Source organism: Paenibacillus albiflavus, assembly GCF_004344915.1.
In the GTDB taxonomy this organism is placed as follows: Bacteria; Bacillota; Bacilli; order Paenibacillales; family NBRC-103111; genus Paenibacillus_AM; species Paenibacillus_AM albiflavus.
This window is the reverse complement of sequence record NZ_SKFG01000024.1, coordinates 1-52,078: the sequence shown is the minus strand read 5'-3', so window position 1 is coordinate 52,078 and position 52,078 is coordinate 1. Positions and strand designations below refer to the sequence as shown.

Here is a 52,078-nt window from a genome sequence, read left to right as displayed (position 1 = left end):
CATCCCGACTGGAAATAGCCTCCCTTTGGATTCAAAAGGGCTATCCTGTTCGTACGGTGCTGCGTATCTGTAACGTTCCTCGTTCTACTTACTATTATCGTCTGTGTCATCCAGAACGTCAGCCATCTACAGGCAGTGGTCGCCCTATTCCAGGTTACTCCTTGGATCAGAATGGTGCTGTTGTTTTAGACGCACGCATTAAAGGGATTCTACGCCGTCTTATTAAAGGTCCTAACGCAGCTTTTGGTTACCGCAAGCTCACAATCTTATTACGCCGAAAATACCGCCTTGTCATTAATAAGAAGAAAGTATATCGGCTATGCAAAGAGCTGGGTGTACTGGCCCCACAACGTGAAATAACAAACGCTGTACCCAAAAAGGTAGCCAATAACCGCGTCGTTACTGGACCGAATCAAGTGTGGCAAATGGATATTAAATATGGATACGTAGCTGGTAAACGTCGGCATTTCTATTTAGCGAGCATCCTTGATGTATTCGATCGAAATATTGTTGCTCACCATCGGGGTAAGGCTTGTAGCACACAGGATATTCTGCAAATCGTACAGAAAGCCATTCTAAAACGAAATATTCACGGGCAAGAAACCAAGCTAGTTATACGTACAGATAACGGCCCACAGTTCGTGAGCAAGGCTTTCTACGCCTATTGTGAACTAGCTGGTATTGAGCATGAGCGCATTCCAGTTCACACGCCTAACAAAAACTCATTTATCGAGTCCTACCATAGTATCATCGAGAAAGAATGTTACCTACGTAACTGTTTTGAAACTTACGAAGAAGCCTTTAAGGAAGTGGATCGTTTTATTCGTTATTACAATAACGATCGCGTTCATGGCAGTCTTAAAGACTGGCCACCAAAGGACTATCTTCGGTTGGTACATGAAGGTAAGATAATCCCTCAAAAAATCGCCCTATAGTGAGACAGACCAATTAAAACCTTGGAAAATGTCCAATTTTAGGGGGTTGAACCGTTTTAAGCACTTTTCGATTAACAATTTGCCGCTGAGAGGTAATTGGTGGCCGCAACTAGTCTAATGTGAGTCTATCTCTTCAGAAATTCTGCCCAAAATGGCCTACACAAGGTAATTGTTGACCGCACAGCGTGCAGCTAGGTGCTCAAGAACAGGCGCCGCGAGGTTATGCGGAACAAAATGTCATGGAGGTTTATTTGTTATGAAAAAAAATTCTTTTAGATTGTACTACTTAGTATGGTTGATAGGAGCGATTATTTTAATCGTTCTAGGTAATCAATTGCTTGATTATTTTAATGAATCTGCAAAGAGGACATTTGATTATTCGTGGAATGTATGGGGGCCGGTCTTTATATATTTTATTTTTGGGGTTTATTTAGGGTTTTTGAACGGTTTACCTAAGAAAATTAGTTTTAATAAATCACTGTTTGTATTCGTGTTTATTCCAAGTTTATTCATGAGTTTGTATTTTATTTTGATGTTTTATTATAAATTACCTTTTGCTGGGGCTTATATGTTTCATATTCGGCAAAATGTACAATTCATATTTAATATTATTGCAGGGATGTCTTTTATTGTAAGTGTATTTAGTCTAACTAGATTAGACAAAAATAACTAACAAATTAATAAAACTGACCCCTGACGAGTACGAGTACAGGGGTCTTTTTAATTAGATTTGATTTCCACTATTTCATAAGCCCAAACAGCCGTTGCGGCCGACCGACAGTTCCATATTGCAAATTTTCGCTCGCTATTCCTTGTTCAATCAAATATTCTAAATAAGCTCGTGCCGTCGAGCGGCTGACCCCTGATAAATGGGCGATTTGTTCGGCGCTGCAGGGCTTTTCGTTATGACGCATCGTTAGCTTGATACGTTCTAACGTTCTGAGGTCGATTCCTTTTTGCGGATGCTGGTTGATCGATGGCTTGGCAGATCGGAACTTTTTTAGCCCTTCTACAAACTGCTGATCCGGTTTGGCAGGGGACAACAAATGAAGTTTAAACTGCTTGTATTTCTCCAATGTATCCTTCAACAAATCAAGATCAAAAGGTTTGATCAAGTAATCGAAAATTCCCAATTGAAACGATTCCTCAATTATCCCGATTTCCTTGGCAGCAGTGATTAAGATAACATCGCAAGAAATTTTTTCGGATCGGAGCGATCTTAGGACGTCAATACCTGAACGATCGGGTAAATAGACGTCAAGCACAAGTAGATCCGGCTTCAGATTTCTGGCGAGTTCCATCGTTTGAGCGTAATTGCCGGCAATTCCAGCCAGCTCATAACCATCCTGCATCTCGATATAGCCGGCATGCACCTTGGCGATCATAAAGTCATCATCGACGACCAATGCCCGCAGATTGGTTGGCTTCATTAAACATTCCTCCTAATGGGCAGACTTGCGCGAATCGTCGTTCCTTCTGTGGTACTATCGCAGGTGAGAAGACCGCCATGATTCGATATTAAACGGAACACATAGGCTAGTCCGAAGCCACGACCGTCTCCTTTCGTTGTCGCTCCGTCATTGAACATAATTTCTTTCACAGCAGGATCGACGCCAGGGCCATTGTCTTTTACATGAATAAGAAGATCGTCATCTTCCACCTTCAAAAATACTGTCACCGTCGGCTTCTGATTTTTCTCTGTGGACATCTGAATTGCTTCGAAAGCGTTTTCAATCGTATTGCCCAACAGCGTGACGACGATTTCCCGATAAGGGCATCGATCTGGTATATACGACTCTGTGTCGACGTTCAGCTGAATCCCAAGCTCCCTAGCCCGATGTGTTTTACCGATTAAAATACCGACGACGGAGGAATCTCGGACTTTGGCCAAGTAGAAATGCAGCGCATCTTGATACTCTTCATTAATTTGTTGGATGATTGCTTTGGCCTGATCATACTGCGATATTTTGATTAAACCCAGAATTAGATGAAGCTTATTCATGTACTCATGCCTTTGGCTTCGCAGCGTATCGACATACCTGTTGATGTCGGTAAGGCGATCATCGATTTGATTCAGCTGCATTTTATCCCGGAACGTACTGACCGCCCCGATCACTTGTCCTGACAAGGTAACGGGCACGCGGTTTGCATTAACAAGCGTATTACCGATGATCGTAGGCTGGTCATGCTGTGAAATCCCATTGTCTAGCACTTCTGGTAAGCGAGTAGTCGGCAGGACGTCGCAAATGCTTTTACCGATAAGCTCCGTATCTTCCATCCCCATAATTTTTTTGGCTTCCTTATTGCAGGTCACGATGTTTCCTTCTTTGTTGATAGCGATTATCCCCTCACTAATTGCATCAAGAATAGCAGATTGCTCTTGGGTTACGAAAGCGATTTCATAAGGCTCCATGTTAAAAATTTGTTTTTTGATATGACCAGATAACCAATAAGCGCCAAGTAGTCCGAAGAAGAGAGCTGCCGTTCCGATGATGAGTATCTTTTGAAGAAATACGAACAGTTGACTCCAAACGCTATTAAGCAAAATGACGACCGAGACGACACCAATTTGCTTATGGTTGCCGTCAAAGACGGGGGCTTTGCCCCGAACGGAAAATCCGAGGCTTCCTTGAGCCTGACTGATGCTTTCATTCCCGTTTAAAACCGCATCATTATCGTCTCCGACCATATGCTTCCCGATTTCCTCAGGATTTGTATGACTATAACGGATTAAGTTCATATTGCTGACGACGATCGCATCAGCCCCGACATTGTTCCGAATTTGCTCTGCGAGCGGCTGGATTGTAAGGGAAGGGTTGGATTGCTCGAACCCCTCCACAATTTGCGAAAGACTAGCTACGGTTTTGGCTACGCCCAGTGCTCGCTCGCCCGTTTCTTTAAATTGGTTGTTCGCGACAATATAGAACATGGCGGAGATGACTAGTACAAGAACGAACAGAATGTTCAAAGTAATTAGTATATTAATTTTACTTCGCAGTGTCATATTTCTAGATCGGCGCATACAAAACTCCCTAAATATATAGTCGAAACGTGGTATATTATCCTAGTTTAATGTCTGCTGCCGACAGCCGTAAAGACATAAATTGTTTCCGAGCCGTTAACAATATCGCCAAAATTAAAAAAAACCGTCAATAATCATATTATCGTTAAAATATTTCAAAAGTGATGGAATTGATTATAATTTGTCGAAAGCGCTAACAAAAACTGCTAGGGGGGCGTCAACATGGATAAAGCGATCTCTCGCTTGTCTGATTCACCAATGATCGACCTGCAAGGGGTCACGAAAGAGTTTTTGAAGCCGTCAGGCGAAATTCACACCGTTTTGCAGGGCATTAATCTTCGTGTTGAGAAGGGGGAGTTCTGCTCGATTGTCGGACCGACGGGATGCGGAAAATCGACGACGTTAAGTCTGATCGCCGGTTTTGAGAAGCCATCGCTTGGCACTGTACGAATTCAGGGAGAAGTGCTCGAAGGGATCAATCATCGAGCAGCATGCGTCTTTCAGACGGAGAATGCATTTCCCTGGAAAACAGTAATCGACAACGTGTCACTTGGTTTAAGACTGAACGGAATGCCCAAAAATGACGCTTATCAAGAGGCGAGACGGTGGATCGAGAAGGTGGGGCTCAGAGGCTTCGAAGGCCATTACCCACATCAGCTGTCCGGTGGAATGAGAAAGCGTGTCGCATTGGCTCAGTGCCTGATTACACAGCCGGAAATATTGCTTATGGACGAATCGTTTTCCGCTCTTGACGTGCACACGAGACATTTAATGGAAAACGAGCTATTGAAAATATGGGAGGAGACGTCGGCATCGGTCTTTTTCATCACCCATGACCTAGAAGAAGCAATCGCTTTAAGTGACCGTGTTATCGTTCTTACTGCAGGGCCGGGGGCAACGATCAAAGGCGATTACAAAATTCATCTGGAGCGACCAAGAAATGTGGCGGAAATTCGATTCGACCGTCAGTTCGCCGAGCTGCATGAGCAAATATGGAACGATTTGAGGGATGAGGTGATGGTCAGTTATGCAAACGCAAACAAAGCTTAATACACATGATGAGATCGTAGTTCGGAAAAAGGAAATGAGAGCGAAAGCGGTCAAAATCAAAATGCGCAACCTGATGCTGCAAATAATCGTCTTCATCGCGATTTTTGGTTCATGGGAGTTGTTGTCGGCTAATAAAATTATCGATCCATTCTTTTTCTCTAGTCCATACACCATCCTGAAGCAAATTATCGAATGGTTCATCGAAGGCACGAGCCAAGGTCCTCTGTATGTTCACTTTATCGTTTCATTTGAAGAAACGATCATCGCATTTATCATAGGCGTTATTCTGGGAGTTATTGCAGGTTATGCTTTGGGAAGAAACGATATTTTGGCGGTTATTTTTGGTCCATACATTCAAATGTTGAATGCGCTTCCAAGGGTCGTACTTGCCCCTATCTTCATCATCTGGTTCGGACTGGGCATGCCTTCGAAGATCGCGCTTGGCGTAACACTTACCTTTTTTATCGTGTTCTTTAATGCTTTTCAGGGAGTACGTGAAGTGGACAAGAATTTGTTGAACAACGCACGTTTGCTTGGCGCAAGCAAGACTCAATTGGCTCAGCATGTCATTATCCCTTCGGCCTTAACCTGGATTTTGTCCAGCTTGCATTCGAGCTTCGGCTTTGCACTTGTCGGCGCAGTCGTTGGGGAATTTATCGGTTCGACCAAAGGGCTAGGATTTCTTATTGCCCAAGCGCAAGGTGCTTTCAATACAACCGGCGTGTTTGCGGGGATGGTTCTTTTATCAGTGACGGCATTGGTTGCCAACTGGGCTGTGATCAAGCTGGAGAGACGGTTTATCGCATGGAGACACGTTCGGCAATAATCTCATGGTAGTACGAATTTATTTTATTATAAAAAGGGGAAATGACGATGAAACTAGGTAGAAGCACGAAATTAGGCTTAAGCGTTGTGATGTCACTCGGATTGATTTTGGGTGGATGTGGAACCCAGGCTTCGGATAAGACAGCTTCTTCTGTGTCACCAACAGCTCAGGCTAAGCTTTCGAAAATTAACATCATGGTCGGCGGCTTGGAGAAAATTATTTATATGCCGGCTAAATTGACAGAAAACTTAGGCTACTTCGCAGAAGAAGGACTCGAAGTGATCTTGACGAGCCAGGCGTCCGGTGTCAATGCGGAGCAGGCGCTTATTGCAGGCGAAGTTCAGGGGGTAGTCGGCTTCTACGATCATACGATCGATATGCAAGCGAAAGGGAAAATGCTTCAAGAAGTCGTCCAATTTGCTAAGAATCCTGGGGCACGTATAATGGTATCAAATAAGAAGAAGGATGAGATCAAAGGCTTAGCCGATTTGAAGGGAAGAAATATCGGGATTACAAGCTCTGGCGCATCGTCGCACTTTCTTGTGAACTACCTAGTAACAAAAGGCGGTAATTCGACCAAAGATTACGTGCCATTGGCTGTAGGCGCAGGCGCAACGCTGATTGCCGCTATGGAACAGGGACAAGTAGATGTAGCATGGGCGACGCAGCCAACTACGGCATTGCTGGAGCAAAAGGGCATTGCATCGACATTTATCGATCTGGAAAGTCAGGATGGGGCTAAGGAAGCGCTTGGCGGGAGTTACCCAGCATCAAGCTTGTATATGAATGCGGACTATGTGAAGGCAAATCCGGAAGTGGTGCAGTGTTTGGCTAATGCCTTCGTCAAAACTTTGAAATTCATGAGCACGCATACGGCGGAAGAAATTGCTGACAAGCTGCCGAAGGAATATTACGCAGGTGATAAAGATATGTATGTGAAATCCCTTCAATCCAGTCTTGCCATGTTTACAAGTGACGGAAAAATGCCAGAAGGCGGTCCGGAAAAAGTATTGGAAGTTCTAACGTTGTTTACTCCAACGCTTAAAGACGCTAAGATCGATCTTTCCAAAACGTATACGAACGAATTTGTTGACAAAGTGAAGTAATATAGCCGAAGTAAATGTAACAAAAGCCTCGTCAGAAGCCTGAACCCTATCGTTCAGGCTTCTTTATTTTTCTTCATCACAAATACAAGGCGGTGCTTCTTTGCCTTCCATTAAACGAAGCAACAGATCGAAGAATTGCTTGCGTTCTTCTTGCGAGAAATTGCCTAATAACTTACTTGCGATTTCTGATTGAACCTTTAATACGTGGTTAATGTTCGTCTGTGCAAGCTCAGTAAGCTGAATCAGAATTGCTCTCCGGTCAGTTGGATCAGGCACACGGATTAGAAGTTTATCTTGTTCTAGCGCATCTACGAAATCTGTCACAGTCCGGGCTTTGACCCCGAGCTTAATCGCAAGCTCGTTCATGCGAATTCTGCCCGATTCTGATACGACGGTTAATAGACGCAGTCTAGGACCTGAAATTTGATAAGGCATATGCAGTTCGGCTAATCGTGCTTCAAACTGCCTTTCAATATAATGGGTTGTTCTAAATAATTCGTGCAGCACATCAATGGGTAATGGATGATCGTCGCCGGGAAGCATACACAACCTCCTTGAAATAGATGATTACTCAGTTATTGAGAATCGTAATTATCTTATGACCACATAGTGAGGTATCTCAGTATATTATAGATTGCGCATATCGATAAGGCAAATTCAAATACTTGACATTTAGACTAAAACTGTGTATCCTCATAGTTGTGTTTACAGAGGAACCTCATAATATATAAACTCACTTCTTGTTTATATGTCTCTTAGTTTCTTAAGATATAACATTATAATTTACACAACATAGGAGGAACTATCATGTCCACAGTTTTATTCGTAAAAGCCAATAATCGTTCACAAGAGGAATCCGTAACGGTTAAACTTTATAGTACGTTCTTGGCGAACTACAAAGCAGCTAACCCAAGTGATGAAGTAATTGAATTGGATCTATACAATGAGCAATTACCTTATATGAGTGCCGCAATGATTAATGGTATATTTAAAGTAGCCCAAGGTATGGAGACAACAGCTGAGGAACAACAACTAGCTGATATTGCAAATCGTCATATTGATCAATTTATTGCAGCTGACAAGGTTGTATTCGCATTCCCATTATGGAACATGACAGTTCCAGCCGTTCTTCACACATACATTGACTATTTGAACCAAGCAGGTAAGTCCTTCAAATATACAGCTCAAGGTGTAGTTGGGTTATTGGAAGGTAAGCAAGTTATGCTTCTAAACGCAAGAGGCGGCGATTACTCGCAAGCCCATATGCAAGCTTACGAAATGGCTGTTAATTATGTTGCTCGCAATATGCAGCAATTTGGTATCACAGATGTAACTACAATTGTTATTGAAGGGCATAACCAATACCCTGATCAATCAGCAGCGATTGTTGAGCGTGGACTAGAATCAGCAGTTGCCGCTTCCAAACAGTTCTAATAGCCCTATATAATTAAGAAGCCCGGAATAAGAACACTTTTAGGAGTGCCTTATACGGGCTTGTTTTTTCAGGAATTTAGTTGGTGGAAGTCTCTTTAGTCTCATAAAATATATCAGTTATATATTTCTTGATTTGCTGTTCATCAGTCGTAATAACATCGGACCCATCAATCTTTTCTTCGTGTAATAGGTCCATAGGTGGCAACTGAACGGTTTCAATTGTATTTGCACGAATATGATAGCCAAGATTCGCAAGCTTTAGCATATCTCCTAAATCCATATTTGTTGTCATGTATGGAGCAATTTTATCTAGTATACTGGGGAGCTTGAGCAAGCTGGTTGTTGACTGAAGTTTCTCTCCGATGACTTTCAATAATTTGCGTTGGCGCTCTGTACGCGAATAATCAGATAATGCATCATGACGAAAACGAGCATACTGTAAAGCCTGATTCCCATTTAGATGCTGAAAACCTTTTTTTAAATCGATCTGATACTCTGGCTTATCTGCCTTATCGGAATATTTCAAATCCTTCTCAACCTCAAGATCGACACCGTCAATCGCATCGACAAGCGTAATAAAACTATCCATATCTACGTAAAAATAATAATGAATCGGAAGGCCTGTAAATTCTTCAATCGTTTTCATTGAAAGCTCGGGTCCGCCAAACGAAAATGCGGCATTCAATTTATTCATACCACGCCCAGGAATTTTCACGTATGTATCACGTAATAATGAGAACAATGAAACCTTCTTCGTTGAAGGATCAATTGACAGGATGAGGCTCGTATCGGAACGTCCGCGATCATTGCTTTCTCTGCCATCTCCTCCAAGAAGCAGGATGTTGACTCGTTCCTTCCCCTCCCATACTGGAGGTTGATACGGTGTAGGCGCAGGTCCGTTTGGTCCTCCAATTTCCTGGTTTAAGGCGGTTTGGGTTGGATCTTGTGTAGGGTGATGAATCTTGGATGAAAATTGAATAATCGAAAAACTATAATAACCAATAACGATTAAAATAAGAGTGCTTATGGATAGTAAGATCCATTTCATTTTTTTTCTCACAAAAATATACCTCACATAAAGAATTTTGGTCTTAAGCAAATCTTTTATTTATTATCATACATGATTATGCAGGTGGCTGCATCTTTTTGGGGGGATAAATTGATTGATAGTGTGAATGGATCGAGTAGAAAGGAGGAACAACACATGAATGAAAGCAGCAATCGGCTAGGTGAATTGATAAAATCAGCTTTGAAAGAAAAATCATTATCGATGCGGAAGCTGAGTGCCATGACAGGAATCGATACAGCTACAATTTCACGTATTGCGAGTGGCAAGCAGCAGGCTAGTATGGAATATTTGCAAGTCTTTTCTAGAACACTTCAAGTCCCTGTTAAGTTGCTACTTGAAGCAAATGGCTTAGAAATTAATCCTGATGTTGAACGCTCCGAGCTGGATATTTCGATGGAATCTATTCAAGAGATGCTTGCTTCATCGAATTTATTTGATCATCGTAACACGATGCAGCGAGTTGAAGAGGAGCTTGTTAAGTATGAACGATATGCACAAACCGAAGAGGGACAGCGCATTATTCGCGATGGCTTTGATAGCAAAATTCAACAGGTAGATGGGGCGGGCCCTTTCATTGTGCATTTAAAAGAGATGTTTATTCGCTTCTCAGCACAGGATGTTACAAATGAAGAACGCGCGATTTTGGGGGGCGTCTTGTTATATTTCATTTTGTCAGCGGACATCATACCAGACTATGTATTTCCAATTGGATATTTGGATGATGCCATTGCTGTAAAATTAGCGTTACAGCGTTTATCCGATCTTCGGGCTTAAAACCGCCACTAGGCACAAAATAAACAAAAAAACTTGAGTCAGCTATAGAGAACCGTTACCCTTAGTTCCTTATGCCGATCTCAAGTCATTGATTTTTACTATATTAATGTTTGATTAAAAAAAGGAATTAGCTGCAATCAGGAGAAGCAAAACACCGCTGATCAAGGTGCCAAATTGGCCGACGGATAATTTTCCGATATGGATATTGGCTACTTTACTGCCTAGATATACCCCTAACCATACAGTCACAAAGCTCGCAATTGATGCGGTAACTGCAATCATGAGAGGCGGCAATCCGAGTAAGCCTGCACCTAATCCGCTAGTCAGTGCATTCGCTGAAAGTGCTACCCCGAGCACGATGGATTCAATCCATCCAATATCTCCGGATTTATCGAAATCTACTTTTTCTGGGTTTTGTAATATGCCTCTTATACCATTAGATGACGGTACCGTCTGCTCCGTTTGATCCTCTTTTTTCGATTTGCGTGGAATTGCTAGCAAGATGATTCGAATCCCAATGATCGTTAGCAAAAATGCGCCTAGCACGATCGGCAGAATACCAGGCATGGTCTGTGATAACCACTGCCCAAAATAAATGCCCGACATACTGAATAAGAAACAGATAACCGTTATGAGTAAATTGGATTGAATTCGAATCTTAATACCCCGAATGCCATACGTTACGCCAACCCCCAAATTATCAATGCTTGAAGCAATCGCTAAACCCAAGATCATAAGCCACTCCATAGTTCAGAACTCCTCTCCGCTAATCATATTCGTAATTACTTGACAGTATATTGTGCCGTTGAGAAAAAGTGCCTTTCCTTGTTTAACTTGTTGAGTAATGAGTAACAAATTTTTCGTATTCTAGAATTTATAACATTCGTATCATAAATTCTAAGTAATACCTTACGAAACGCACCCGTCTTTAAGGACGGTAAAACCGTTTCTTCTTGGTTTGTAACACCATATGATTAGAATTCGCGAAAGTTATCTTGTCTTAGCAGAATGTTGAGATTTCCTCAACAAAATGTTGTGATACACGCACCAACTGGGCCAATTTGAATACAGTGTAAAAAATGAAACTTGGAGGTCATCTTATGCTGTATTTAATAGCATTTTTGAAGGGATTAGGATTTGGAGTGATTGCTGTCGTGCTGATGCCAATCCTTAGCATTATAAGTTTCAAGGAGATAAGGAAAGGAAACCATACACAAGAAAGCAAGCGGGAAAGTATGAGTAAAGTGGGGTGGATGGGTTCTGCAGATGCAGATGCAGGTTCGGTCAAAATTGGCCGATAGTAGGTCATGAATGGCCCCACCAGTGTAGGTATCCGTTCAAGCAAAGCCACTCAACGCTGAATAAATTAACGTAGAGGTTGAGGAGGCGTATGAACATGCCTATGAAAAATGGACTCCAATATATTGAGCGTATAAATAAGAACATGGCGGACGTTTGGTTAGCAGGTGAGAAGGTGAAGGGACCTATCTCAGAGCATAGAGCTTTCAAAGGTCTTATGACAACTCAGGCATCTATGTATGATATGCAGTACGAAGAACAATGGAAGGCGAAAATGTCATATCCTTCTCCGCTGACAGGCGATCCGGTCGGCCTTTCCTTTATGCAGCCTAAGACGAAGAAGGATCTTGCCGCACGCAGAGAAATGATGCAGGCATGGGCACACATGCATCACGGATTTCTGGGCCGCTCCCCCGATTACATGAATACAGCACTCATGGCGTTTTCAACGGCTGCGGGTCTGCTGGAAGAAGGCAATCCACAATATGCTTCGAATTTAAAGGAGTACTATGAATACTGCCGTGAGCAAGACATTACGCTCTCGCATGTGTTTATTCAGCCGAAGGCGAGTCGAATTCCAAATGTTCTAGATTTTTTTGATTATCCGTCAGCGGCCCGTGTGGTAGATAATAATAAGGACGGTATTGTGGTTCGTGGATCCTTCTTAATAGATACGCAAGGGGCTACCTCGGATGAGATTCTTGTGTTTCCAACACCGTCCCCTTCCACTGAAGATGAAAATCCATATGCATTTGCATTTGCAGTACCGAGTAATCTGGTCGGGATCGAATTTGTTTGCAGGGAAAGCTTTGTAGGCGGCGATTCCTCATACAATTATCCGCTGAGCTCACGGTTTGAGGAAATGGATACGGTGGTCATCTTCAATGACGCTCTGGTCCCATGGGACCGGGTTTTTATATGCGGGGATGAGAAGATTGCACTTCGCTTCTTCAGTGAAAGCCATTTTTATAATCATTCAAGTACACAAATTATGTCAAAGAACATTGCCAAAACAGAGTTTTTGCTAGGAACGATTGACAACATGATCGAAGCGGCAGGACTGGATAAATATGATCATGTGATCGAGAAAGTGACAGAGATTATCGTCGCTCTGGAAACACTGAAAGGGCTTCAGATCGCTGCTGAGAAAGGAGCATCCCGCGACCGCTGGGGTAGTATGCTTCCCGATCAGAAGCCGCTTCTTGTTGCAAATGCTTATTTTCCGAAAATATATCCACGCATGATTGAAATCGTCCAATTAATTGGATCCAGCGGTCTGATCATGATTCCAGACGAGAGTGACTTTAATAGTGGGATCAGCGGTCTGTTAAATTATTATCTGAAAGCCATTAATCTGGATGCTAAAGAAAATGTGCAGTTATCAAGGCTTGCTTGGGAGCTGAGCGTTAGTAGCTTTGGAGGACGTCAGGCGGTATACGAACGTTTTTTCTTTGGCAACTCTAGTAGTGTGAACAACCGCTTGTACCACGGATATTCCAGCAGGGAAATGTATAAAAAAAGGGTGAAAGATTTTTTATCATAAAAAAATATAAGATTGCAACTATCCGGCATTTTTGGTCAGATGGCTGGCAATCTTTTTTTGGACTTATTTTTTGTAAATTACAACGGTTCTTGCAATTCGATCATAGAGAGTTTGTCTTTGTTTGCTCCAAAAAGGACTTAACAAATATATAAATGCTAACCCGTACACCAATGCTAATAACGTGTAGATCACATACGATGGGTAATTAGAAGGAATGGCCATATGCCATATCGTAAAATGAGCCAGCTCCCAAGGGATGAATTTAAGAGTCGAACGAAACAAGGACTTTCCAAGGGAGAGGGGATTTCCATTCAGGTTTGCTACCGCAATTCCCATTTTGCGTTTACCCCACGAACCTTGCAATTTCGTACTCTCACTTATTGCGAAATAGAGATACACAGGCAATGTAATGAGTAAGAAACCTGATAGCTCTGCAATCAAAGGGTTTAATGTGAATAATGGAATGAGTAACGGCCTTGCTACTATAAAAATAATAACTAGAAAACAAATATAAACCGAAATCAGAATATAATCCCACAAAAAGGCGAGAAGACGAGTGGTAATCGGGACTTGCTTTGACATGATCCCCTCCGAGAAAGTTAATAGAATGGTCAGAATATAATTATCTTAATGGAATAATTATACAAATGTCTGCGATATGGAACAATATCTTTTTTGCCCCGATTACCGTGTGTAGAGGCAGCATTAGAATTCCGCCAATGACTTGTGCAATGACTGAGAAGTAATTTAACGGTAAGTCCGGAATTAAAATAGCGAACGCTGCAATGACTAGACTGCCGATATAGACAGCGTAGAATTTTGGTGAATCAGATACCTTGTCATTGAGACTTTTGGACCAGCCAAATAATTCAGCGATGCTCCAGGAGGAAGATAGAGACACGGTTATGGATGCCAGGAAGCCGGCATTGAACAGTCCAAGTCCAAAGAGGATTGCAGGCCACCGCCCTACAACGTCATTAAGTGCACTGATCATTTCAGATGGGCCTGCGTCACTGATATTTTGCACATGGCCAAAGAGTGCTGCGCCACAAATAATGATACCTGCTGCGATGATGACCTGAATGATGCAACCTACTGGCCCCTGTCACTGCATAAGAAATTGCCCCACCTGCATCATTATTAGCCATGGCAGCGAGCAAACCTGGACCCATTAGAGCCCACAAAACCCAGAAGAATCGTCGCCATCCCGATTTACGCTTAGCAACCATTTCACGAAATTTAGATTGATTTACATATGGAGTTACTTCTGAAGAGCTCAATATTGATTTCTCATTACTCATATCTGCTTCACATCCCATACGAAATTTTTACAATCTTCATCAGTCAAGCATTTCTTTTACAAATAAAGACACCTGTTGATGATGAATTGAAAATATCCTATGAGGAGGCATCAAAAAAAGTGCTTGGGCATTGAGGAAAATGTTGAGGAAATTTCAACAGAATACGAAAAAGCCTTTGTTTATGTTGATTTTTTATCAACAATTTATATGGAGATGGTGAGGTAGCTGACCGATAAAGCTTTCTTATAATTTAAATTTTCTGTTGATTTATCGCAAAGGGTTATGTTTAACTATAGAGGTGAAATCGTATTACTACTTTTTTCCTGCGAAAGGAGATGTTTATTAAATGACAGCTTATATGGTATTGGTGGTTTTAATTTAACCGAATATCGGGCATAGTAAATTCCAATCTTTGATTATAGCTTGGAATGAGAGAAAATGGGGATATCACCCGTGTTTTTGCTATGCCGTAAACAGTAACCTTTCGTGAATACTGCTGTTAGCGGGATACGATGAAAGTCGTATCCCTTTTTGATTATAAGCCGACTTTTGGCTTTTCGCCGCGAAACAGCAGCTTCTTAGGAGGCTGCTTGTTCGCGGTATTTTTATGCCCAAAAACAACATTAATTTTTTGGAGGAGATAGATTCAATGATTGATTTGAAACAATATGGCTATATCGAAGCCGAAACGCCGCCGATAGGTTTGATACCCGGAAGGGTTACGGAACTTCAGCGAGATCAATATACCGTCATCACAGAACAAGGAGAAGTGACAGCTGTATTGAAGGGCGCGTTCTACCACACTGCGGGGACTCGGGAAGATTTTCCATGCGTTGGGGATTTTGTATTTCTACAATACAACGAAAACGGCGCTTCGCGCATTGCCGAATTGCTGCCTCGCCGCTCGAAATTTTCCCGCGCTGACTATTCGGGACACGCAGCAGGGTATGTCAAAACCATACTAGAGCAAGTCGTAGCAACGAATTTTGATTATGTATTTATCGTGTCGTCCCTAAACTGGGACTTCAAGGTCAGCCGCATCATGCGCTACCTGACACAGACACGTCAGAGCGGAGGCGAGCCTGTCGTAATCTTAACAAAAGCTGACTTGGTCCCGGATATCAGCGCACCGTTAGCTGAGGTTCAGAAAATCGCTCCTGATGTGCCAGTACACGCAGTTTCCAGTCACACCGGGAGTGGTTTAGACGGGTTGAGTGAATATCTGCAACCAGGAAAAACCGTGGTATTCCTCGGCATGTCCGGCGTGGGGAAATCCTCGCTGCTAAACGCCTTGATGAATCAGGTAGTGACGACTGTCAAAGCTATCCGCGAGGCAGACAGCCGGGGCCGGCACACAACAACGCATCGCCAGCTTTTCATGCTCCCTTCCGGCGCGATGGTTATTGATACACCGGGTATGCGTGAACTTGGGCTGTTCGGTGCGGACGACGGGATCAGCGCGGGATTTAACGATGTGGAGGAATTATTCACACAGTGTCACTTCAATGACTGCCGCCATCGAACGGAGCCAGGCTGCGCAGTTCTTGCCGCCCTTGCTGATGGATCATTGGCACCAGAGCATTGGGAGCATTACCTTATGCAGAAGCGAGAAAACAGGTTTGTGGATAATAAATCGGGGTATCTCAGGGATAAACGGGCGTTGCAAAAGTCGATTGCCGTGCAACATAAGGGTAAAAAAGGAGGATACAAGAAATGAACAACCATGATGTATAAATTCGCTGAGTCGCCCGAAGATAGATCACGGCACCTCAATACCTTGCAAAAAATCCATGAGATGAGCTTAAATTAGTTGACACTAATTTTAATATGTGATAAAAATTGATAATATCAATTCGACAAAATAATACTTGGGCTATGAAAGGGTAAAGTAGTGAAAATCTCCCTATAACAGAGAGCTGATGGTTGGTGTGAATCAGTATAAAGATTATTCATGAAGTTCGTCCTGGAGCATCTTTCATCAATCTCACGTTGTGAGGAAATGAAGGACGGTAGTGAATACCGTTATCAAATAAAGTGGTGAAGAATTTTGTTCACAACTAGGGTGGTACCGCGATATTGATCGTCCCTACGTATTTACGTAGGGACGTTTTTTATTTAAGTCTTACTCTTGTTGTATCTTCATAACTAGGGTGGTACCGCGATATTATATCGTCCCTACGCATTTGCGTAGGGACGATTTTTATTTAAACACAGATAGGAGAGACAGAGATGAATTCACAGCAATGGACATCGAAATTAGGCTTCATTTTAGCTGCAGCAGGTTCAGCAATAGGTCTTGGCGCGATTTGGAAGTTCCCGTATATGGCCGGTATTGGAGGCGGCGGTGCGTTCTTCCTTATTTTTATCGGATTTACTTTATTAATTGGTTTACCGTTATTACTAGCGGAATTTGTAATTGGACGAAGTACACAAAAAGAGGTAGTCGATGCATATCGAGAAATTGCTCCTAAAACGCGATGGCAGTGGGTCGGTAAATTAGGGATTGCAACATGTTTCATATTGCTTTCATTCTACAGTGTTGTGGGAGGATGGATTCTATTATATTTATGGAATGCAATCACAGGCAGACTATGGGAAGGAAATGGCGCGTACGAAGCCACCTTTAATGAAATCATTTCAAATCCCTATTTAGCGGTTGGATCACAGCTATTATTTATTCTTATTACGATATTTATCGTAAGTAAAGGTGTACAAAACGGTGTTGAAAAAGTAAATAAATATTTCATGCCGGCACTGTTTGTTTTATTCTTTGTATTAATTATTCGTGCTCTTACATTAGATGGAGCTGGAGAAGGGGTTCGTTTCTTCTTACAACCTGATTTCTCACACGTAACATCTGAAGTAGTTTTATATGCGATGGGGCAATCGTTCTTCTCATTATCTGTCGGTGTAGGCGTAATGGTAACGTATAGCTCATACTTGCCGAAAGAAGAAAGTTTACCGCGTTCTGCATTTTCTATCGTCGGTTTAACACTTGTTATTACATTGCTTGCAGGGCTTGCTATTTTCCCGGTTGTATTTGCATTTGGAATGGAACCATCTCAAGGACCAGGTCTTTTATTTATTGTATTGCCAGCGATTTTCAGCAAAATGGCATTTGGAAAATTATTTTTCATTATTTTCTTGTTACTATTTTTCTTTGCAACGATAACATCAGCCATTTCGATGTTGGAAATAAGCGTTGCCTCTTTAACGACTAAAGGTAAAAGTAAAGGGAAACGCGAAAAAATGGCTTTGATTGTCGGATTGTTAATCTTTGTTGTAGGGATTCCATCGGCGTTATCAAATGGCGTATTAAGTGATGTGAAATTGTTTGATAAAACGGTTTTTGACCTAGCAGACTTTGCAGTAAGTAATGTTCTTATGCCACTTGGTGTACTATTAGTTGCGATCTTCGTACCGTTCAAAATGAAGAAAGATGTATTAATGAAAGAACTGAGTGTAAGTAAAAATAAAGGATACAAATTATTTATATTATGGTTATTCTTACTTCGCTATATAGCACCGATTGCCATTATTATCGTATTTTTAAATGTAATTGGCGTGATTTAAAAAACAAGAGGCCCTAGCATAACGTTATGTTAGGGCCTTTTCGCTATAAAATTATTATCCGATTTTCAAAAAGATTCTGGCTATTTTACGTTCATTGACGACTCCCGCACGATAAGGCGGTGTGGAATGACGACGTTAGGTTGTTTAATCGTTTCGCCTTTGATTTTGCGGATCAATGATTGTGATGCCGTATAACCAAGCTGATAGATACCTATGTCGATCGTAGAAAGCGGAGGAGTGGCCAGCTCGCAAATCTAAATATTGTTGAAGCCGATCAAGCTGAGATCCTTCGGCACGGTATAGCCGAGTTCATTCAAGCCGCGGAGGACACCGAACGCGATAATATCATCTGTTACTACCAGTGCTGTGGGTCTAGTTGTAATGGACATTATTAGCGACATGGCCCGGTAGCCGCTCTCTTGTAGGAAGTCGCCTTCGACGAACCAGTCGGGATTCGGCTTAAGCCCGGCTTCCTGCATTGCGTTCATATAACCTTGCAGCCGATCCTTCGAAACGATCAGGTTCTGCGGACCACTGACGAAGCCGATTCGGGTGTGTCCCTGGTTTATCAAATGTCTCGTCGCATCATATCCAGCCTGTATGTTGTTGTTGTCGACGGATAGCACGTCGTCGAAATCTTCATTGCGTCCGATCAAGACGAAAGGAAACTCGTTATCGCGCAAAAAGGAGATGACGGGATCGTTTTTGCGTGAATGCATCAAAATGACGCCGTCTACCCGTCTACCCTTGACCAGTCTAGTAATCGCTTCGACTTCTTCCCACTCTCCAGCGCCAGTCGTCATCATGAGGTCGTATCCGGCTCTAGTCGATTGCGCAACGATGCCGCGTATTACCTCAGGAAAAAACAAGTTCAAAAATAATTCTTCCGGCTTGGGCAAATAGATACCGATCGTGCTCGTCGTCTTGGATACGAGGCTTTTGGCTAGCACATTCGGGTGATAATCCAGTTCTTCCATGACGGCTTTCACTTTATCGGATGTCGATTGGCTGATCCGGGGGTGATTGGAAATGACGCGCGATACGGTGGAGGGTGAAACCCCCGCCCGTTTGGCGACGTCGATGATCGTAACTGACATAACATCCATCGCTCCATCGTAAACTTTTAGTTGTTTAAACCATAACCATTTCTTCTTGTATCCTAACGCATCCCACTAATTCATGCAATCGTGAGCGAGCCAAGTATTTTATGCAAACGTTTGTGCAAATTTGTTATTATAATATCGTATTCTTATTGGTTTGTAAACGCATGCAGGCTTCATTTGAGAAAAATAATTAGAAAATTTTAATAAATTAAGAAAAGTAGAGTAATTTTAAGAAATTTGAAGATAATAGGCAAAAATCTTGACAAAATATCTACGCAAACGTTTTTCCTATTCTTCAGCAAGCAGTTATGATAAAGACAAAATGTAAGGGCTTGCATTTGGCGGATATACCCGAATATCAAAGGAAGTCCAATGAATTCTGTTAGTTTGGCCTAATGTCAGATTATCCAAGACAAACGTTTGCGCAATGGTGCATTTCGCATGCCAAACGCGAAAATATGGAGATCGAGGGGAGGAAAGCATCGGGAATATCAGCGAAAAGGGAACAAATTCGTAGCATTTAGCGAAATATGAATGTACATAACAACCAATTTTAAAGACGAGGGGAGTTTTATTGTCGTGAAAATTAGAAAAATTAGAAAAATGGTAGCCGGGTTGTCTGCGATGACAATGGTGTTTGCACTAACAGCGTGCGGAGGGGGATCTGGCAGCTCGTCAGCGAGTTCGAGTTCACCACAACCAACCGCTACGCCGGCGGCAGTATCGGCAACGCCTGGGCCAGTTACAGATGAATTAAAGCCTGAAGCAGGCGCGTCGCTCGTCATTTGGGAAAGCAAAGAAGCGCGTCCATACCTGGAAGAAATTATGAAGGAGTTCACGGCTAAATACGACGTGAAAGTGAAGATCGAAGAACTTGGCGCAGGCGACCAAATCGGCAAATTGACGACCGACGGTCCTGCAGGCGTAGCAGCCGATGTTGTCATGCTGCCGCACGATCAGCTGGGCAAAGCCGTATCTGCTGGTCTTGTGCTTCCAAATGACGTTTATGGGGAAGTGACGACTAAAGAAAATTCCGAAGTTGCGGTGAAAGCGGCATCGTTCGGCGGAAAGCTCTATGGTTATCCGAAATCGGTTGAAACGTATGCGTTGATTTATAACAAGGATCTTGTGAAAACGCCTCCGAAGACGTTCGACGAAGTCACAGCGTTCGCCAAAACGTACAACGATCCGAAGAACAACAAATACGCATTCATGTGGGAAGCTGGCAACTTCTACTTTAACTATTTATTCCTCGCTACAACTGGCGGGTATGTATTCGGTAATAACGGGACGGACAAAAACGACATCGGCTTGAACAACGATGGAGCTGTAAAAGGCGCGCAATTCTATGGTTCCCTTGCAAAGGATTTGCTGCCGATGAAATCCGGCGACGCCACTTATGATATTAAGAAAGGCTTGTTCACCGCTGGCACACTAGCGATGGATATTAACGGTCCTTGGACGATCGGTGATTACAAGAAATCCGGTGTGAATTTCGGCGTAGCTCCGATTCCTTCTATCGATGGCAAACCTTCCGTATCGTTCTCAGGTGTTAAAGCTTGGTACGTCAACGCATTCTCAAAATATCCGAATGCCGCAAGACTGTTCGCTCGATTCGCATCTACGAAAGAAGCGCAAATGCAAGATTTCAAACTGACAGGTGCATTACCTTCCAATAAAGAAGCAGCGCAAGATCCGATCATTAAGAACGATGAACTGGTTACGGGCTTCCTACAGCAGTTCGAACATTCATACCCGATGCCTGCGATCCCGGAAATGGGCAGCGTTTGGGAACCGATGGCCGCGGCAATGTCAGATATTTGGAATAATGGCAAAGACGCGAAGGCTGCACTTGACAACGCTGTTCAGCAAATTAAGGATGCAACAGCCAAAAAATAATATTTTTCAAGCAACGAATTACCCATCAAGCGAATCGTTTGGTGGGTGATTCCTTAGTTATTTTTTGCATGTTCTGTATGAAAGGAGAAATTGGTGTGGGACATAAACGGGTAAAAGCAGCTGTTCTCTCCTTGGTCGTTCTCGGTCTTGGGCAAATTTTCAATCGTCAGTATGTGAAGGGCATTATTCTGCTGCTTATCGATATTCTAGGGATTACGTTTTTCTCTAATACTTTGGCTCATGCTATCTGGGGGATTTATACGCTTGGAGAGGCTCCTTCTCAGATGGTGCTTGTCGACGGAATCACGAAGAACGTTCCTGGCGACCATTCCATTTTTTTGCTGATTGAAGGCATTATCGTTCTGATCTTATTTCTCATTTTCGTTTCGATATACATTTATGGCGTCCGGGACGCCTACCAGGTAGGTAAAGCTTGCGATCAAGGCGAACTTACACCGGGAGTCAAGCTGTTCAAATATAAAACCGACAAATTTCCTTATGTATTACTGATCCTGCCGGCGATTGGCGTTTTGTTTATTACCGTGATGCCGGTTATCTTCATGATTCTGGTTTCTTTTACGAACTATTTCGCTCCTGAGCATATTCCGCCTGCCAATCTCGTCAGCTGGACCGGATTTCAGACATATATCGATCTTGTTCAATTAAAAATGTGGAGCAGTACTTTTTTTGGTGTGCTCAGTTGGACTGTTATATGGGCGATCATTGCGACGACGACCTGTTACTTCGGAGGCCTTCTCGTTGCGCTGCTCATTCAGCAAAAAGGCATTCGTTTCAAATCGGCATGGCGGACGATCTTCATCCTGCCCTATGCGATTCCGCAAATTATTTCCTTGCTTGTCATGCGTAACTTGTTTAACGGTCAATTCGGACCGATTAACCAGTATCTCGCTTTTTTCGGACTGGATAAAATTCCATGGCTGACAGATCCGCTGTGGGCGAAAGTAACGGTAATTGTAGTTAACATGTGGGTCGGCATTCCGGTTTCGCTCATTTTGATTCTCGGTATTCTTACTTCGATTCATAGAGATTTGTATGAAGCCGCGGAAGTGGACGGTGCAAGCGCCTACCAGAAATTTCGCGTTATTACGCTGCCGATGGTCATGTTCGCTACCGCGCCCGTACTCATTATGCAATTCGCAGGTAACATCAACAATTTTAATGTGATCTACCTGATGACTAATGGCGATCCGAAAGTCGGCGATTACAGATTTGCAGGAGCGACGGACTTGCTCGTAACCTGGCTGTACAAACTGACGCTCGACAATAGCCAGTTCAACATCGCGTCGGCAGTCGGTATTGTTATTTTCATCATGGTCGCTTCCTTGTCAATCTGGAGCTTCCGAAAAACTGCATCCTTCCGAGAGGAGGATATTATCCAATGATCAAGAATCGTCGTAAAGAAAACCTAATTCGCTTAACCTTCAGCTACATTCTGCTTACCATTATCGCCATCTGCTGCCTATATCCAGCGCTTTGGGTCATTGTATCTTCGATGAGACCGGGAACCGCGCTTTTTAGCCCGACTTTTCTCCCAAAAAAGCTCACGCTAGAACATTATTCCGAACTATTTAATTCGACAAGCATCATGTTTGGAAGATGGTACTTGAACACGCTGAAGATCGCTTTTCTTACCATGTTGTTTAGTTCTGCACTTGTTTTGATGACAGCTTATTCGTTGTCCCGATTCCGGTTCAAAGGCCGCAAGATAACTATGACCGCGATCCTTGTCATCGGTATGTTTCCAGGCTTTATGAGCTTGATAGCCATTTACATTCTGCTTATGCAGCTGAATTTGCTCGACACCCATACTGCCATCGTACTCGTGTATTCGGCGGGAGCGGGGCTTGGCGCGTTCGTCGTCAAAGGCTTCTTCGACTCTATTCCGAAGGGCATCGAGGAATCTGCTCGAATCGACGGTGCAAGCCATATGCAGGTGTTCACAAAGATTATGCTGCCACTGTCCAAACCGATGCTCGTCTATGTAATGCTGACGACGTTTACAGGTGCTTGGGGTGACTTTATTTTTGCAAGAGCAGTACTGCGTACTAAGGAACAATGGACGATTGCAGTCGGGATGTGGGATATGGTGAACTCCCAGCAGAATAGCAACTTTACACTGTTCGCTGCAGGCAGCGTGCTCGTTGCTGTGCCAATCACCCTCTTGTTCATGTATTTGCAGCGTTTCCTTGTAGAAGGCTTGACCGCTGGAGCGAATAAAGGATGAGAAGAAGGTGTTTCTGGACATGGATATGGATGGTCGTTGCGCTTAGTTTGATGATAGCCGGCTGCAATTCGCAGGTTTTAAATAATAAGGATGCGAAATCAGGCGTGTTCTATGAAATCTTCGTGCGATCGTTCTACGACTCGAACGGTGACGGGATCGGCGATCTGCGCGGCGTGACGATGAAGCTGGATTATTTGCAGGAACTCGGTGTAAGCGGAATTTGGCTGATGCCAATTCATCCTTCGCCGAGCTATCATGGTTACGACGTCACGGATTATTATACGGTAAATCCCGATTACGGCACGCTTGACGATTTAAAGCAGCTGACGGAAGAAGCCCATAAACGCGGCATTAGTGTCATTATTGATTTCGTGGCGAACCATACGAGCGACAAGCATCCATGGTTTGTGGATTCGGCCAAAGGGAAAGACAATCCGTATCGCAATTGGTATATATGGAACGAGGGCGAGAATACGAAGCTCCCTGCTGACGGAGCGACAGGGGCGTATCCGTGGCATGACCTTGGCGGCAGTCGATATCTCGGCATTTTCTGGGAGGGGATGCCCGATCTGAATTTTGATGAGCCCGCGGTACGTTCTGAAATGATAAAGATCGGTCAATTTTGGCTGAAGCAAGGGGTTGACGGCTTTCGCCTAGACGCAGCCAAACATGTAAACGAAGACTTCAAATCGACTGCCGCAAGCCCTGAAACGAAGCAAAAAAACGTGGCATGGTGGCAGGAGTTCCGCAATGGATTGAATGAGGTGAAAAAAGATGCGTACGTGGTCGGAGAAATTTGGGATTCGCCGGTCGTGATCGCACCTTACCTCGAACAAGCGCTTGATGAAGGTTTTAATTTTGATTTGGCCAAAAAGCTCGTCAGCGCCGCTTCCCGAGAGACGGACGCCGATATCGCCTTCGCGTTGAATCGTACATATGGGTTGTACGCGAAATATACGGGCGGGAAAATCGCGGATGCCCCATTCCTAACGAATCACGACCAAAACAGGGTCATGAGTGAATTGGAGGGTGATTTGAATCACGCTAAGACGGCTGCCGCAATGCTCATGACGCTGCCCGGAACGCCGTATATGTATTATGGCGAAGAAATCGGCATGAAAGGCATGAAGCCGGATGAATATATCCGCGAGCCGATGCTGTGGGGCGAAGAAGGCGATAAAGGCCAAACGCGCTGGGAGACCTCGAGGTATAACGTGAAGGACCCAGTTACGGTATCCGCTTCGAAGAGCGATAAAAGCTCGCTCTGGTACACGTACCAAATGCTGATCGATTGGCGCAAGAGGGAGCCGCTGCTTCGGACGGGTGGAATAGACGAGTTTACTACGGGTAATGCGCTGGTTACTGCGTATTTGAGAACCGCTGAGAAGGAGCGGGTACTCGTCGTTCATAACATGTCCGGAAGCGAACAGACGGTGAAGGTCGCCGTTCCACAAGATCAGAAAGCATTCGGTAAAGTAACGCTCGCGAGCTCTGAAGGAATCGAGCTGAGCGGAAGTGAGCTGAAACTTCCGCCTTATGCATCCGCGATATTAAAATAGCAAAAGCCTCCAGTTCACTGTTTGAGTGGATTGGAGGCTTTTGTAGTTATACAGAATTTTAATTATCTGCCTTAAGCACGCGATAGCCAAATGCAGGCAACGTCAGCTCCAGTCGATTCCCTGTCGATGGAACGGTGGCGTCAGTCCAAGCGTCGCGCCACTCAGATCCACAGCCTTTGAGGACGAGCTTTCGCGCCCGCTTGCTGTTGTTGATCGCCACGATCAGGCGCTCCTCCTGATTGGTGCGCTCGTAAGCGAGCCGCATGTCGCCCGATTCTGCATGGAGAAACCGGAATTCCCCGGTTCGAAGCGTAGAATGCCGTTTGCGCAGTTCGATGAGTTCCTTATAGAAACGGAACAGGTCGGCATCCTGCTTCACTGGGTCCCACTCCATGCATTTGCGACAATCCGGATCGGCGCCGCCTTCGAGACCGACTTCGTCCCCGTAATAAATGCACGGAACGCCTGGATAAGTGAATTGGAACAGGGCTGCAAGCTTCATCCGAGCGTGGTCGCCGCCGCATTGGGTGAGCAGGCGCGGCGTGTCGTGGCTGTCCAAAATATTGAACGCCGATATAGTCGCTTGCTCAGGGAAGGCGGCGATGAGCGCTCCGATCTCGCTGGCGAACTGCTCCGTATCTGTAAGCCGTTTCGTGAAATAGTCGAGCACGGCGTTCGTGAACGGGTAGTTCATGACAGCGTCAAACTGATCTCCTTGCAACCACATCATCGAGTCGTGCCAGATTTCCCCCAGAATGTAAGCCTCGGGGTTGGTGGCCTTGACCGTATCGCGGAACTCACGCCAAAACCGGTGATCGACTTCGTTCGCGACATCCAGCCGCCAGCCGTCGATGCCGACTTCTTCGATCCAATAACGGGCTACGTCGAGAAAATATTTTTTGACGCTTGGGTTTTCCGTGTTAAGCTTCGGCATATGCGGCTCGAACGCGAACGCGTCGTAAGTCGGTACACCGTCTTCTACGCGCAGCGGCCATTCCTTCACATGGAACCAATCGGCGTATTCGGAAGACTCGCCTTTTGCCTTCGCGTCGAGAAACGGCCCGAACGTGCCGCCGGCGTGGTTAAACACCGCATCGAGCAGCACCCGGATACCACGCTCGTGGCAGGCGTCGACGAGCCGCTTCAGCAAGGCGTTGTCTCCGAAATGCTTGTCGACCTTCAAATAATTCTGGGTGTCGTATTTATGGTTAGTTGTCGCTTCAAACACCGGGGTAAAATAAATCGCCGTCACGCCGAGCTCATTTAAATGATCCAGATGGTCCATTACGCCTTGCAGGTCGCCCCCGAAGAATGAATTCCATTCCGGCTTGCCTCCCCAGGGAAGTACGTTTGCCGGATCATTGGCAGGGTCGCCGTTTGCGAACCGTTCAGGGAAGATCTGATAAAATATGGCGTCTTTCACCCATGCTGGAGGCGTAAAGATGTCCGCTGGATTCAAGAACGGATACTCGAACATTCCGATATTGGTTACAGGCGTAGCGGCTTGAAACCCGCGTTCTGTAAGCCATGCCGTCTCTTCCCCGTCCGTAAATTTGAATGAGTAGCATAGCCTGCGATAAGGCGGCGTCGTTTCAGCCTGCCAGTAATCGAACAGTGCGTCGGAAATCAGCTTTCGCATCGGGATTTCCTGTTTCGAGCTCTCGAAGACGTACTTGTCGGCGACAATAAGCGTTACCAACTTCATATCGTCTTTACGGGTGCGGACGCGCACATGGACGGTGCGTTCGTCGCGAGCGTACGACCAATTCAACTTCGGTCTGTGATAAATTGCTTCCAATTCCATTTCGTAATGACCTCCTCAAAGTTTTGCTTTAGCGTAAGCACCTGCTTACCGAGCAAAACTCGCATCGGAAGCATGGGCTTAAGATTCGCGACAACAAAAAAAGGCACAGCCTCATCCGCATCGCGTTCGAGGTTGTACCTTTGGTTTCACTGCAAGGTAAGCATTGCCTTTCGATTATCATCATTATAATCGAAACCTGACAACATTGCTATATTGATTTCGATTCCTTTAAAACTTCAGATATTCACTCCATCACTCGCTAGCTCCCTCTTCCTTCCACTCACAACCCTCAAGCACAATACCAAACTCACCCATACGCCTATACCTGAGAAAATCAAGCATACGAGCTGAAGCGAGAAGACATCTGCAAGTAATCCTAGCAAGAGCGTCAACACGATCTGTATGCTGCCTTGCACCATATCAGCGAGACTACCGAATCGGCCCATGAGGTCGGTTGGCACATGCTGTTGGTAGAAGGTGGTGTAGCCTGTGCTGGCAAAGGACATGAAGAAGCCGAGCAGGATGAAGGCAATCGTTGCGCTAATGAAGCCGGAAGAGGCGTAGAAGAGTACGTAGCAGACGGCTGTCAGCAGCATGCCCAGACTGATATACCAGCGAATGGCGATTCGCTTGCCAAGCAGTGCAGAGACAAAAGCGCCAGTAAGGGATCCAATGCCTGTAACGCTGACCATAAGCCCGTATTCTTGGTCAGACAGCAGCAAATGCTGCTTAATGTATGGAGCTTCCTGCGAGTCCACTGCAAATCCAAGGAGCATTGCGCTTTGGAACAAGATATAGATGGAGATAAAATATTTCGCTGAACGAGCGAACTGCGCTACTGTTTGCCAGTCCTTCATTAATACCTTTAACTTAATACGTTCACGCCCATTAGCCACATCTCTTTCGATATTAGGCAAGAAATTAATGCATAAAGCGCACAGGAAGAAGCTCACACCATTAATAAAGATACATAATTCGGTCCCAACAAGCATAATCAGGACGCCTGAGAGAGCAGGTCCTAACAAGAATGCGCTTGAGTTCGTCATACTCATGAAGCTGTTGAATCGTTGTCTGTTTTCAGAAGGAACGACTTTCGTAATATAAATGCTTGAGCTAGGTCCGAACACAGAACCAACAATTTGGATGATAAAGATCATGCCATAAATCATCCACAATGTAGTGATAAAGGGAATGATACAGATGAGTACACCTCGAATCACATCGACCCAGATCATGAGCTTCTTAATGTTCACACGGTCGATCACACTTCCTGACCAGAAGTTTGTTACGAGCAGGGCAATTGGTTTAATGACAAATAGTCCAGCCACAGCGGCTGCGGAACCTGTCAGATTCAAGATGGTTAAATTCAGTGCGATAAAATAAATCCAATTCCCAAGGTTCGACATTCCGATTCCTGTGATTAATAAGCTTGCATTTTTCCATTCCTTCATGGCGACACCTCGTTGTATAAGATTGTAAGCACGATAGTATCTATTAAATCATAGAAAAATAATTATTTATTATTCGAAATATTCCTTTTTATGTCGATTTTATGTATTTCACAAACTGATGGTTTACAGCAGAATTTTACGGGAATTTTAGTAATATTACATAAGCTCTTCCCATGCTGTCGATTTCAGTTATAATATAGAATTGATGATATTCAAATACAGGGAACTATTGTCGCTCGAGTACGTTTTTTTAGGGAGGAAGAAATGGAAGATAATACGATCATACGCTTTGAGAGCGTGAGCCAGAATTATGATGATGTGACGGTATTAAACGATGTCAGCTTCGAAATCGAACGAGGCAAGTTTTATACATTATTAGGTCCATCTGGCTGTGGAAAGACGACAATTCTCCGCATGATCGCGGGGTTTATTGAGCCGTCCGAAGGTAATATTTATTTTAACGGGAAGTTAATTAATCGGGTACCTGCCAATGAACGTCAGGTGAACACGGTTTTTCAGGACTATGCTCTGTTTCCGCATTTGAATGTATTTGAGAATGTAGCTTTCGGTCTACGTATTAAGAAAATGAAGAATTCACTTATCGAAACGAAAGTGAAAGAAGCGCTGAAATTCGTTAACTTGGAAGGCTATGAGTCAAGAGAAGTTAGGGAGATGTCAGGCGGTCAGCGTCAACGTGTTGCGATCGCTAGAGCGATTGTGAATGAGCCTGAGATTCTTTTGCTGGATGAACCTTTGTCCGCACTTGATCTTAAGCTTCGTACCGAGATGCAGTATGAATTGCGTGAGCTTCAGCAGCGTTTAGGGATTACGTTTATTTTTGTTACACATGATCAAGAAGAAGCTTTGGCGATGTCAGATGAGATCTTCGTCCTCAACCAAGGAAAGATTCAACAGTCTGGTACGCCAACTGATATATATGATGAACCGATTAACCGATTCGTTGCAGATTTTATCGGGGAATCTAACATTGTGCCAGGACGCATGCTAGAGGATTATCTTGTTGAATTCGCGGGCAAGCAGTATGAATGCGTGGATGGTGGTCTAGGGAAGAATGAGCCAGTAGAGATCGTGATTCGTCCCGAAGACTTGGAGATCAAGCCTGCAGGTGAAGGCAAGCTGCAAGTGCGTGTAGATACACAATTGTTCCGCGGCGTACACTATGAGATTAGCTGCTACGATTCATCGAATAATGAATGGCTCGTACACTCGACCAAGAAGGCACAAGTAGGGGAAGAGATTGGCCTCTATTTTGAACCTGAAGCGATTCACGTTATGCGTTTTGGCGAGACGGAGGAAGAGTTCGACAAACGACTAGAGATGTATGAAGAGGCAAACGACGATGAATAAGTCACGTAACCTCTATCTAGTTCCTTATGCGTTCTGGATTGTGTTGTTTGTTGTCGCGCCGATGTTGATGATTTTGTATTATTCGTTTTTTGATGTGGAAGGCAGTTTCACCCTGACGAATTATGCGAAATTTTTTACACCTGTTTATTTAAAAATGACATTGAGTTCATTCTGGTATGCATTTCTGATCACAGCATTCTCCTTGCTGGTTGCTTATCCAACAGCGTATTTGCTAACCAGAACCAAGCATAAACAGCTCTGGCTGCTGCTGATCATTCTGCCAACATGGATCAATTTATTGCTCAAAGCTTATGCGTTCTTAGGGATCTTCGGAACTTATGGAGCGGCTAATAAGTTTCTTGAGTTTCTTGGAATCGGGACACAGCAAATCTTGTTTACCGATTTCAGCTTCCTATTCGTATCGGTTTATATTTTCATACCGTTTATGATTTTGCCGATTTTCAATGCATTAGAAGAGTTCAATCCAAGATTAGTCGATGCGTCTCGCGATCTTGGGGCTTCAGCGTGGACCACATTCCGTCGTGTTATTTTTCCATTGACACTCGATGGGGTTAAGTCCGGCTGTCAGGCCGTATTTATTCCTGCGTTATCCTTGTTTATGATTACAAGACTGGTGGCAGGTAACCGTGTCATTACGCTGGGAACCGCGATTGAGCAGCATTTTCTCGTTACGCAAGACTGGGGAATGGGTTCGACGATAGCTGTGTTCCTCATTATTGCAATGGTGCTCATCATGATCGTAACTAGCGGCAGAGAGAAGGTGAAATAGATGAAGCGTACAGGAGTATTAGGCAAAATTTATTTATTGCTCGTGTTTGTCGTTTTATACGCGCCAATTTTCTATTTGCTCATCTTTTCTTTTAACAGTGCTGGTAATATGCATACGTTTGAGGGTTTTACGTTTAAATGGTATGAAGATGTATTTCAGGATACTCGTTTAATTATCATCGTGATTAACACGGTAATTATCGCGCTCTTATCTTCGGCGATCGCAACGATTATTGCGATCTTCGGCTCTATTGCTATTGTGAATGTTCGCAGAAGACGGAACAAAAATATGCTGCTTGCACTGAACAATGTTCTGATTGTAAGTCCAGACGTTATTATCGGGGCATCTTTCCTCATTTTCTTCACGATTATTGGGATTAAGCTCGGCTTTGCATCTGTGTTGCTGTCACATATTGCGTTTAGTATTCCGATTGCGGTGATTATGATCTTGCCTAAGCTGCAGGATATGAGCCCAACGCTAATTGATGCGGCGCTTGATCTTGGAGCTTCCAGACGAGATGTACTGACGAAAGTTATTTTGCCGTTTATCAGACCTGGTATTTTTGCAGGATTCTTCATGGCACTAACATACTCGTTGGACGATTTTGCGGTTACTTTCTTCGTGACAGGCAATGGCTTCTCAACGTTATCGGTAGAAATTTATTCCCGTGCCCGTGCAGGGATTTCACTATCCATTAACGCACTGTCAACGATCATTTTCTTATTCACTTTAGCGCTTGTGGTTGGATATTACTTTATTAATCAGCGCAGATCCAAGCTTAACGGAGTGGGGGTTAAAGAATGAAACAACTGACGCGTTCTCTTATTTTTGTGCTCGTTATCGCGTTCGGCTTGATGTATTTAACCTCGTATCTGAATAAATCGGAAGGCTATACAGGTGGAGATAACCTCGTTATTTATAACTGGGGAGATTATATTGACCCTGATTTAATCAAGAAATTTGAAGAAGAAACAGGAATAAAAGTCATTTACCAGACTTTCGACTCGAATGAAGCGATGTTGACAAAGATTCAGCAGGGTGGAACAACATTTGATATTGCGATTCCTTCTGAATATGCGATAAGCAAGCTAAAAGAAGAAAATCTGCTGATTCCAATTGATCATTCGAAGATTCCGAATCTCGAGTATGTGACAGATCGTTTCCTTAACCTATCATTTGATCCGGGTAATGAATATTCCATTCCTTATTTCTGGGGAACGGTTGGGATTGTGTATAACCCTGATTTAGTGGATGGCAAGACGTTTACGAGCTGGAATGATCTTTGGGATCCAAGCTTGAAGAACAAAATTCTACTGCTTGACGGTGCACGTGAAGTCATCGGAATGGGACTAAATAGCCTAGGTTACTCGCTGAATGATACGAATGAGGAGCATCTGCAAGAAGCTAAAGCTAAACTACAGGAGCTTACACCGAATGTGAAGGCGATTGTAGGGGATGAGATCAAAATGCTGCTAGCTAATGAAGAAGCGGCTGTTGGTCTTGTATGGTCAGGTGATGCTTCTGAGATTATGGACGAAAATGACAAAATGGATTATGTCATCCCAGAAGAAGGTTCTAATGTCTGGTTCGATAACATCGTTATTCCGAAAACAGCTAAGAACCTTGATGGTGCGCATAAATTTATTAATTTTATGCTAGATCCTGAGAATTCAGCGCAGAATGAAGAATATGTTGGCTACTCGACACCGAATGGCAAAGCATTAGAGTATCTTCCAGAAGAAAGAGCGACCGATGAGCGCTTTTATCCAGATGAAGAGATTACAAATAAGCTTGAGGTATACGATAATCTTGGTAAACGCATGCTGGCCCACTATAATGATCTGTTCTTAGAATTCAAAATGCATCGCAAATAAAATGAGTAATGTTATAGCACTTAAATAGCCGAAAGCGGTATACTTGGAGACAAGGGCCGCTTTCGTTTTTTTTGTTATGCATGTTAAGCAGAAGCGGAATACTAACATAAATATCAATTAAGATACGCGGGGATACAACATGAATAAGAAAATGATATTTTTTGATATTGATGGTACGTTATTGGATGAAGAGAAGCATTTGCCAGCTTCAACAAAGCAAGCAATTGCAGATTTGCGTGGAAAAGGTCATGAAGTCGCCATTGCAACTGGACGAGCTCCATTTATGTTCGAAGATATACGCAAGGAACTAAACATTGATTCGTATGTCAGTCTTAATGGTCAAGTAGTCGTTCATCAAGGAGAGCTTATTTATGGAAATCCGATTCGACCTGACTTGCTGCAGTCGTTCATGGAATATGCTACAGGTAATGATCATCCTTTGATTTATTCGGATCGAACAGATATGAAAGTCAATATGGATAAGCATATCCTGGTTGAAACTAGCCTTGCTCCTTTGAAGACTGCAATGCCAAGTTATGATCCCTCTTACTATATGAATCGCATTATTTACCAAATGATGGTATTCTGTACAGAAGAGTATGAGGAAACCTATAGATCAGAATTCCCGGAACTGAAGTTTGTTAGGTGGCATCCGGTTTCGATGGATGTTATGCCTGCTAATGGATCCAAGGCGAATGGCATTCAGAAAATGATTGAGAAGCTTGGTATTGATCGTCAGAATGTATATGCTTTTGGGGATGGACTAAATGATCTCGAAATGATGGAATTTGTAGGTCACGGTGTAGCGATGGGCAATGGACCTGATGCTGTGAAAGCTGCTGCCAAATATGTCACTAAGCATGTTGATGATGATGGTATTTTATATGGATTGCAGTTAGTTGGGCTATTATAAGGAAATGACTATTGAGCATAATCAAGTAAGGGATGTATCACCCTATAAAGGTATCGATCAGATGAGTAGAAGGGGTGAGCTGCAGTATGTCCAAATCAAAGCGTCGTAGAGAAGGCGAATTTAAACTGCGTAAACAAACTCAGAATCCTCACGGCAAGATTCGATCTTTGAAGGAAATTTCGGAGACTGTGGAATAATCACTTAATCATCCATTCGATTAAAGTCATGCCTTGGCGTCAAGGCATGGCTTTTCCTTATCATTCTAAGATATATTGGAGATCAGCAACATGCTAACGAATACGAGATTTACTATTGGTGAAATGTCCAAAATGCATCGCATATCTGAATCAACCTTGCGTTACTATGATGAGAAGGGGATTTTCCACCCGTCGATTGTTGATCCGCATACACAATATCGTTATTATACAATTGACCAGTTCTCTACATTGGATCAAATTAAATTTTTGCGGCATCTGAATATTTCACTTAAGGATATTAAACACTACATGGATAAGCGAACACCTTCTTATGCATTGGAGTTGCTTGTGCAGCAGAAGGAACTAATGATCCGGAAGCAAAAAGAAATTGAATACATGCTGCATAAAATTAATAACGGCATTGAGATCATCGAAGAGGGGATGGATACCCCGAAGGATATGGTTTTCTTTAAACATCTTCCTCAACGAAAGATAGCTGCAATCGGGATCGTACCGAACGCTACAGATGAAATGTTTGAATTAAGCATACATACGTTGCAGAATTCAGTTCTGCAAGACGGTCGTCTGAGTGAAATTATGCTGTATACGGGAGCCATTGGTGTTACCGTTGCCAAGGAAGCGCTTATTCGCGGGCAATTTCAAGCGTATAGTAGTGTATTTTTACATCTGAATGATGTTGATGATGTTATTTATGATGCGGATTATTTCGATTCGATTACTGAAGGACTATTTATCTGTATGAATCATCATGGTCCTTATGAACTGACGGAGCATACATACAAATTGCTGCTTCAGGAAATTGATGAAGCGGGGTATAAAATTATCGGAGATGCGATTGAGCTCTGCGTTGTTGATTTCTCCATGACAAGAGATCCGGAAGAATATATCACGGAAATTCAAATTCCTGTACACCTATTAAACGATTCAGCTGCTAACTGAATAGCATAAGATTGTTTATTGCCAGAAGCACTGATAACCGGATATCAGGTGCTTTTTTTATTCTTCATCTATTGACCTTCAAGTTACTTGAGGGTTTAGACTGTAGTGAGCAACAAGAAAAGGGGAATTTGTATGCAACAAAAAACGGTACATCAAGATTTAAGAAACAAGAGTGTCCATAAGCTGTTCGTATCCTATCTGATTCCTGCCGTACTGGGTATGCTGCTCATGTCTGTTAATATTATTATTGATGGTGTCATGGTCAGCAGAGGCGTTGGCGAACATGCACTCGCGGGTGTCAATGTAGCGTTGCCAGCGTTCTCAATTATTTTCTCGATTTCCTTATGGATTGGGATGGGGGGAGCCACCTTATATTCAATCGCATTAGGTGAAAATAAAGTGGATCGTGCAAGATCGATCTTCTCTCAGTCGATGATTTTAGCTGTGGTGATCGTAGGCATTTTAATGGTCATATGCTTATGGCGGTTAGAGGATTTGGCCAATATTTTCGGTGCCAATGAGGTGATACTACCTTATACCCTTGATTATTTAAACATTCTGCTGACATTCGGTATCATCTATGTGCTGGAGAATGTGCTAAGCATATTTATTCGCAATGACGGTAACCCCAAGCTTGCGATGCTGGGACTTATTCTGACCGCGCTATTGAATATCGTTTTCAATTATGTATTTATTTTTATTTATGGTTGGGGTGTGGAAGGCTCAGCTCTAGCGACCATAATATCTGCGGCGATTGGGTTTGTTGTATTATTGGCTCATTTCTTTCGAAAGAATAGCGTTTTGAAATGGTCGAAATTGCATTTTAAGTGGAAGATTGTGAAGGATATTCTCATTATTGGTTTTCCGAGTTTTGTTACTGAGATGTCTGTTGCGATCATTACGATAGGATTTAATTTGGCTTTCATCCACAATGCGGGGGAGACGGGAGTTGCTGCTTTTGCAATGGTGAACAGTGTTCACTCCATGGCGCTGCTCATCTTCTTTGGAGTGGGGGCTGCATTGCAGCCGCTGGCAAGCTTTAATTATGGAGCTCAGTTGTTCGATCGATTGAAGTCTGCGCTGCGGATTGCGATTCTGACGGCATTAATATTTGGAGTGATCGCTGTCTTAGTTGGATTGTTCTTTGGAGAATATATTGTAATGCTGTTTGATGTAAAGAATGACTTCTTATTAACCTTAACGATTAATGGAATCAGCCTGTTCTTCTTGCAATACCTCTTCCTAGGCTTCAATATTGTATATGCAGAGTACTATCAGTCCATCAGGCAGACCGCTAAATCTACTATGATCATCCTAAGCCGTGGTTTAATCCTTGTCTTACCTTTGTTATGGATTCTGCCGAAATGGCTTGGTGTGAACGGTATCTGGCTAGTTCCCGTCGCTGCTGAAGCAATAACGATGCTCGGTGTATTGGTGATGAATCGTGATAAGATTAAGGAAGTTAGCTTGAGGAAGGCTTAAGAGTTTCAATAGCATATGGTAGAGAGTAGGTCAAAATGAATGCTTTAAACATGCGTGGTAGAGGAGTCATATCCTCTACTTTAAATTTTTTTTATAAGTAACCCAACATTTCGGGCTTCCCGATTGTGTTATAAGTGAAAGGAGGTATATACGGTGGAAAGTACCTTGCAGCGTACGGGCAAGGAGATCACCGAAGTATATCACCGTCATGTGAATACCGTGTATAAGGTATGTTATATGCTGCTTAAAAAACCTCAAGACGCCGAGGATGCCACACAAACCGTATTTGTGAAGCTGATACAGTCTAATAAGGTATTTGAAGATGTGGAGCACGAGAAGGCATGGCTGATTGTCACGTCTCGAAACGAGTGCAAAAACAGACTAAAACACTGGTGGAGAAGACTCCGAACATCAATTGATGACGTTGACCCACAAGTGTTTTCAAAGCTAGATACGCATGACGAGGTGCTGGAGCAGGTGTTATCGCTATCCCTTAAATACCGTCTCCCCATATTTCTATTTTATTATGAGGGTTACAGCACCAAAGAGATCTCCTGCTTGCTAAGTATTAAAGAATCGACTATACGATCACAACTACATACTGCAAGGCAAATGCTGAAGCTCAAGTTGGGAGGTGAATCTGGTGAATGAAAAAGACTTGATCCACAGCATTTCAAAGATTGGCCCAACTGACGAACAGCAGAGCAAAATGCTGAGCGCTATAATCAACCGATCATCTCGGCAACAGAGCACCTTGAAACGCCGCTTGAGATTTGCTATTCCAGCTTTATGCATCATTTGCGCTGTATTCGCACTGCTAGTGATTATTCCACGTTTCACGCTTGAGCCAGTGATTTCACAGATTGAGGCGCAGCCTATGTCAGCATCGACAAGTAACTTCATGCGCAAGTATTTCAACTACAGCGGTAATCGTTATGAATTTATAAACAATGGCGCGCAATTCGATTTTTCTCAGGTGCCGCTAACCGAAGAACTTGGAACGCTGAATCATGAGATTTTACTCGACCGCAAAGCTGGAAAGATGCTCAAAGTAGATGAAGATCTCTCCACTACATTTGCTGTCGGGGGCACATTGTACCAAATCCCAGCATATAATTCTGCTTTTCGAATCGCAGTAGTTTATCAGGACAATTACTACATGGCCCAATTCGTAGGGCACTCTGACAATTCTCCTGTTTCTGCAAGTGAGTATTTCACGAATACTGGCCTTAGCGAATCGGCTAAGCAAATTGAACTTCTCAATTTTAGTGGTACGGAGTCCAAAGGCATCATTGGTCGTCATAAGACGGTTCAAGGGTTGATTGAGGAACTTGCACAATCTGTATTCGCTTCAGATTTAAAAGAGGAAGATTATATGGCTATCGGGAAAGCACAGTCGAGTGGCAACTCTTTCTTACTAAGGATTCACCTTGCTGATAAAACTAGCGTTGAGATAAATATCATTCCGGAACTTGGAATTGTCTCTATCGGTGACAATCGATATTATCTAACAAAGCAATTCATATCGGATTTTACTGAGCTTTTTGATGGCTTTGAGGTTACTGTCCCTGCCTATGAGCCACAACAAACAAACCCAAACATACCATAGAGAGGATGAATGTTATCATGAAAAACACATTCAAAAAAATAATTCCAACTACGATGCTTGCTACCATGTTATGTACAGTTTCCCTTCCAGCAATCGCTGCAGAGACTGAGGCGCTACAGCCTATCTCCGCACCTATAAGCTCGGAACTTAACAACTCTGTTACCTATATTTATGGTTCGTTAACAAAGTTGGAAAGTGGCCAATTCATGCTAGAAAACTCCAATGATAATGCCCTTTACAAGAAGATTATACTCAATGTTACAGAAGATACATTGATTCTTGATGCAGTTAAGGGCACTCCAGTCAAAATAGATGATGTCCAAGAAGGACAAATTGTATACGCCTATATCGGTATTACACTTGCTCTTAGTGAGCCGCCAATGGCAAATGCTGAACTTATTCTTTGCAATATTCCTGCCGACTTCGGTGTGCCTTCATACCATGAAATCACATCTGTGAAACATGCAGATGACAAAACGATTATTCTCACAACAAATGATAACGAAACAGTGAATGTCAGCTCAGACATTGAACTTACACCTTATCTGACGAAGAATATTGTAACCACTGATCATCTGATACCTGGCAGCAAAATCCTCGTCTGGAAGAGCAACTCAATGGTTCCAGGCTTTAAAAGTGTCCCTACGAAAATTATGCTATTCCCTTATTCCTATCGCGGGTATCTGGAGCTAGCGACAGACGGAGGGATTAGCATTAACGGAGAGGAGCTGAAAGAAGGAAGCTTAAAGGCATATCAGAATGCCGATGGAATCACTATGCTGCCACTTCGTGCAATCAGCGATGCACTTGATTTGACAGTAGGTTGGGATAATGATCGTAGTGCAGTTACTATTTCGAAGGGAGACCATGCGATATTCGATACGATAATCGGTACGGAAACTGCTACTGTTGCAGGTGAAAGTGTGTTTCTTCAAGCCAAAACAGAAACTGTTAACGGCTCCACTTTCATTTCTGCTCCAGACCTGAAGCAGCTTTTGAATATTGTACTCCCAACTAAATAAATTCAGAGTCAACGACACCAGCTCTAATGGTATGTCAAGTACTTCTTAACAACAAAACGTCCCACACACTCGAAATGGAGTGCAGTGTGGGACGTTCTTCGTCGTTACCAACAATTATAATTAAAGCTTCTTTTTCATAAAAATAGCGACTTCACCGTTCTCGACATCATGGTTGGTGTAAAAGGATAAATTGATGCCATCGATTTCCCGAATCTCCATATAAGTCTCCTTTAAGACCCTGTAGAACGATAATGTCTCACTCCGAATCGCCAGACGAGTAAGCAAGGGACCACAAAGACGATACCAGCGAGTGGGGCGAGTGCGTACAGGATACTGTCTGCCTCAGGCTTGTCCAGAATGTAGAGCAGCGGTAAATAGTTGACGCAGCCAAACGGAATGACGAAGGTGAAGAAGCGGGATGCCCATTTTTGATAAATGTTAAGCGGGTATTGGGACATTTCTCTACCACCATCGGTAAAAATATTGGCCACTTCCAGTCCTTGAATCGTCCAGAAGCTAAGGCTTGCCGCAAGGATGAAGATGCCTGAGAAAATAAACACACCACTTGTGATCATTAAGAATAGCGTTATCCCTTTAAGAATCGTCCAATCAATAGGCAGGCTGGCTACTGCCCACACTAACACGCTAACACTTGTTACTAATCGCCCCATTCGACTGAACTCGAATTTAGAGCCTAGTACCTGCACAACCGTGCTTCGAGGACGTACAAGCAATCGGTCGAATTCACCATTGATGACAAGCCCTGAAAATAAATCAAATCCCCTTGCGAAGCATTCGCTTATCGCAAATGCCATATGAATGACGGCAAAGCATAGCGCCACTTCGTGAAATTCCCAACCTTGAATTTGTCCGAATCGTTCGAATAAGAAGTACAGTCCAGCAAATACAGTGAATGGAAGAAAAAATTGACCGAACATTAAGAGATAGAAAGAAGTGCGATGCTGCATTTGAGATTTGAAGTGAATTAGTAAATATTTGCCATAAAGTCTCATTGCGATTAACCTCCTTGTACAACGACTCTTCTCAGTACTTTGGACATAAGGAATTTGCCTAGACCAATTAGCAAGACGAGCCAGATGAGTTGGAGAACGATACCGATCATTGCTTCATCGCTTGGTATATGTCCCGAATAGATACGGAAAGGGAAATCCGCTGTCCATCTAAATGGCAGGAAATAAATAATTTGCTGCAGCCATTCAGGCATGAGTGGAATCGGGATTGTCATACCTGCGCAGAATTCGCCGACTACGCCAAATAGCAGCAGAGACCCCATTGGAGATAACGTAATAAATACCGAAATATAAATGAGCATTGCGATAGAGACAACGATAAATAATCCTAGGATAAGCGAGATTGCAAATAAAATGAACGTAACAACATCAGCAGGCTGTGCAAATCGATAAGGCTCTGGTAAAAAGAGAGCAACGATCAGGATCGGGAAGCTTCGTAAAATAGCACTTGAGATTCGCTGTGCTAATAACTTGGCATACCAAAAGCTGTATATGCTGCTCGGCCTACATAACTCATAAGCAATATTGCCAGTGGTTATCAGATGAAATAACTCATTATCTCTGAACCATAGCATAATTAAGGATAGAAAAGATTGCTGCAGCCATACATACGTAATTACTTGATGAAGCGAAATCGGTGCTTCATTTATTGAGTGTGTGTAGAATGCTTCATAGACCATGATGATCATGAAGCCCCAGAAGAATTGAGTTGCCACGCCAGCCAAAGCTGCGGCACGATACTGGAGCCCCATATTCAATCTTAGCTTGAAAATTGATAGGTAAGCTTTCATGATATTTGATGCTCTTTATATAATTGGATGATAATATCGTCGATTGGCTGGGCATCGATCGTGACATCAAGAAGTTCGACTTGATTGGATAGTCTTGTCAGCACATCTGATATTCGGATTACTTCTGTATCTACTTGCATTTCTGCTCGATCTGTTGACCAAGAGGTAATCGTAACGCCTGGTATGTACAAAGGCTTGCAGTCATTGTGCACATAATCAAGGGCTACTGTCTTGTGTGTGCCGAACTGGGATCGAAGTAACTGCAGATTGCCGTCATAAAGCAGGCTGCCTTTGCCAATCATAATGATTCGGCTTGCTAAGGCTTCAATGTCATTCATGTCATGGGTCGTTAAGATGACGGTTACGCCTTTTTCTTTGTTGATGGTTTGAATGAATTGCCTCACGGCTATTTTGGAGACGGCATCAAGACCGATGGTCGGTTCATCAAGGAACAGAATTTTCGGACTATGAAGGAGGGAGGCGGCAATTTCAGATCGCATGCGTTGTCCTAGACTTAACTGACGGACAGGTGTGTGGATGATTTCTGCAAGATCTAAGGTTTCTACTAATAAACTTAGATTCTTGTGGTATTCCTCTTGAGGGACGTTGTATATATCCCGTAGTAACTCAAATGAATCAATGACTGGAACATCCCACCAAAGCTGAGATCGTTGACCGAATACGACTCCGATATTCTTCACATACTCTACTCGATTTTTCCAAGGCGTGTAACCTAATATGCTGCATTCCCCACGATCAGGTACCAGGATGCCGCTCATGACTTTAATGCTTGTCGATTTACCGGCGCCATTAGGTCCAATATAACCGACGATTTCGCCAGGCTCGATAGAAAAGGTAATGTCTCGAAGTGCCTCAACTTCTGTAAATGTCGGGCGAATGAGCGCTTTGACTGCATTCTTTAATCCCGAGGACCTTTTCGCCACTTTAAACGTTTTGCTAATACCACTCAGCTTAATCACAAATGGTTTCCTCCAATTCAATATTAAGTTAGTAAGACAAGAAGAAAATACTACCATTTACCTGATAGAAATGTCAACCTCAATAATTGAAATAAATAGTATTTGTCTGTGAATTAATTCCTTGCTAATTCATGAATAAGGGATATAATTATGAGATTAGTAATCATACTAAAATTATTTGGTTTGATGTAGGGTCTTCAGGGTAGGGTGAAATTCCCAATCGGCGGTAAATGGCTGCAAAGTCAAAGCCCGCGACTCCTTGTTGAAGAACGAAGCGAAGCTAGTTCTCCATATGGGACTGATTTGGTGCAAATCCAAAGCCGACGGTATAGTCCGGATGGAAGAAGATCGCATACAAGCTGCTAGCTCAGATGCGTACTAACTGATTTATTAATCCACGGTATTTGATGGATTATTAGGTATGTCTTCCAGAACCAAGAAGAAACGGCTTCTCCGTTCTCAAGAACGGTACGTTTCTTTAGGTGATACTTAGAATTTATAATACGGAAGTAATAAATTCTATATCACTAAATAAGATCCTATATTCAACGACCACGGAGGTTATTGAATATGGAGAAAACAATGCAATCAAGCTTATTTGTCGATCGTTCGAGCAAAGAAAGCCGCAATGGTATTCTGTTTGTCATGTTTGCTGCTGGATTATGGGGATTAGGACCATTATTTCGGATCTTAATTCTAGATTACATCAACGCAACGCAGATCGTTTTCATTGAACATCTCATGCTGTGTGTGTATTCTGTTCCTGTTTTCTGGATTCATCGCAAAGAGCTGAGTAATCTCAATTGGCGAGATGTAGGAGCTTTGTTGTTCTTATCGTGGGGCGGTTCTGTTATCGCGACGATTATGTTCACGCAGGCTTTTGCAACGGGCAATATGAATGGGGTACTCTTGTTGCAGAAGCTTCAACCCGTCTTTGCTATCATTCTGGCAAGGTTCGTATTGAAGGAGTTTTTACCTAAAGGTTTTGTCTGGTTCTTGCTTCTAGCAGTTGCTGGTACGTATTTGCTTACGTTCGGCTGGAGCATTCCGATCGGTCACGTTGAAGAAGTTCTTGGCACAGGTAGCTTGCTTGCTGTAGGCGCTGCGTTCTTATGGGGCGGCTCGACTGTGATGGGGAGACTTCTGCTTAACAAAATGTCATATGAGATGGTAACCGCGATGCGGTTCCTGTTAGCTGTTCCCTTGCTTATTGGACTCGTGATGGCAGAAGCGCCTAGTTGGGATGTACCTACATCCGCATGGGGATCAATTGGGATCAGTGTAGGGTTGCAAGCATTTATTCTTGGCCTGCTTAGTATCATTCTTTATTACCGCGGTTTATCGACAACGAAGGCGTCCTACGCTACTTTCGCTGAGCTATCTTTTCCGATGGTTGGGGTGGTCGTGAATTGGCTAGCATTTGGACAGTTGATCTCAGTCGCTCAAATTTTTGGATTCGTCTTGATTTGGATCGCATTGTACTTTATTACAAAACAAAGATAATGAGATCCTTCCTAATAAATAAGCCGTATGTATCCGTTCAGGGTATATGCGGCTTACATCTTGATTGCGGACATTATTGTAAGGTATACTTTTTTAGTAACATACCCTAAAGCAAATTCAGACAATTAAGGAGTCGTCATTCGATGGATAAAATTTTGATTTTTGGCCATAAAAACCCAGATACAGATACAATCTGTTCCGCTATTGCGTACGCAAATTTGAAATCTAGCCTAGGAGCGAACGTAGAGCCTGTTCGTCTTGGTGAAATTAATAATGAAACGAAGTATGCGCTTGATTATTTTGGCGCTGAGTCCCCTCGTCTTGTTCAGACGGTTGCGAACGAAGTGAAAGGTGTTATTCTGGTCGACCACAATGAACGTCAGCAAAGCGCTTCAGATATCGAGCAAGTTCAGGTGCTTGAAGTTATTGACCATCACCGTATTGCGAACTTTGAAACAAGTGCGCCGCTATATTATCGATGTGAGCCTGTAGGCTGTGCAGCTACTATTATTAACAAGATGTACAAAGAGAACGGTGTAGCGGTTCCGAAGCAAATTGCTGGTTTAATGTTATCTGCAATTATCTCCGACTCCTTGCTATTTAAATCTCCAACCTGCACTGCACAAGATGTTGCAGCAGCACATGAACTTGCAGCAATCACAGGGGTTGACCCAGAAGTTTACGGCCTAGACATGCTTAAGGCTGGTGCGGACTTAAGCGGTAAGACAGTTCCACAATTGATCGGGATTGATGCGAAAGAATTCCAAATGGGCAAATCCAAGGTTGAGATTGCACAAGTTAACGCAGTTGATGTGCAAGAAGTGCTTGCACACCAAGCGGAATTAGAAGCTGCGATCACAGACATTATTGCAAGCAAAGGCTTAGATCTGTTCGTGTTTGTCGTAACGGATATTTTGAATAATGATTCCGTTGCATTGGTACTTGGCCCAGTAACGAATGCGGTTGAGCAAGCGTACAGCGTTAAGCTTGTAGATAATAAAGCTACGCTTAAAGGTGTAGTGTCGCGTAAATCTCAGATCGTGCCTGTGTTAACGGATATTTTGAACAAACTATAAGTTTAAGTGTTAACGAAAGATGCCTTTATTAAAGGGCATCTTTTTTTCGTCTATAAGTAGTCTTTTATGGCATAAGGATACGTATTTTGAAGGAATATAGTATAATAGAGTAATTGATAGATTCCAAATTATTGATCAATTCTGAAGGGTGAGACGAGCATGAGTAAACTGAGAATATTAGTTGCAATTCCGAAGGGAAATATTTTTAGCACATTTTTTAGTGATGATCTGATTCGACAGCTTGAAGAAGTTGGCGAAGTTTGTTGGAATGAACAAGACACGCACTATACATCAGAGCAGTACGGTGAGAAGCTCAAGGATATGGACGTCGTTATTACGGGCTGGGGAGTACCTGTTCTGGATGAAGATGTGCTGCAGAATGCGAATAAATTGCGTTTAGTTGCACATACAGGTGGCTCGGTGAAGCCATATATTTCGGATGCGGTGTATGAGAAAGGAATTCGGGTGGTAAGCGGGAACGAAGTGTTTGCGGAGTCAGTTGCTGAAAGTGTGATCGCTTATGCACTTGCATCACTACGGGATATTCCTCGTTACTCCTCGGAGCTAAAGCAAGGAAAGTGGCCAACTGGTTTTTATAACGAGGGCTTACTGGATAAGACAATCGGTATTGTTGGGTACGGAATGATTTCGAAATTTGTCGTACAGATGCTAAAAGTATTTCATGCCAAAATTAAGGTTTATTCAGGCCATATATCTCAGGAAGAGCTGGACAAGCATGGAATGGAGAAAGCTTCCTTAGAAGATATTTTCTCAACATGCGATATCGTGTCGATTCATAGTGCTATGACTCCTGCTAACTATCATCTTATTACAGAAGATTTGCTCAATAGGATGAGAGAAGGGGCATTGCTTATCAATACTGCTCGAGGTGCTATCATTGACGAAGAGGCGCTATGCAGAGTGCTTGCAAGCAGAAATATTAGAGCTGTTCTTGATGTATACAAAGTTGAGCCGCTTCCGGCAGGACATCCGCTTATGGATCTCGATAACGCACTGCTTATGCCTCATATGGGAGGTCCCACAATTGACCGCCGTCTTATCGTGACTCAATCTCTGATCGATAATATTCATCGATTTATTGAAGGTAGAGAGTTGAAATGCGAGATTGATAGCTTCTATGCGAGCAAGATGACGAGATAGTAGAACATGCGAAAGGGCGGCAGATGAATATATCTGCAGTCCTTTTGCAGTTGTAACATGTATTTTGCTGCATAGCTCGGTTTAGTTCAAGTCCAGGATATGCTACAATACATATTAATTACACCGATAAGCGAGGACAAGTTATCATGATCGATAAAATGGATCGAAATCGAGCATTAGAAATGTTAGGCGTTGAGGCTGAGGCAACAGATGAAGAAATTGAGCGCCGCTATTCTCTTTTACTCAAAAAACTGCGTTCACAAGAGAAGAAGCATCAAGATCAGAACTCATCGTCCGATGAACCTCTACTAACCATTGAAGAAGTGAATGCGGCTTATAATGCTATCAAGGGAATCGAAGGGCAAAAACTTACGAAGGTTCAAATGGGTTGGAACAAAGAATCGTTCTCTCATTTTATGCAATACTATAAACTGCATGTTATTATTGCGTTCGTTATTCTGCTAATTATCGGATTTACGGTAAAGGGTGCTATGGATAGGCAAAAGTTAAGAGAAGCTGAAGCATTATTGCCGAAACCGAATGTAACGGTTGTTATGGTAGGCAATTATTTTACGAATACGGAAGATATTCCACAGATCGAACAAGCACTTCTGAGCGAGTTTCCGGAATGGGAGCGAATTAAAGTCGAAGTGATTTATCGTCCACTTGATATGCAAAATGAAATGGATGCAGCCTATTTGCAGAAAAGTATGATTGAGCTGATGACCAAAAAAGGCGATGTCTATATCATGGATCGGCCGAATTATGATCAATTGAATGAACAGGAGATTTTCACGAGCAATGTCTCGTTAGGTGATTTATCGAATAATAAAGTATGGTCCAATCTACCTATTCGAGGAAGTCATGTCATGTTAGCGGCGATTTCCAAAGAAGCTGAAAATGAAGAGAATGCTGTCAAATTGATTGATAGTCTAAAGTCAAATAAATAGATGAGTTTATCATAAGCCTGCCCTTCCGCACATAAGGGTAGGCTTATTTGTATACATAGTTAAAACGTCCCTTATAATCTGTTCTGACTTTACGCAGCTGCATTACAAAGAACGTTTTCTTTTAAGGTTTCTTAACCTGCACTTTTTTAACACTAAAACAACGAAAGCCCTACCTCTCAATCGTTCTTACGGTTCCTAGACCGCGCCAGTTATGAATTAGTTACATGAGATAAAATCGATACTACTTTGGGAATTGACCGTTTTATAACAAAGTGGGTAAATGAATCGGGTTAACACCGACAAAATGTAGATTTCTTTCTTAAAGAGGAAAATCATAAAGGGGAGATGCTTTACTTTGGTGAATTCCTTGATTCACTATGGGAAACGCGCCTTCCGAGGGACGACGACATCCGTTTCCTCTTGCTGGGGTGTTAGATAGATTCATTTTTCGAAAACCTAGTTAATAACTATACGCTATAATACTCCATGTGTCAATAGATAAAGTATAAAATCTCAAGGTGAATAATTTAACATTGTTTTTACATAATTCAGTTTACTTTATTTACCACGTGACGATATAATAAATTTAAACATAATTTTGTTCACTTCTAATTGTACAATTGTTCATATTCATAAGGATAATAGATTAAAGGAGGGGTGTTTAGGTCACGTTATTTGCTATTGGGCAGTGCTACTATTTTTTGGAGAGAAGGGTAGTCTATGTTTATTAGGAAAAGAAAGCTGACCAAGTGGCTTCATTTAGCGATAGCAGTCCTTGTGTTTGTAAGCGCTATATTGCCTTCTAGTTTATTCTTAAATAGTAAAACAGCTAAAGCAGCTATTAGTAATAATGTGGTAATCAGTCAGGTTTATGCTGCTGGCGGAGGCGCTGCGATTTTTGATTATAAGTTTATTGAACTCTATAATCCAACAAAACAGGATATTGATCTAACAGGTTGGACCATTCAATATTCGTCTGCAGGAGGAGTTTTTCAAGCAGCCAATTCGAAGCCATTATCCGGAACGATTAAAGCTTATGGATATTATTTGCTAAAAGGAGCATCGACAGGAAGCTCGAATGCGAATGTAATTAATATCGGTGGAATGACATTTGACGCCAATCCAGGACTAAATACTGCAGCCGGAGCAGGTAAAATTGCTTTATCTAAATCTAATACTGTAGTAACAGGAAGTTCAGATCCGAATGTAGTGGATTTCCTGGGATATGGAACTGGCTCTAGCGGTGCCAATGATAGTTTGGGAGCCGTCTTCGCGGGGACATCTTTTACCACTGGGACAATCACTCGGAAAAGCAACTCAACAGACGCAATTCCAGGCAAAGGCAATGGTTGGGATACAAGAAATAACGCAACGGATTTTAAATTTAATTCGGGTCCTACTTTTAACATTCATAATTCACTTTCACCGTTAGAAGCACCGGATGACAGTGAAGGCGGTGGTACGCCTCAAGCGACGCCAACACCTGTTGCATCTAAAATCACTTATGTCAGAGATGCTAGTGATAACACTCGCGGTATTGTAACCGGAGAAGCCGGTGCTGTTACGGGCGGAGCAATTGTCAAAGCATATGCGACTGGTCAAACGATCGAAGCTACTGCGACTGCTAGCGGGGCATTCTCCATGTCGGTACCAAATGCGGATACCAACTTGACGATCCAAGTAAGTGCGACACTCGATGGCAGAACAGAGAGTGCAAAGGTTCAGATTAGTTTAACTAGTCCTGACAGCATATCCACTATAGCATCTATTCGAATAAATGATGCCAACGGATCGCCTACTAATCAGGAGCAGACGTATACGGTTGAAGGTGTCGTTACCATGCCTAATGGCTTAATCGATACGAAGAAGAGCAATTTTTACATACAGGACGCTACTGGCGGAATCAATATCTATAGCACAACTTTAGCTCCACCTACAGGCACGAAACTGGGCGACAAGCTGCGTGTAAAGGGGAAAATACTCTTTTATCAAGGACTTACAGAGTTTGATGCGATCAGCATTGAGAAAATAGGGGAGGAACAAGTTCCTGCACCGAAATCACTGACAATTGCTGAGCTCAATACTTATGCGACTGCTGAACCTAACGAAGGGATTCTAGCCAAAATCTCCGGTAAAATAACAAGTCCCCCCGCTGTTGTAGGTTCAGCTGCAAATATCACGATTGCTGATGCGAATAACAAAACACTCACGGTTAGGGTTACAATAAGCAGCGGAATTGACTATTCAACTGCATTAGTTGCGAATCAATCCTATGAAATAGTCGGAATAATCGGACAAAATAAGTCGGCATCGCCGTACACGTCGGGTTATCAAATTTTCCCGCGCTATGCAAGTGATATAACAGCTGAGTTGACGTTGAGTCATACTGCCGTTACCCAGGCATATGAGGGAATTGATTTAACCATTACTGCAACTGCTAGCAATGCAGAGTCTGTAAACCTATATTATAGGGAAAAGGATAATCAAGGGTCTTTCACGATGATTCCTTTTACTACTACGGACCATATGCATTACAGCGCAACAATTGATAAGTCCAACCTAACCTCTAATGGAATTGAATATTACATTGAGGCCAAGGCGAGTACTGCTATCAAATTGATAGGATCGGCAGATACGCCTCTGCTAGTCAAAGTCGATCAATATACGTTGGGACCGCAGTTTACACAAGAAACGCCGTTTAATACTGCAGAGATTGAATCCAAGCGACCGGAAATTTCGGTCAAGATGTTTGATTTGAGCGGAGTTGTACTATCTTCTGTCAGCATCAAGATTGATGGAGTGGATGTTACAAATCAAGCGGCTAAACTACCTAATTTAATTTCTTATACCCCAATTTCTGATTTGTCCATTAGCAATCATACGGTGGAAGTCAGCGCAATGAATAATTTTAATATTTCGAGCAATTACACATGGTCTTTTACAGTTATTCCAACCTTCGACGGGGGAAATCATTATCGCGGTACAACACATAACCACACGAACATTTCCCATGATGGCAAAGGCGATCCTGAACAAGCGCTGTTGGAAGCGCAAAAATATGGTTACGATTGGTTCGCATTCTCCGATCATTCCCATGATATAGACAGCGCTTTGCTTGGTCAGGATACCGAAATGAAAGGTGATATGCCTGAACGTAAAGGCGGTGCCGATTGGAAGAAAACAAAGGATTTAGCAGCTCAGTATACCAAAAACGGGAATTTCGTTGTTTTCCCAGCATTCGAAATGACTTCGACGACTTGGGGCCATTCCAATGTATTCGGAACAGAGAATTTCATCGATCGAAACATTAATAACAAAATGTATCAGGATTTGAGTAAATACTATGCCTGGGTTCTTCAATACGATGATATCGCAGCGCAGTTCAATCACCCTGATATGTCCAAGAACGCGTTCAATAACTTTACGCCATACGATAGTAATGTTGATAAGTTGTTCACGATGTTTGAAGTTGGTAATGGATCTGGACAATATCAATATGCGAATTCCGACCAAAAATATATTGCTGCTCTAGATCTAGGATGGCATGTTGCACCTACTTATGGTGAAGACAATCATGACGGCACATGGGGACAAACGATGAAGAGAACGGTCATCGTCTCCAAGGATTTATCGCAGGAGTCTTTGCTTCAATCCATGAGGAACTTGCACGTTTACATGACAGAGGATCCGAATTTTACATTGGATGTTTTTGCGAATGACTACTACATGGGTGCGACAGTAGACAGCAAAACATTGAATTTCAAAATCAACGGAAACGATTTAATTAGAGAATCAAGTGCCGATCCGAAGTACAGTTATTTGCCTAAAAACTATGTATCGAATGACAAAATTAAAAAAGTAGAAATTATCTCTAACGGCGGAAAGGTTATTCAATCGATCACACCTCAGACAAATGCTGCAAACTTTAAGGATAATGACACATCCTTCGAATGGAAGCCAACCGTACAAGCGGCAGGTTCCCAGCAATGGTATGTCGTTAAGGTGACGCAAGAGGATGGCGATCGGGTATATTCTTCACCAATCTGGTCGCAACAAGCTGCAGTGGATGTAAAGGTTAGCGGTATTGAAGTTGTTGGAGATGCGATTATCGGTGGCAATGCTGCCCAATTAAAAGCAGGAATCAGCAACTTGGGAAGCACGGATGTATCGAATCTGAAAGTTGGTTTCTATTATGACCAGATAGTGGATAGCAACCAGATTGGTATATCTGTAATTCCATCACTTCCAGCTAAAACAGTGGCGACAGCCACCGTAACATGGAATAATCCTGTTGTAGGGAATCATCAAATCATCGCGACACTCATCGATCCACCTGCAGGTGATGATCTTACAGATAATGTGTTTATACTGCCATTTACCATAAAACCGCCACTTGGCTTGAAGATTATGATCGATGCCAAGCACAAGAATGAAAATACGAGTACGGATTCAGGCACGTATAAAGATAATCTGAATTCCATGACGAGTATATTGCGCAAAGAGGGATATACCGTTGTCGAGAATACAAGCGAGCTTACGGCAAATGTCCTCAGTGGTGTTGAGGTGCTGATGATTTCACATCCAGGTGTCAGCTTAACGGCCAATGAGAAGACGGCTGTTGCAGAGTATGTAAAATCAGGTGGCTCCTTAATGCTAACCGAGAAGAGCAATAATGGAAGCACGAATCCAACCATAAATAACGATTTGCTGCAAGAAATTGGTTCTTCAATCCAAGTTAATAATGATGGTGTGTTTGATGCAAGTAAGGCAGGGAATTTCTGGACTGATCCTATTGGCACCAAGCACGCGGTTAGAGCTCATCCGACGCCATTCGAAAATAATTACTTAATGGATTTAATTCCTGCTATAGATTACTTCAGCGGATCAAGCTTGAAAAAAGGAAGTTCAGGGAAGCTAATGACAGAAGGTAAAGTTACAGTCCTCGTCAGCGGAAACAAAACGTCCTATCAGGATAATGCTAAAACAGACACGGTGGATTATAACCTGCTTAATAATCGAACTCCAGGCGAAAATATTACCGGAGGAGATAGCATTCCGCTTATTGCATCCGAGGAGCTTTATAATGGTGGAAAAATTGGCAGAATTATCGTATCAGGTATGAATATTCTGAACGATAAGCAACTAGATGAATCGTATGAATCCAAAGGAAATACACGATTTACTTTATCTGCGTTCAATTGGCTTGCGAATCGGGATGTTCAAGTGACGAAGATTCAGGATGCTCGCAATAAAGCAGATGATACGGAACTGATGATTCAAGGGACCGTGACCACATCAGCGGGAGTGTTCTTTGATGCCTTCTACCTGCAGGATGAAACAGGCGGGATCATGGCGTTCAACGATGTTCCTGATAAGTCGGTTACGGTTGGAGACACGGTGCGGGTATATGGGCATACCAAAACATTCGAAAACAACAAGGAACTCGAATTCGGGCAATTTGATAAGAGTGTCGTTAAGGTAAATAAAATCCCGGGTACTCCGCTTGAGCCAAAGGAAATTGTGACGAAAGATCTTCATAATGAACAATATCATGGATTGCTCGTAAAAATTACAGGCGAGGTTAAATCACATCCAAATGAGGATTCCTATATCGTCGATGACGGCTCAGGTGAAGCTATCGTGTTCATCGATGGCTACATTGTGAATCAGAGCGGTCCCGTACCTGCAATCCAAATCGGTGATACGCTTGAAGCGGTAGGGCTAGCGGGAATGTTCAGCGGCGGCGAACGTATTCGCGTAAGGGATACCAAAGAGCTGAAAGTGACACCTAAGCAAACAGTTGGAGTAACAGGCGTAGAGCTGGATGAAACCAATTTTACATTAACTAGCATCGGGTCAACCAAGCAATTGCATGCAACTGTACTGCCGACGAATGCAACTAACAAGGCTGTTACATGGAGCACAAACAAGCCAGAGATTGCAAAAGTGAACGAATATGGTGAGGTAACGGCAGTAAATATAGGTGAAGCGGAGATTACTGTAACAACAGTTGACGGAGGATTTACAGCGACAAGCAAAGTAACGGTAGAGGCAGGAACAACTTCTCCAATCTCAGTAATAGGCGTAGAGCTGGATGAAACCGATTTAACATTAACTGGCATCGGGTCATCCAAGCAATTGCACGCAACTGTACTGCCAGCGGATGCAACCAATAAGGCTGTTACATGGACCACAAACAAGCCAGAGATTGCAAAAGTGAACGAATATGGTGAGGTAACGGCAGTAAATATAGGTGAAGCGGTGATTACCGTAACGACAGTTGACGGAGGATTTACAGCAACAAGCACAGTAACGGTAGAGGCAGGAACAACTTCTCCAATCTCAGTAATAGGCGTAGAGCTGGATGAAACCGATTTA

General features: G+C 43.0%; 44 protein-coding genes, 1 pseudogene, 1 riboswitch and 1 other annotated feature. Of the genes and pseudogenes, 31 read left to right on the top strand and 14 right to left on the bottom strand.

Annotation, left to right across the window (positions count from 1 at the left end; genetic code table 11):
• Together E0485_RS19285 and E0485_RS19280 are read left to right on the top strand one after the other, a co-directional pair.
• Window positions 1-935 (top strand): IS3 family transposase (locus tag E0485_RS19285; protein ID WP_132419710.1); only part of this gene is annotated, 935 nt, incomplete at its 5' end.
• 256 nt (window positions 936-1,191) lie between these two features.
• A complete protein-coding gene (locus E0485_RS19280) occupies window positions 1,192-1,608 on the top strand; it encodes a hypothetical protein (RefSeq protein WP_132419709.1) in 417 nt (138 codons plus the stop codon).
• A 67-nt stretch (window positions 1,609-1,675) separates the two neighbouring features.
• On the opposite strand, the gene E0485_RS19275 is transcribed toward E0485_RS19280, so the two are convergent.
• Window positions 1,676-2,365 (bottom strand): response regulator, encoded by a 690-nt coding sequence (locus E0485_RS19275; RefSeq protein WP_132419708.1) that lies wholly within the window; start codon window positions 2,363-2,365, stop codon window positions 1,676-1,678.
• Window positions 2,365-3,957 (bottom strand): ATP-binding protein, encoded by a 1,593-nt coding sequence (locus tag E0485_RS19270; protein ID WP_132419707.1) that lies wholly within the window; start codon window positions 3,955-3,957, stop codon window positions 2,365-2,367. The genes E0485_RS19275 and E0485_RS19270 overlap by 1 nt, the downstream gene beginning before the upstream one ends.
• A gap of 222 nt (window positions 3,958-4,179) precedes the next feature.
• Here E0485_RS19270 and E0485_RS19265 point away from each other — a divergent pair, with 222 nt between their 5' ends.
• Genes E0485_RS19265 through E0485_RS19255 form a run of 3 tightly spaced genes read left to right on the top strand, consistent with a single transcriptional unit; the run spans window position 4,180 to window position 6,939 of the window.
• Window positions 4,180-5,007, top strand: a complete 828-nt coding sequence (locus E0485_RS19265) for an ABC transporter ATP-binding protein (protein WP_132419706.1) — start codon at window positions 4,180-4,182, stop codon at window positions 5,005-5,007.
• Entirely contained in the window at window positions 4,985-5,833 is an 849-nt protein-coding gene (locus E0485_RS19260; protein ID WP_132419705.1) for an ABC transporter permease, read from the top strand. Before E0485_RS19265 ends, E0485_RS19260 begins: the two co-directional genes overlap by 23 nt.
• 47 nt (window positions 5,834-5,880) lie before the next feature.
• Window positions 5,881-6,939 carry an ABC transporter substrate-binding protein gene (locus tag E0485_RS19255; protein ID WP_132419704.1) on the top strand — a complete coding sequence of 353 codons (1,059 nt, stop codon included), beginning with the start codon at window positions 5,881-5,883 and terminating at the stop codon, window positions 6,937-6,939.
• A 63-nt stretch (window positions 6,940-7,002) separates the two neighbouring features.
• On the opposite strand, the gene E0485_RS19250 is transcribed toward E0485_RS19255, so the two are convergent.
• Window positions 7,003-7,482, bottom strand: a complete 480-nt coding sequence (locus E0485_RS19250) for a MarR family winged helix-turn-helix transcriptional regulator (RefSeq protein ID WP_132419703.1) — start codon at window positions 7,480-7,482, stop codon at window positions 7,003-7,005.
• Window positions 7,483-7,746: 264 nt separating this feature from the next.
• On the opposite strand from E0485_RS19250, the gene E0485_RS19245 reads away from it, so the two are divergent.
• Window positions 7,747-8,373, top strand: a complete 627-nt coding sequence (locus E0485_RS19245; RefSeq protein WP_132419702.1) for an FMN-dependent NADH-azoreductase — start codon at window positions 7,747-7,749, stop codon at window positions 8,371-8,373.
• A 76-nt stretch (window positions 8,374-8,449) separates the two neighbouring features.
• Here the strand turns inward: E0485_RS19245 and E0485_RS19240 are convergent, their stop codons facing one another.
• Window positions 8,450-9,433, bottom strand: a complete 984-nt coding sequence (locus tag E0485_RS19240; protein ID WP_207911017.1) for an LCP family protein — start codon at window positions 9,431-9,433, stop codon at window positions 8,450-8,452.
• A gap of 144 nt (window positions 9,434-9,577) precedes the next feature.
• Here E0485_RS19240 and E0485_RS19235 point away from each other — a divergent pair, with 144 nt between their 5' ends.
• Window positions 9,578-10,216 carry a DUF1232 domain-containing protein gene (locus E0485_RS19235; RefSeq protein ID WP_132419701.1) on the top strand — a complete coding sequence of 213 codons (639 nt, stop codon included), beginning with the start codon at window positions 9,578-9,580 and terminating at the stop codon, window positions 10,214-10,216.
• A gap of 114 nt (window positions 10,217-10,330) precedes the next feature.
• Here E0485_RS19235 and ytaF read toward each other — a convergent pair whose 3' ends face one another.
• Window positions 10,331-10,963 (bottom strand): sporulation membrane protein YtaF, encoded by a 633-nt coding sequence (ytaF, locus tag E0485_RS19230; RefSeq protein ID WP_132419700.1) that lies wholly within the window; start codon window positions 10,961-10,963, stop codon window positions 10,331-10,333.
• A 353-nt stretch (window positions 10,964-11,316) separates the two neighbouring features.
• Between ytaF and E0485_RS19225 the strand changes: the two genes are divergently transcribed.
• Window positions 11,317-11,517: a hypothetical protein gene (locus E0485_RS19225; RefSeq protein WP_132419699.1), complete on the top strand. Its 201-nt coding sequence runs from the start codon at window positions 11,317-11,319 to the stop codon at window positions 11,515-11,517.
• A gap of 95 nt (window positions 11,518-11,612) precedes the next feature.
• Window positions 11,613-13,058: a 4-hydroxyphenylacetate 3-monooxygenase, oxygenase component gene (hpaB, locus tag E0485_RS19220; RefSeq protein WP_132419698.1), complete on the top strand. Its 1,446-nt coding sequence runs from the start codon at window positions 11,613-11,615 to the stop codon at window positions 13,056-13,058.
• A gap of 63 nt (window positions 13,059-13,121) precedes the next feature.
• Here hpaB and E0485_RS19215 read toward each other — a convergent pair whose 3' ends face one another.
• From E0485_RS19215 to E0485_RS25555, 3 genes are read right to left on the bottom strand one after another with little or no spacing between them, the layout of a single operon-like run.
• Window positions 13,122-13,640 (bottom strand): RDD family protein, encoded by a 519-nt coding sequence (locus tag E0485_RS19215; RefSeq protein WP_132419697.1) that lies wholly within the window; start codon window positions 13,638-13,640, stop codon window positions 13,122-13,124.
• A 40-nt stretch (window positions 13,641-13,680) separates the two neighbouring features.
• Window positions 13,681-14,112 (bottom strand): divalent metal cation transporter, encoded by a 432-nt coding sequence (locus E0485_RS25560; RefSeq protein ID WP_235857636.1) that lies wholly within the window; start codon window positions 14,110-14,112, stop codon window positions 13,681-13,683.
• Window positions 14,069-14,359 carry a hypothetical protein gene (locus E0485_RS25555; RefSeq protein WP_235857635.1) on the bottom strand — a complete coding sequence of 97 codons (291 nt, stop codon included), beginning with the start codon at window positions 14,357-14,359 and terminating at the stop codon, window positions 14,069-14,071. Before E0485_RS25555 ends, E0485_RS25560 begins: the two co-directional genes overlap by 44 nt.
• Before the next feature lie 649 nt (window positions 14,360-15,008).
• On the opposite strand from E0485_RS25555, the gene rsgA reads away from it, so the two are divergent.
• Complete coding sequence (rsgA, locus tag E0485_RS19205) at window positions 15,009-16,076, top strand: ribosome small subunit-dependent GTPase A (protein WP_132419696.1); 1,068 nt, start codon at window positions 15,009-15,011, stop codon at window positions 16,074-16,076.
• 149 nt (window positions 16,077-16,225) lie between these two features.
• Window positions 16,226-16,450: a binding site (T-box leader), on the top strand.
• 138 nt (window positions 16,451-16,588) lie between these two features.
• Window positions 16,589-17,932 carry a sodium-dependent transporter gene (locus E0485_RS19200; protein ID WP_132419695.1) on the top strand — a complete coding sequence of 448 codons (1,344 nt, stop codon included), beginning with the start codon at window positions 16,589-16,591 and terminating at the stop codon, window positions 17,930-17,932.
• A gap of 80 nt (window positions 17,933-18,012) precedes the next feature.
• Here the strand turns inward: E0485_RS19200 and E0485_RS19195 are convergent.
• Window positions 18,013-19,029: pseudogene (locus E0485_RS19195) on the bottom strand (LacI family DNA-binding transcriptional regulator).
• Between the two features lie 585 nt (window positions 19,030-19,614).
• Here E0485_RS19195 and E0485_RS19190 point away from each other — a divergent pair.
• The 4 genes from E0485_RS19190 (at window position 19,615) to E0485_RS19175 (ending at window position 24,738) form a co-directional block, all read left to right on the top strand.
• Window positions 19,615-20,934, top strand: a complete 1,320-nt coding sequence (locus E0485_RS19190; RefSeq protein ID WP_328591326.1) for a sugar ABC transporter substrate-binding protein — start codon at window positions 19,615-19,617, stop codon at window positions 20,932-20,934.
• 95 nt (window positions 20,935-21,029) lie between these two features.
• Window positions 21,030-22,337 (top strand): carbohydrate ABC transporter permease, encoded by a 1,308-nt coding sequence (locus E0485_RS19185; protein WP_132419693.1) that lies wholly within the window; start codon window positions 21,030-21,032, stop codon window positions 22,335-22,337.
• On the top strand, window positions 22,334-23,179 hold the full coding sequence (locus E0485_RS19180) for a sugar ABC transporter permease (protein WP_132419692.1): 846 nt from the start codon (window positions 22,334-22,336) through the stop codon (window positions 23,177-23,179). The genes E0485_RS19185 and E0485_RS19180 overlap by 4 nt, the downstream gene beginning before the upstream one ends.
• Entirely contained in the window at window positions 23,176-24,738 is a 1,563-nt protein-coding gene (locus tag E0485_RS19175; RefSeq protein WP_132419691.1) for an alpha-amylase family glycosyl hydrolase, read from the top strand. The genes E0485_RS19180 and E0485_RS19175 overlap by 4 nt, the downstream gene beginning before the upstream one ends.
• 58 nt (window positions 24,739-24,796) lie before the next feature.
• On the opposite strand, the gene E0485_RS19170 is transcribed toward E0485_RS19175, so the two are convergent.
• Both E0485_RS19170 and E0485_RS19165 read right to left on the bottom strand, forming a co-directional pair.
• The gene (locus E0485_RS19170; protein WP_132419690.1) at window positions 24,797-26,542 is read right to left on the bottom strand and encodes an alpha-glycosidase; all 1,746 of its coding nucleotides are present in this window, start codon (window positions 26,540-26,542) and stop codon (window positions 24,797-24,799) included.
• A 236-nt stretch (window positions 26,543-26,778) separates the two neighbouring features.
• Window positions 26,779-27,993, bottom strand: coding sequence for an MFS transporter (locus E0485_RS19165; protein ID WP_132419689.1), 1,215 nt, complete (start codon window positions 27,991-27,993; stop codon window positions 26,779-26,781).
• Window positions 27,994-28,257: 264 nt separating this feature from the next.
• Between E0485_RS19165 and E0485_RS19160 the strand changes: the two genes are divergently transcribed.
• The 11 genes from E0485_RS19160 (at window position 28,258) to E0485_RS19115 (ending at window position 38,208) form a co-directional block, all read left to right on the top strand.
• On the top strand, window positions 28,258-29,361 hold the full coding sequence (locus E0485_RS19160; protein WP_132419688.1) for an ABC transporter ATP-binding protein: 1,104 nt from the start codon (window positions 28,258-28,260) through the stop codon (window positions 29,359-29,361).
• Window positions 29,354-30,151, top strand: a complete 798-nt coding sequence (locus E0485_RS19155; protein WP_132419687.1) for an ABC transporter permease — start codon at window positions 29,354-29,356, stop codon at window positions 30,149-30,151. Before E0485_RS19160 ends, E0485_RS19155 begins: the two co-directional genes overlap by 8 nt.
• Window positions 30,152-30,955, top strand: coding sequence for an ABC transporter permease (locus tag E0485_RS19150; protein WP_132419686.1), 804 nt, complete (start codon window positions 30,152-30,154; stop codon window positions 30,953-30,955).
• Window positions 30,952-32,025: an ABC transporter substrate-binding protein gene (locus E0485_RS19145; RefSeq protein ID WP_132419685.1), complete on the top strand. Its 1,074-nt coding sequence runs from the start codon at window positions 30,952-30,954 to the stop codon at window positions 32,023-32,025. Before E0485_RS19150 ends, E0485_RS19145 begins: the two co-directional genes overlap by 4 nt.
• Window positions 32,026-32,164: 139 nt before the next feature.
• Window positions 32,165-32,938 (top strand): Cof-type HAD-IIB family hydrolase, encoded by a 774-nt coding sequence (locus tag E0485_RS19140; protein WP_132419684.1) that lies wholly within the window; start codon window positions 32,165-32,167, stop codon window positions 32,936-32,938.
• 86 nt (window positions 32,939-33,024) lie between these two features.
• On the top strand, window positions 33,025-33,135 hold the full coding sequence (locus E0485_RS25550; protein ID WP_235857634.1) for a DUF6254 family protein: 111 nt from the start codon (window positions 33,025-33,027) through the stop codon (window positions 33,133-33,135).
• Between the two features lie 90 nt (window positions 33,136-33,225).
• The gene (locus E0485_RS19135; protein ID WP_132419683.1) at window positions 33,226-34,095 is read left to right on the top strand and encodes a MerR family transcriptional regulator; all 870 of its coding nucleotides are present in this window, start codon (window positions 33,226-33,228) and stop codon (window positions 34,093-34,095) included.
• Between the two features lie 132 nt (window positions 34,096-34,227).
• A complete protein-coding gene (locus tag E0485_RS19130) occupies window positions 34,228-35,577 on the top strand; it encodes an MATE family efflux transporter (protein ID WP_132419682.1) in 1,350 nt (449 codons plus the stop codon).
• A 153-nt stretch (window positions 35,578-35,730) separates the two neighbouring features.
• Window positions 35,731-36,228, top strand: a complete 498-nt coding sequence (locus E0485_RS19125; RefSeq protein ID WP_132419681.1) for an RNA polymerase sigma factor — start codon at window positions 35,731-35,733, stop codon at window positions 36,226-36,228.
• On the top strand, window positions 36,221-37,186 hold the full coding sequence (locus E0485_RS19120; protein WP_132419680.1) for a hypothetical protein: 966 nt from the start codon (window positions 36,221-36,223) through the stop codon (window positions 37,184-37,186). Before E0485_RS19125 ends, E0485_RS19120 begins: the two co-directional genes overlap by 8 nt.
• Before the next feature lie 17 nt (window positions 37,187-37,203).
• Window positions 37,204-38,208: a copper amine oxidase N-terminal domain-containing protein gene (locus E0485_RS19115; protein ID WP_165921230.1), complete on the top strand. Its 1,005-nt coding sequence runs from the start codon at window positions 37,204-37,206 to the stop codon at window positions 38,206-38,208.
• A gap of 230 nt (window positions 38,209-38,438) precedes the next feature.
• Here E0485_RS19115 and E0485_RS19105 read toward each other — a convergent pair whose 3' ends face one another.
• From E0485_RS19105 to E0485_RS19095, 3 genes are read right to left on the bottom strand one after another with little or no spacing between them, the layout of a single operon-like run.
• Window positions 38,439-39,221: an ABC transporter permease gene (locus E0485_RS19105; protein ID WP_132419678.1), complete on the bottom strand. Its 783-nt coding sequence runs from the start codon at window positions 39,219-39,221 to the stop codon at window positions 38,439-38,441.
• A 5-nt stretch (window positions 39,222-39,226) separates the two neighbouring features.
• Entirely contained in the window at window positions 39,227-40,030 is an 804-nt protein-coding gene (locus tag E0485_RS19100) for an ABC transporter permease (RefSeq protein ID WP_132419677.1), read from the bottom strand.
• A complete protein-coding gene (locus tag E0485_RS19095) occupies window positions 40,027-41,010 on the bottom strand; it encodes an ABC transporter ATP-binding protein (protein WP_235857633.1) in 984 nt (327 codons plus the stop codon). Before E0485_RS19095 ends, E0485_RS19100 begins: the two co-directional genes overlap by 4 nt.
• Window positions 41,011-41,199: 189 nt before the next feature.
• Window positions 41,200-41,363: riboswitch (FMN riboswitch) on the top strand.
• Window positions 41,364-41,574: 211 nt separating this feature from the next.
• On the opposite strand from E0485_RS19095, the gene E0485_RS19090 reads away from it, so the two are divergent.
• The 5 genes from E0485_RS19090 to E0485_RS19070 all read left to right on the top strand — a co-directional run.
• Complete coding sequence (locus E0485_RS19090) at window positions 41,575-42,513, top strand: DMT family transporter (RefSeq protein ID WP_132419675.1); 939 nt, start codon at window positions 41,575-41,577, stop codon at window positions 42,511-42,513.
• 143 nt (window positions 42,514-42,656) lie between these two features.
• Window positions 42,657-43,589: a manganese-dependent inorganic pyrophosphatase gene (locus E0485_RS19085; protein WP_132419674.1), complete on the top strand. Its 933-nt coding sequence runs from the start codon at window positions 42,657-42,659 to the stop codon at window positions 43,587-43,589.
• A gap of 159 nt (window positions 43,590-43,748) precedes the next feature.
• Window positions 43,749-44,750 carry a hydroxyacid dehydrogenase gene (locus tag E0485_RS19080; protein ID WP_132419673.1) on the top strand — a complete coding sequence of 334 codons (1,002 nt, stop codon included), beginning with the start codon at window positions 43,749-43,751 and terminating at the stop codon, window positions 44,748-44,750.
• Between the two features lie 146 nt (window positions 44,751-44,896).
• Window positions 44,897-45,700 carry a J domain-containing protein gene (locus E0485_RS19075; RefSeq protein WP_132419672.1) on the top strand — a complete coding sequence of 268 codons (804 nt, stop codon included), beginning with the start codon at window positions 44,897-44,899 and terminating at the stop codon, window positions 45,698-45,700.
• 720 nt (window positions 45,701-46,420) lie between these two features.
• The coding region (locus E0485_RS19070) for a CehA/McbA family metallohydrolase (RefSeq protein WP_132419671.1) at window positions 46,421-52,078 on the top strand (5,658 nt) is incomplete at its 3' end.

Coding starts and splice junctions, on each gene's coding strand:
- E0485_RS19145 (WP_132419685.1), top strand. CDS start 30,952: ATGAAACAACTGACGCGTTCTCTTATTTTTGTGCTCGTTATCGCGTTC.
- E0485_RS19245 (WP_132419702.1), top strand. CDS start 7,747: ATGTCCACAGTTTTATTCGTAAAAGCCAATAATCGTTCACAAGAGGAA.
- E0485_RS19260 (WP_132419705.1), top strand. CDS start 4,985: ATGCAAACGCAAACAAAGCTTAATACACATGATGAGATCGTAGTTCGG.
- E0485_RS19105 (WP_132419678.1), bottom strand. CDS start 39,221: ATGAGACTTTATGGCAAATATTTACTAATTCACTTCAAATCTCAAATG.
- E0485_RS25555 (WP_235857635.1), bottom strand. CDS start 14,359: ATGAGTAATGAGAAATCAATATTGAGCTCTTCAGAAGTAACTCCATAT.
- E0485_RS19255 (WP_132419704.1), top strand. CDS start 5,881: ATGAAACTAGGTAGAAGCACGAAATTAGGCTTAAGCGTTGTGATGTCA.
- E0485_RS19265 (WP_132419706.1), top strand. CDS start 4,180: ATGGATAAAGCGATCTCTCGCTTGTCTGATTCACCAATGATCGACCTG.
- E0485_RS19270 (WP_132419707.1), bottom strand. CDS start 3,957: ATGCGCCGATCTAGAAATATGACACTGCGAAGTAAAATTAATATACTA.
- E0485_RS19280 (WP_132419709.1), top strand. CDS start 1,192: ATGAAAAAAAATTCTTTTAGATTGTACTACTTAGTATGGTTGATAGGA.
- E0485_RS19075 (WP_132419672.1), top strand. CDS start 44,897: ATGATCGATAAAATGGATCGAAATCGAGCATTAGAAATGTTAGGCGTT.
- E0485_RS19170 (WP_132419690.1), bottom strand. CDS start 26,542: ATGGAATTGGAAGCAATTTATCACAGACCGAAGTTGAATTGGTCGTAC.
- E0485_RS19140 (WP_132419684.1), top strand. CDS start 32,165: ATGAATAAGAAAATGATATTTTTTGATATTGATGGTACGTTATTGGAT.
- E0485_RS19160 (WP_132419688.1), top strand. CDS start 28,258: ATGGAAGATAATACGATCATACGCTTTGAGAGCGTGAGCCAGAATTAT.
- E0485_RS19085 (WP_132419674.1), top strand. CDS start 42,657: ATGGATAAAATTTTGATTTTTGGCCATAAAAACCCAGATACAGATACA.
- E0485_RS19235 (WP_132419701.1), top strand. CDS start 9,578: ATGAATGAAAGCAGCAATCGGCTAGGTGAATTGATAAAATCAGCTTTG.
- hpaB (WP_132419698.1), top strand. CDS start 11,613: ATGCCTATGAAAAATGGACTCCAATATATTGAGCGTATAAATAAGAAC.
- E0485_RS19175 (WP_132419691.1), top strand. CDS start 23,176: ATGAGAAGAAGGTGTTTCTGGACATGGATATGGATGGTCGTTGCGCTT.
- E0485_RS19155 (WP_132419687.1), top strand. CDS start 29,354: ATGAATAAGTCACGTAACCTCTATCTAGTTCCTTATGCGTTCTGGATT.
- E0485_RS19080 (WP_132419673.1), top strand. CDS start 43,749: ATGAGTAAACTGAGAATATTAGTTGCAATTCCGAAGGGAAATATTTTT.
- E0485_RS19200 (WP_132419695.1), top strand. CDS start 16,589: ATGAATTCACAGCAATGGACATCGAAATTAGGCTTCATTTTAGCTGCA.
- ytaF (WP_132419700.1), bottom strand. CDS start 10,963: ATGGAGTGGCTTATGATCTTGGGTTTAGCGATTGCTTCAAGCATTGAT.
- E0485_RS19225 (WP_132419699.1), top strand. CDS start 11,317: ATGCTGTATTTAATAGCATTTTTGAAGGGATTAGGATTTGGAGTGATT.
- E0485_RS19130 (WP_132419682.1), top strand. CDS start 34,228: ATGCAACAAAAAACGGTACATCAAGATTTAAGAAACAAGAGTGTCCAT.
- E0485_RS19215 (WP_132419697.1), bottom strand. CDS start 13,640: ATGTCAAAGCAAGTCCCGATTACCACTCGTCTTCTCGCCTTTTTGTGG.
- E0485_RS19180 (WP_132419692.1), top strand. CDS start 22,334: ATGATCAAGAATCGTCGTAAAGAAAACCTAATTCGCTTAACCTTCAGC.
- E0485_RS19165 (WP_132419689.1), bottom strand. CDS start 27,993: ATGAAGGAATGGAAAAATGCAAGCTTATTAATCACAGGAATCGGAATG.
- E0485_RS19135 (WP_132419683.1), top strand. CDS start 33,226: ATGCTAACGAATACGAGATTTACTATTGGTGAAATGTCCAAAATGCAT.
- E0485_RS19250 (WP_132419703.1), bottom strand. CDS start 7,482: ATGCTTCCCGGCGACGATCATCCATTACCCATTGATGTGCTGCACGAA.
- rsgA (WP_132419696.1), top strand. CDS start 15,009: ATGATTGATTTGAAACAATATGGCTATATCGAAGCCGAAACGCCGCCG.
- E0485_RS19275 (WP_132419708.1), bottom strand. CDS start 2,365: ATGAAGCCAACCAATCTGCGGGCATTGGTCGTCGATGATGACTTTATG.
- E0485_RS19150 (WP_132419686.1), top strand. CDS start 30,152: ATGAAGCGTACAGGAGTATTAGGCAAAATTTATTTATTGCTCGTGTTT.
- E0485_RS25550 (WP_235857634.1), top strand. CDS start 33,025: ATGTCCAAATCAAAGCGTCGTAGAGAAGGCGAATTTAAACTGCGTAAA.
- E0485_RS19100 (WP_132419677.1), bottom strand. CDS start 40,030: ATGAAAGCTTACCTATCAATTTTCAAGCTAAGATTGAATATGGGGCTC.
- E0485_RS19115 (WP_165921230.1), top strand. CDS start 37,204: ATGAAAAACACATTCAAAAAAATAATTCCAACTACGATGCTTGCTACC.